This window comes from Streptomyces sp. NPDC034099, assembly GCF_055575415.1.
The window spans coordinates 1-52,817 of record NZ_JBVISR010000025.1 but is presented as its reverse complement, the minus strand read 5'-3'; the positions used below and the strand labels follow the sequence as shown (position 1 = coordinate 52,817).

51 protein-coding genes and 6 pseudogenes are annotated in these 52,817 nt (G+C 69.6%); 14 read left to right on the top strand and 43 right to left on the bottom strand.

What is annotated here, in order from left to right:
• Together ACZ56V_RS38170 and ACZ56V_RS38165 are read right to left on the bottom strand one after the other, a co-directional pair.
• Positions 1–473 (bottom strand): alpha/beta fold hydrolase (locus ACZ56V_RS38170; RefSeq protein ID WP_468948314.1); only part of this gene is annotated, 473 nt, incomplete at its 3' end.
• Positions 474–549: 76 nt separating this feature from the next.
• Complete coding sequence (locus ACZ56V_RS38165) at positions 550–1,377, bottom strand: EamA family transporter (protein ID WP_468948312.1); 828 nt, start codon at positions 1,375–1,377, stop codon at positions 550–552.
• 134 nt (positions 1,378–1,511) lie between these two features.
• Here ACZ56V_RS38165 and ACZ56V_RS38160 point away from each other — a divergent pair, with 134 nt between their 5' ends.
• The 10 genes and pseudogenes from ACZ56V_RS38160 to ACZ56V_RS38115 all read left to right on the top strand — a co-directional run bounded on the left by ACZ56V_RS38160 (position 1,512) and on the right by ACZ56V_RS38115 (position 9,521).
• Positions 1,512–2,363, top strand: a complete 852-nt coding sequence (locus ACZ56V_RS38160; protein WP_468948310.1) for a LysR family transcriptional regulator — start codon at positions 1,512–1,514, stop codon at positions 2,361–2,363.
• Positions 2,364–2,373: 10 nt separating this feature from the next.
• Positions 2,374–2,688 carry a hypothetical protein gene (locus ACZ56V_RS38155; RefSeq protein ID WP_468948308.1) on the top strand — a complete coding sequence of 105 codons (315 nt, stop codon included), beginning with the start codon at positions 2,374–2,376 and terminating at the stop codon, positions 2,686–2,688.
• Positions 2,689–3,019: 331 nt separating this feature from the next.
• Positions 3,020–3,388 carry a hypothetical protein gene (locus ACZ56V_RS38150; protein WP_468948306.1) on the top strand — a complete coding sequence of 123 codons (369 nt, stop codon included), beginning with the start codon at positions 3,020–3,022 and terminating at the stop codon, positions 3,386–3,388.
• A gap of 136 nt (positions 3,389–3,524) precedes the next feature.
• Positions 3,525–3,943 (top strand): annotated as a pseudogene (locus ACZ56V_RS38145) (beta/alpha barrel domain-containing protein); the annotation flags it as partial.
• A gap of 123 nt (positions 3,944–4,066) precedes the next feature.
• Positions 4,067–5,491, top strand: coding sequence for a hypothetical protein (locus ACZ56V_RS38140; RefSeq protein ID WP_468948304.1), 1,425 nt, complete (start codon positions 4,067–4,069; stop codon positions 5,489–5,491).
• Between the two features lie 242 nt (positions 5,492–5,733).
• Positions 5,734–6,030, top strand: coding sequence for a transposase (locus ACZ56V_RS38135; RefSeq protein ID WP_468948302.1), 297 nt, complete (start codon positions 5,734–5,736; stop codon positions 6,028–6,030).
• Positions 6,031–6,775: 745 nt separating this feature from the next.
• Positions 6,776–7,480 (top strand): reverse transcriptase domain-containing protein, encoded by a 705-nt coding sequence (locus ACZ56V_RS38130; protein ID WP_468948319.1) that lies wholly within the window; start codon positions 6,776–6,778, stop codon positions 7,478–7,480.
• Between the two features lie 303 nt (positions 7,481–7,783).
• Positions 7,784–8,179, top strand: coding sequence for an IS3 family transposase (locus ACZ56V_RS38125; RefSeq protein WP_468948300.1), 396 nt, complete (start codon positions 7,784–7,786; stop codon positions 8,177–8,179).
• Positions 8,180–8,224: 45 nt separating this feature from the next.
• Positions 8,225–8,641 (top strand): transposase, encoded by a 417-nt coding sequence (locus ACZ56V_RS38120; protein ID WP_468948318.1) that lies wholly within the window; start codon positions 8,225–8,227, stop codon positions 8,639–8,641.
• Positions 8,596–9,521, top strand: a protein-coding gene (locus ACZ56V_RS38115) for an IS5 family transposase (protein ID WP_468948298.1) whose coding sequence is annotated in 2 segments (ribosomal slippage) — positions 8,596–8,922 and positions 8,925–9,521 — 924 coding nt in all. Because the reading frame shifts where the segments join, the coding sequence is not laid out codon by codon here. The genes ACZ56V_RS38120 and ACZ56V_RS38115 overlap by 46 nt, the downstream gene beginning before the upstream one ends.
• A 9-nt stretch (positions 9,522–9,530) precedes the next feature.
• On the opposite strand, the gene ACZ56V_RS38110 is transcribed toward ACZ56V_RS38115, so the two are convergent.
• From ACZ56V_RS38110 to ACZ56V_RS38035, 16 genes and pseudogenes are all read right to left on the bottom strand, one after another.
• Positions 9,531–9,800 carry a DUF6283 family protein gene (locus ACZ56V_RS38110; protein WP_468948296.1) on the bottom strand — a complete coding sequence of 90 codons (270 nt, stop codon included), beginning with the start codon at positions 9,798–9,800 and terminating at the stop codon, positions 9,531–9,533.
• 13 nt (positions 9,801–9,813) lie between these two features.
• Positions 9,814–9,903 (bottom strand): annotated as a pseudogene (locus ACZ56V_RS38105) (hypothetical protein); the annotation flags it as partial.
• Positions 9,904–10,711: 808 nt separating this feature from the next.
• Positions 10,712–11,128 (bottom strand): aldo/keto reductase, encoded by a 417-nt coding sequence (locus ACZ56V_RS38100; RefSeq protein WP_468948294.1) that lies wholly within the window; start codon positions 11,126–11,128, stop codon positions 10,712–10,714.
• A 2-nt stretch (positions 11,129–11,130) separates the two neighbouring features.
• Positions 11,131–11,490 (bottom strand): aldo/keto reductase, encoded by a 360-nt coding sequence (locus ACZ56V_RS38095; protein WP_468948292.1) that lies wholly within the window; start codon positions 11,488–11,490, stop codon positions 11,131–11,133.
• Positions 11,487–12,083, bottom strand: coding sequence for an AAA family ATPase (locus tag ACZ56V_RS38090; protein WP_468948290.1), 597 nt, complete (start codon positions 12,081–12,083; stop codon positions 11,487–11,489). Before ACZ56V_RS38090 ends, ACZ56V_RS38095 begins: the two co-directional genes overlap by 4 nt.
• The gene (locus ACZ56V_RS38085) at positions 12,080–12,682 is read right to left on the bottom strand and encodes a 3'-5' exonuclease (protein WP_468948288.1); all 603 of its coding nucleotides are present in this window, start codon (positions 12,680–12,682) and stop codon (positions 12,080–12,082) included. The genes ACZ56V_RS38090 and ACZ56V_RS38085 overlap by 4 nt, the downstream gene beginning before the upstream one ends.
• Complete coding sequence (locus ACZ56V_RS38080) at positions 12,679–12,888, bottom strand: hypothetical protein (protein WP_468948286.1); 210 nt, start codon at positions 12,886–12,888, stop codon at positions 12,679–12,681. The genes ACZ56V_RS38085 and ACZ56V_RS38080 overlap by 4 nt, the downstream gene beginning before the upstream one ends.
• A 48-nt stretch (positions 12,889–12,936) precedes the next feature.
• Positions 12,937–13,287 carry a helix-turn-helix domain-containing protein gene (locus ACZ56V_RS38075; RefSeq protein ID WP_468948316.1) on the bottom strand — a complete coding sequence of 117 codons (351 nt, stop codon included), beginning with the start codon at positions 13,285–13,287 and terminating at the stop codon, positions 12,937–12,939.
• Between the two features lie 56 nt (positions 13,288–13,343).
• On the bottom strand, positions 13,344–14,381 hold the full coding sequence (locus ACZ56V_RS38070; protein WP_468948284.1) for a radical SAM family protein: 1,038 nt from the start codon (positions 14,379–14,381) through the stop codon (positions 13,344–13,346).
• A 64-nt stretch (positions 14,382–14,445) separates the two neighbouring features.
• Positions 14,446–15,765, bottom strand: a complete 1,320-nt coding sequence (murA, locus tag ACZ56V_RS38065; protein WP_468948282.1) for a UDP-N-acetylglucosamine 1-carboxyvinyltransferase — start codon at positions 15,763–15,765, stop codon at positions 14,446–14,448.
• A gap of 94 nt (positions 15,766–15,859) precedes the next feature.
• The gene (locus ACZ56V_RS38060; RefSeq protein ID WP_468948280.1) at positions 15,860–16,645 is read right to left on the bottom strand and encodes a class II aldolase/adducin family protein; all 786 of its coding nucleotides are present in this window, start codon (positions 16,643–16,645) and stop codon (positions 15,860–15,862) included.
• Positions 16,615–17,355 carry a GlgC family sugar phosphate nucleotidyltransferase gene (locus tag ACZ56V_RS38055; RefSeq protein ID WP_468948278.1) on the bottom strand — a complete coding sequence of 247 codons (741 nt, stop codon included), beginning with the start codon at positions 17,353–17,355 and terminating at the stop codon, positions 16,615–16,617. Before ACZ56V_RS38055 ends, ACZ56V_RS38060 begins: the two co-directional genes overlap by 31 nt.
• The gene (locus ACZ56V_RS38050; RefSeq protein WP_468948276.1) at positions 17,352–18,464 is read right to left on the bottom strand and encodes a glycosyltransferase family 4 protein; all 1,113 of its coding nucleotides are present in this window, start codon (positions 18,462–18,464) and stop codon (positions 17,352–17,354) included. The genes ACZ56V_RS38055 and ACZ56V_RS38050 overlap by 4 nt, the downstream gene beginning before the upstream one ends.
• A gap of 1,154 nt (positions 18,465–19,618) precedes the next feature.
• Positions 19,619–19,861, bottom strand: coding sequence for a hypothetical protein (locus tag ACZ56V_RS38045; protein WP_468948274.1), 243 nt, complete (start codon positions 19,859–19,861; stop codon positions 19,619–19,621).
• 295 nt (positions 19,862–20,156) lie between these two features.
• Positions 20,157–20,603, bottom strand: a complete 447-nt coding sequence (locus ACZ56V_RS38040) for a DUF6415 family natural product biosynthesis protein (RefSeq protein WP_468948272.1) — start codon at positions 20,601–20,603, stop codon at positions 20,157–20,159.
• 5 nt (positions 20,604–20,608) lie between these two features.
• On the bottom strand, positions 20,609–21,238 hold the full coding sequence (locus ACZ56V_RS38035; RefSeq protein WP_468948270.1) for an ATP-binding protein: 630 nt from the start codon (positions 21,236–21,238) through the stop codon (positions 20,609–20,611).
• A gap of 129 nt (positions 21,239–21,367) precedes the next feature.
• On the opposite strand from ACZ56V_RS38035, the gene ACZ56V_RS38030 reads away from it, so the two are divergent.
• Complete coding sequence (locus ACZ56V_RS38030) at positions 21,368–22,612, top strand: helix-turn-helix domain-containing protein (RefSeq protein WP_468948268.1); 1,245 nt, start codon at positions 21,368–21,370, stop codon at positions 22,610–22,612.
• 4 nt (positions 22,613–22,616) lie between these two features.
• Here the strand turns inward: ACZ56V_RS38030 and cutA are convergent, their stop codons facing one another.
• From cutA to ACZ56V_RS38015, 3 genes are all read right to left on the bottom strand, one after another.
• Positions 22,617–22,952, bottom strand: a complete 336-nt coding sequence (gene cutA, locus ACZ56V_RS38025; protein WP_468948266.1) for a divalent-cation tolerance protein CutA — start codon at positions 22,950–22,952, stop codon at positions 22,617–22,619.
• Positions 22,953–23,037: 85 nt separating this feature from the next.
• Positions 23,038–23,418: a toxin Doc gene (locus ACZ56V_RS38020; protein ID WP_468948264.1), complete on the bottom strand. Its 381-nt coding sequence runs from the start codon at positions 23,416–23,418 to the stop codon at positions 23,038–23,040.
• Positions 23,419–23,421: 3 nt separating this feature from the next.
• Entirely contained in the window at positions 23,422–23,661 is a 240-nt protein-coding gene (locus ACZ56V_RS38015) for an antitoxin MazE7 (RefSeq protein ID WP_468948263.1), read from the bottom strand.
• 517 nt (positions 23,662–24,178) lie between these two features.
• Here ACZ56V_RS38015 and ACZ56V_RS38010 point away from each other — a divergent pair.
• Together ACZ56V_RS38010 and ACZ56V_RS38005 are read left to right on the top strand one after the other, a co-directional pair.
• Positions 24,179–24,874, top strand: a pseudogene (locus ACZ56V_RS38010) (DUF2637 domain-containing protein); the annotation flags it as partial.
• 1,179 nt (positions 24,875–26,053) lie between these two features.
• A complete protein-coding gene (locus ACZ56V_RS38005; RefSeq protein ID WP_468948261.1) occupies positions 26,054–26,494 on the top strand; it encodes a hypothetical protein in 441 nt (146 codons plus the stop codon).
• Positions 26,495–26,673: 179 nt separating this feature from the next.
• Here ACZ56V_RS38005 and ACZ56V_RS38000 read toward each other — a convergent pair whose 3' ends face one another.
• The 21 genes and pseudogenes from ACZ56V_RS38000 to ACZ56V_RS37900 all read right to left on the bottom strand — a co-directional run bounded on the left by ACZ56V_RS38000 (position 26,674) and on the right by ACZ56V_RS37900 (position 51,152).
• Complete coding sequence (locus tag ACZ56V_RS38000) at positions 26,674–30,120, bottom strand: LysM peptidoglycan-binding domain-containing protein (protein ID WP_468948259.1); 3,447 nt, start codon at positions 30,118–30,120, stop codon at positions 26,674–26,676.
• A gap of 12 nt (positions 30,121–30,132) precedes the next feature.
• Positions 30,133–30,573, bottom strand: coding sequence for a pilus assembly protein TadG-related protein (locus ACZ56V_RS37995; RefSeq protein WP_468948257.1), 441 nt, complete (start codon positions 30,571–30,573; stop codon positions 30,133–30,135).
• Positions 30,574–30,575: 2 nt separating this feature from the next.
• Positions 30,576–31,025: a TadE/TadG family type IV pilus assembly protein gene (locus ACZ56V_RS37990; protein WP_468948255.1), complete on the bottom strand. Its 450-nt coding sequence runs from the start codon at positions 31,023–31,025 to the stop codon at positions 30,576–30,578.
• A gap of 26 nt (positions 31,026–31,051) precedes the next feature.
• Positions 31,052–31,471: a TadE/TadG family type IV pilus assembly protein gene (locus ACZ56V_RS37985; RefSeq protein ID WP_468948253.1), complete on the bottom strand. Its 420-nt coding sequence runs from the start codon at positions 31,469–31,471 to the stop codon at positions 31,052–31,054.
• Complete coding sequence (locus tag ACZ56V_RS37980; protein ID WP_468948251.1) at positions 31,471–31,686, bottom strand: hypothetical protein; 216 nt, start codon at positions 31,684–31,686, stop codon at positions 31,471–31,473. Before ACZ56V_RS37980 ends, ACZ56V_RS37985 begins: the two co-directional genes overlap by 1 nt.
• 62 nt (positions 31,687–31,748) lie before the next feature.
• A complete protein-coding gene (locus tag ACZ56V_RS37975) occupies positions 31,749–32,639 on the bottom strand; it encodes a type II secretion system F family protein (RefSeq protein ID WP_468948249.1) in 891 nt (296 codons plus the stop codon).
• Entirely contained in the window at positions 32,636–33,583 is a 948-nt protein-coding gene (locus ACZ56V_RS37970) for a type II secretion system F family protein (protein ID WP_468948247.1), read from the bottom strand. Before ACZ56V_RS37970 ends, ACZ56V_RS37975 begins: the two co-directional genes overlap by 4 nt.
• Positions 33,580–35,070 (bottom strand): CpaF family protein, encoded by a 1,491-nt coding sequence (locus ACZ56V_RS37965; protein WP_468948245.1) that lies wholly within the window; start codon positions 35,068–35,070, stop codon positions 33,580–33,582. Before ACZ56V_RS37965 ends, ACZ56V_RS37970 begins: the two co-directional genes overlap by 4 nt.
• The gene (locus ACZ56V_RS37960; protein WP_468948243.1) at positions 35,060–35,887 is read right to left on the bottom strand and encodes a hypothetical protein; all 828 of its coding nucleotides are present in this window, start codon (positions 35,885–35,887) and stop codon (positions 35,060–35,062) included. The genes ACZ56V_RS37965 and ACZ56V_RS37960 overlap by 11 nt, the downstream gene beginning before the upstream one ends.
• Entirely contained in the window at positions 35,887–36,507 is a 621-nt protein-coding gene (locus ACZ56V_RS37955; protein ID WP_468948241.1) for an SAF domain-containing protein, read from the bottom strand. The genes ACZ56V_RS37960 and ACZ56V_RS37955 overlap by 1 nt, the downstream gene beginning before the upstream one ends.
• 113 nt (positions 36,508–36,620) lie before the next feature.
• On the bottom strand, positions 36,621–37,475 hold the full coding sequence (locus ACZ56V_RS37950; RefSeq protein ID WP_468948239.1) for an ATP/GTP-binding protein: 855 nt from the start codon (positions 37,473–37,475) through the stop codon (positions 36,621–36,623).
• Positions 37,469–38,077, bottom strand: a complete 609-nt coding sequence (locus ACZ56V_RS37945) for a hypothetical protein (protein ID WP_468948237.1) — start codon at positions 38,075–38,077, stop codon at positions 37,469–37,471. The genes ACZ56V_RS37950 and ACZ56V_RS37945 overlap by 7 nt, the downstream gene beginning before the upstream one ends.
• Positions 38,078–38,471: 394 nt before the next feature.
• A pseudogene (locus ACZ56V_RS37940) lies at positions 38,472–39,391 on the bottom strand (replication-relaxation family protein).
• Complete coding sequence (locus tag ACZ56V_RS37935) at positions 39,388–42,006, bottom strand: ATP/GTP-binding protein (RefSeq protein ID WP_468948235.1); 2,619 nt, start codon at positions 42,004–42,006, stop codon at positions 39,388–39,390. The pseudogene ACZ56V_RS37940 and the gene ACZ56V_RS37935 overlap by 4 nt, the downstream one beginning before the upstream one ends.
• The gene (locus ACZ56V_RS37930; protein ID WP_468948233.1) at positions 41,982–42,653 is read right to left on the bottom strand and encodes a hypothetical protein; all 672 of its coding nucleotides are present in this window, start codon (positions 42,651–42,653) and stop codon (positions 41,982–41,984) included. The genes ACZ56V_RS37935 and ACZ56V_RS37930 overlap by 25 nt, the downstream gene beginning before the upstream one ends.
• Positions 42,650–43,810: a C40 family peptidase gene (locus ACZ56V_RS37925; protein ID WP_468948231.1), complete on the bottom strand. Its 1,161-nt coding sequence runs from the start codon at positions 43,808–43,810 to the stop codon at positions 42,650–42,652. The genes ACZ56V_RS37930 and ACZ56V_RS37925 overlap by 4 nt, the downstream gene beginning before the upstream one ends.
• The gene (locus tag ACZ56V_RS37920; RefSeq protein ID WP_468948229.1) at positions 43,807–46,605 is read right to left on the bottom strand and encodes a hypothetical protein; all 2,799 of its coding nucleotides are present in this window, start codon (positions 46,603–46,605) and stop codon (positions 43,807–43,809) included. Before ACZ56V_RS37920 ends, ACZ56V_RS37925 begins: the two co-directional genes overlap by 4 nt.
• Before the next feature lie 2 nt (positions 46,606–46,607).
• Positions 46,608–49,292, bottom strand: coding sequence for an ATP-binding protein (locus tag ACZ56V_RS37915; RefSeq protein WP_468948227.1), 2,685 nt, complete (start codon positions 49,290–49,292; stop codon positions 46,608–46,610).
• Positions 49,289–49,882 carry a hypothetical protein gene (locus tag ACZ56V_RS37910; RefSeq protein WP_468948225.1) on the bottom strand — a complete coding sequence of 198 codons (594 nt, stop codon included), beginning with the start codon at positions 49,880–49,882 and terminating at the stop codon, positions 49,289–49,291. The genes ACZ56V_RS37915 and ACZ56V_RS37910 overlap by 4 nt, the downstream gene beginning before the upstream one ends.
• The gene (locus tag ACZ56V_RS37905) at positions 49,879–50,220 is read right to left on the bottom strand and encodes a hypothetical protein (protein WP_468948223.1); all 342 of its coding nucleotides are present in this window, start codon (positions 50,218–50,220) and stop codon (positions 49,879–49,881) included. The genes ACZ56V_RS37910 and ACZ56V_RS37905 overlap by 4 nt, the downstream gene beginning before the upstream one ends.
• A complete protein-coding gene (locus ACZ56V_RS37900; RefSeq protein ID WP_468948221.1) occupies positions 50,217–51,152 on the bottom strand; it encodes a conjugal transfer protein in 936 nt (311 codons plus the stop codon). The genes ACZ56V_RS37905 and ACZ56V_RS37900 overlap by 4 nt, the downstream gene beginning before the upstream one ends.
• 801 nt (positions 51,153–51,953) lie before the next feature.
• On the opposite strand from ACZ56V_RS37900, the pseudogene ACZ56V_RS37895 reads away from it, so the two are divergent.
• Positions 51,954–52,727 (top strand): annotated as a pseudogene (locus tag ACZ56V_RS37895) (hypothetical protein); the annotation flags it as partial.
• A gap of 2 nt (positions 52,728–52,729) precedes the next feature.
• On the opposite strand, the pseudogene ACZ56V_RS37890 reads toward ACZ56V_RS37895, so the two are convergent.
• A pseudogene (locus ACZ56V_RS37890) lies at positions 52,730–52,817 on the bottom strand (IS5/IS1182 family transposase); the annotation flags it as partial.

The following is a 52,817-nucleotide window of genomic DNA, read 5'->3' as shown; positions in this document are numbered from 1 at the left end:
ACTGCCTCGCGCAGGCCCTCGGGCGCGAACGAGAGGTAGGTGACGGTGCACATGCCACCGAAGCTCTGGCCGAGCACCGACCACGGTTCGTTGGTCAGTTCGCGCCTGATGAGTTCGGCGTCGTGGACGATGGCGTCGGCGCGGAAATGGGTGAGGTAGTCGGCCTGCGCAGAGGGCTTGCCACGGGCCGGGAGCGTTTGACGGGTGATCGGACTGGAGCGGCCCGTGCCGCGCTGGTCGAGCAGCAGGACGCGGTAGTCGTCGAGTGCGCGGTCCAGCCAGGAGTCCCGGCCGACGGGCCGTGGCGGCCGCATGCCGGGACCGCCTTGCAAGAACAGCAGCCAGGGAAGCCGCTCGCGCTCGCGTCCGGTGGCCACGACCTCGCGGGCGTAGATCTCGATGTGCTCGCCGTCCGGCCGATCATGGTCGAGGGGGACGGAGAAGAGATGATCGGTCAGCTTGACACCGGGCATGGAAGGCTCCTTTGCGGGCAGTGGAGTGATCTTGATATCGGCGCTACTTCGGCGTGCGTCAAGCACCGTCGCGGCGTCAAGCGTGCCTCGGCTGTGCGAGCATGCTGATGGCGTTGGCCGCGATGATCGCTGTGATGCTCAACCAGGCGGCCACGTCGAGCTTCTGTCCCAGAATGAGCGCCCCAACGGCTGCGGCGAGCACCGGGTTGACGCTCATGAACAATCCGAACGCCTCTGCGGGAACGCGGCGCAGCGTGAACAGGTCCGCGAGAAACGGCACAGCAGAGGACAGAACTCCGGCCGCGACAGCTGCACCGAGCGCCCCGGCGGAAGGCGTGTGGTGTACCGCGACGCCGGCTCCGACGGGCAGGAAGACCAGGGCCGACAGCACCGCCGCGGCGGCCGTGCCCTGTGTCCCGGGGAAGCGCTGGCCGATGGAACGGTTGAGCAGGATGTAAGCGGCCCAACCGGCAGCGGCGAGCAGACCGAGCCCCATGCCGAGGTAATCGGCGGTTGGGCGCGGGCGCATCAATGCGACGACTCCCGCCGTGGCGAGTACGGCACAGCCCAGGTCGACGCGTCTGCGCGAGCCGGCCAGCGCGATCGTGAGCGGGCCGAGGAACTCCAGGGTCACCGCCAGGCCGAGACCGATCCGGTCGATCGCGGTGTAGAGCGACAGGTTCGTCACCCCGAAGTCGGCCGCGAGCAGCAGTACCAGCCCCCACTGGCGCCGTGTGAAGGACCGAAGGCGGGGCCGACTGAGGATGAGCAGCACCGCCGCCGCGACGTACTGGCGGACCGCGACGACGCCGACAGGGCCGAGCATCGGGAAGGCCAGTGACCCGCTCGCGGCGCCGAGCTGGGTCGAGAGGCAACTGGCGAGCATCGTCCAGACCCCGGCCATGGGCCCAGTGCCGCGCTTCGTGGGCAGGATGGCGCGGCCTGCTGGGTGAGTGGGGGCTGCTTGCATGCATCGATCCTGTGCCGCGCCGAGCCGTGCGCAAAATGCATGAGGCACACCATCTATACGATTCGGTTATGGATGTCGAGCTGCGGCAGTTGCGCTGCCTCGTCGCGATCGTGGACGAGGGCACGTTCACCGACGCCGCGATCGCTCTGGGTGTCTCCCAGGCTGCGGTCTCCCGCACCCTTTCGGCGCTCGAGAAGCGCCTCGGCGTACGGCTGCTGCGACGCACGTCCCGCGCAACCTCGCCGACCGCGATTGGCCTGCGCGTCGTGGCGCACGCCCGGCGCGTACTGACCGAGGTCGACAACCTGGTACAGGAAGCGACATCGGGCCGCACCGAACTGCGTATCGGCCACCACTGGTCGGCACTCGGCCGACTCACATCCGCTTTTCAACACCAGTGGCTGGAATCGCACCCGGAGACGCAACTCCACCTGCTTCGCATCAATTCCCCGAGCGCCGGCCTGGCCGAGGGCACCGCGGACCTCGCGGTCATGCGCAGGCCGCTGGAGGACCGCCGCTTCGAGGGCGCCATTGTGGGTCTGGAAACACGCTGGTGCGCGCTGGCCGCCTCCGACCCCCTGGCGCGGCGCCGCTCGGTGCATCTGGCCGATCTCAGCAGCCGCGTCCTGCTCGTCGACCAGCGCACCGGGTCGACCAACGCGGATCTGTGGCCCGTGGACGCGCGCCCCGCGACACAGGAGAGCCGCGACATCGACGACTGGCTCACGATCATCGCCACCGGCCGCTGTGTGGGGGTTACCGCGCAGTCCGTCGTTGACCAATATCCAAGGCCCGGCATCGTCTACCTGCCGGTACGCGACGCCCAACCGATCGCCGTACGACTGGTCTGGTGGCGCGACGACCCTCACCCGGCCACCCGCACCGTACTCGAGCTTCTTACCGAGCTTTACCGCACATGACCGATCAAGCATGCTGCGAACACGCAGAGCTCAGGCCTGCCTGGAGCGCGCGCCGGTGAACATCGCCACCGCCATGTCCCACGGCGAGCTCCGCGCGGAACACACGCTCGCCGGGCCGGACGGGGAACCCGGCATCGTCGGCATCGAGGGCCTGATGTCCACGGACATCGAAGTGGAGCACTGCTGGACGCGGATCCGCTTCGGCCCGCACTACGAGGCGCTCCGCAACCCGGACCTAGACCCGCGGCACGTCACGTACTACCGGTGCGTCATGCAGCTGAACCTGGTCGGCGGCCCGCTTCGCATGCCGAGGGCGACTTCCTGAACCGGGAGCGGATGCTCGACGTCGCGGACCTGCATCTGCAGAGGGCTCTCGCCTACGGCATGAGTCGACCGTGGGTCTTCGGCCGATCGCGGCGTCACACCGGCGCGGTGGGAAACGGCGCTTTCTAGGGGCGTCGCAACACGTGATCACTGGCGCGTGCGGCCGGCAGTGTAAGCAGCGGCTCGGCTGGGAACTCCCAGCCGAGCCGCTGTTGCATCGTCGGCGGTCGGGTTGTGCTGCCGCTTCGGCGGCGGCTGGTTGAGCGATCTCTGGAAGTCACCGCCTGGCCCCGCTCCTCACCCCTGCGGGAACCGGACCAGAATGAGGCCTCATGAATGATGGATCGAAATGGCCCATCGACAAACTGACCGCGCTCCGGCTCGGCAGGAGGCTGGTCGCGGAAGTCCCGGCGTCGCAGGCGGACCGCCGGGCATTCGTGGAAGTCTGTCCAGAGAAGAGCGAACCCGATGCCCGAGCACAGGGCGAGGGATGGGTTCGCAGCGATGTTGAACGCGGCTTCCACCTTGAGCACTGGGAGTACGACCGCGAGCGCATTGACGGATTCGACTACGACATCGGAACGGTCCTCATCAGAATCGCTGACGCTACGGACGAGTCTGAGCTGATCAGTGTGCTCAACGCGTGGGGTATTCGACCTGACCTCTTGGCCTACCCCTGGGACAGTGAGGACCCCAAGTAGTTCGACGGGGAAGCCGTCAGCTCGTGCAGGTGGTCAGCCGGCGTTGCCCAGCCCAGTGTCTTGTGAGGACGGCTGCTCAGCTCGGCCGCTTCTGCGTCGAGGTGCTCACGGGGATGGACCGAGAGGTCGGTGCTCTCGGAGCCTCGGCGCCGAAGCCCAGGGAGCCCTCCTGATGAGCCACCTGGCCCAGCCCGAGGAACTCGCTGAGCAGTGCGGTCGCATGGTCGGCTACGGTGTACAGGCCGTCTGCATCTTCGACAGCGCCGGCACCTATCTGCCCGAGGACGTCACCACTCACATCAGCGCGATCACCACTGCGGTTGACGTGCCGGTCGCCTTCCACGGCCACAACAACCTCGGCATGGCCGTGGCGAACCTCCTCGCAGCGGTCCGCGCCGGGGCCCGCGTCCTCGACTCCTGCGCCCGCGGATTCGGAGCAGGAGCCGGCAACACCCAACTCGAAGTGCTCGTCGCCGTCCTGAACGCTACGGCCACCCCACCTGCATCGACCTGCGCCTGGTGGCCCAGGCCGCGGAGCTGGCCGAGCGCACCCTCGGTGAGATTGGCGCGGCGGTGTCCGTGACCGCATGGAGACGATGCGCGAGGCCCGTCGGCAGGGCTGGCTGCAGCTGACTGGACCACGGGTGGCATAGTGCCCTGATGCCTTGGCACAGACGAATGGCAGGACTCCTGGCATCCATCGCGGCGGTGTTCGCGGCGACCGTGACACCCGCCACCGCCGACGGCTCGGACCGCGTCGTGATGCGCTTCGAGACCGAGAAAGACTTTGTCATGTATAACGCGGACGCCGGAGCCGAGGCCTCGAACAGAGGCTTCCATGTACCCGTCTTCGTCGAGCCGGACAAGGACGGCACCCCGGCCCGCAACGTCCGGGTGGTCGTGGACGCGTCGGGCCTGGAGGGCGTCGCCCGACTCGGGGACAGCGCCATGTGCGAAGCCGAGGGCCCGGTCTACACCTGCGAGTACGGCGATCTCGAGAACGGCGACGGCGAGAGCTACGACCCTCTGGTCCTCCTCGGCATGGACGGCGTCGAGCCGGGCGACAGCGGCACAGTGACGTACACGGCGACCGCCGACAACGCGGCTACGATCACCGGCACCACCCGGATGACCGTCGACGGCCCGACGCTCTCCGCACCCGGGCAGGAGACAGGCGTGAGCGGACTGGCACCGGGGAAGCCCACGCAGGTGACGCCCCGGCTGGCCAACAACACTCGCTTCCCGGCAGTGCAGGGGGTCGCCTTGCAGGTGAACGTCTCGGAGGGCCTCACACTGACCACCCGGTACAGCAACTGCTTCTACGCAAGCCCGTCGCCCACCTCCGCCTGGTGCACGTTCCAGGCAGTGGCCGCCCCGGGCGCCGCCTACCGCACGAGCGCACCGCTGCCGTACACCGTCACCGCCCCGAAGACGCTGTCCGGCGATGTGGCCTACACGTGGTCGTCGGCCCCGCGCCAGCCCGCCGGCCACACCGTGCGTGGCACGGGCGCCCCGCTTACCCTGGTCCGCACCGCTGCGCACCGGGACTTCGACGACAACCACGGGAGGGTCGGGGTTACCACCACCGTGCAGGCGGACTACGAAGCGATCACCGGGACCGTCCGGGGCCGGGTCGGTGACACCGTGAGCGTGAAGCTCGGGGTGCGTCGGCTCGGCCCCGGCAGTCCGAGCAGTGACGTGGGCGGCTTCGAGGTGGTGCCGCCGGAGGGCACCACGGTCACTTCCATCCCCTTCACCTTCGAGGACACGGACGGGAAGTGGGCGTGCGACCGCCCCGCGAAACCCGGTGGAGTGTTCGTCTGCGATCTCAACCGCGACGTGTTCTGGCCGGCGTCCGACGGGACGACCTCGGTCGAGTTCCGCTTCCGCGTCGACCGGCGGGTCCCGGGTGCGAAAGGCACCATCCGCGTCCACAACCCCTTCGACCGAACCCCCGGCAACGACACCGCCGTCATCCCCCTGGAGGCCTCCCCGGCCCCGCCGTACCGGAAGTCCACCGTCCTGGTGCCTACTGCCCTGACCGCCGTGGCGATATCCACGGGGATTTTGCTGTACCGCCGCCGACGTCGTACGACGGTCTGACTTGATCTTTAGCCCGTGCGGCGGGGCCGTGGGGTTGTTGATTTCTCCCTTCGTCGTTGCGCCGGCTGTGGTTTGCGGTGTGTGCACCCGTGGCGAGGTGTGGGCCGGGTGTTTTGCGGCCCGGTGGCCGTCCGGGGCCGGGTTGGTAGGGTTTCGGTGCCTGGGTGGGCGGGCCTTGAACCTTGATCCTGGACACACGAGACACTGGATCCTGAGGATCTGAAGACGGGCATCTCGTGGTCATGAAGAACTATCCGCCGCAGTTCAAGGCAGACGCGGTCGCGCTGTACGAGTCGCGGCTCGAAGCGATGATCAGGTCGGTTGCCGTCGACCTGGGGATCAAACCGGAGACCCTGCGGAACTGGGTGAGGGCTGCCGGAGGGAGCCGACCACGGGGACGCCGGACGCAGGAACCAGCCCAGCCGCGGCCCTCGCTGGAAGCGGAGAACGCGGCCCTGCGGAAGAAGGTCCGCGAGCTCGAGGAGGAACGCGAGATCTGCGGAAGGCGGCGAAGTATTTCGCCAGGGATTGTGTCCTGAACACAAGGGGGGACAGTAGGACAGCTTCCAAGAGTGATGCTGTGCGGATGATGAAGGTTTTGTGGCTTCGAAGTCGCCCTGCGGGGGGAGGCTTCAAGCCGCCTCATGATGCGTTGGTTGATGACCGTCGTGGTGAGCGATGAGGAAAAGGCGTCGTGAGAGGCGTCAGGTGGGGATCGGGAAGACGAATGCAAGTGAATCGCTGCTGACGTGTCGAAACGAAATCAGGCGACATTAAAACCGGGGTGTTTCCTAAACCCCGGGATGAGTCTGGCGGGTGCCCGTTTATTGGCCAGGTGGTGTCCGGCATGCAGGAGGCGTGAGCCCGGTCTGCGGCTTCCGCATGGAACAGGAGAAGGCAGGTCCTGATACCGCCCACCGCGATGCGGCGGCAAGAGGGAGTGTCCCAAGCAGCAGCAACTGCAAGGGGTCGAGTACCGATGCGGGGCGTGCTGGCGGACCGGCTCGTTCGTGACTGAGTTGATCACATCAATCGGATGATGTCCGGGAGGAGTGCGATGGGTCAGTTGAAGTCATCGACCAAGCCGTTTGAGATTTCGAAGTGGGAGATCAAGGAAGGGTGGGAGGAAGTCAGGGAAAATAGAGGCGCTCTAGGGGTGGATGGGCAGAGCGTCGACGAGCTCGAGAAGGACCTGAAGGGCAACCTTTACAAGTTCCGGAACCGTATGTCGTCGGGCTCAAACTTCCCGCTCGCGGTGCGTGGGCCATAGTGGCCAGGCATCTGATGCGAAGGGTGGATCCTATTTTCCATCCGGACAGCTATGGATATCGGCCGGGACGGTCCGCCTTGGATGCAGTGGAACGGTGCCGGGAGCGCTGCTGGAAGCGGAATTGGGCCGAGGAGTTCGACATTGCCCAGTTCTTCGACAGTGTGCCCTGCGACCTACTGGTCAGGGCGGTGGAAGCTCACACCGATGCCGTTTGGGTGAACTTGTATGTGCGGCGGTGGCTCGAAGCGCCGCTCGTGACGCCCGACGGAGCCCTGCTGGAGCGGGAGCGCGGGACCCCGGTGTCTCCCGTCCTGGCGAACCTGTTTCTGCACTACGCGTTCGATAACTGGATGGCGGGAGAGTTCCCGTCCATCTGGTTTGAACGCTATGCGGACGACGCGGTGCTGCACTGCGTCACCGAGCCTCCGGCCCGTCAGGTACTGGCCGCGCTCGCGGACAGAATGGCCGAGGTCGGGTTGCGTCTGCATCTGGCCAAGGCCCGGATCGTCTACTGCAAGGACGAGAATCGCCGAAGCTCCTACGAGCACACGGCATTCACGTTTCTCGGGTACACGTTCCGCGCCAGGAAGAACTGGAGCCGGCAGGGGAACATATTCATGGCGGTCGACCCGGCAATCAGCAAGGACGCCCTGACAAAGATCGGACGGGAAGTGCGGGGCTGGCACCTGCACACACGTACGGATCTAACCTTTCAATAGCTCGCCCAATGGGTCAACCCCAAGGTGGCAGGCTGGATCAACTACTATGGCCGTTTCAGGCCCTGAGAGCTGATCCCTTTCATGACGCGCATCAACTCCTACCTGGTGCGCTGGATCCGCAAGAATGGCTTGCGGCCAAACGGAAGGCGCTTGCGAAGTTGCAGGAGATCGCCCGGCGATATCCGCGCATGTTCGCGCACTGGCGCCCTGCCCCAACAGTGAACGCCGTGCTGGTTTGATGATCAGGACGACAAGAGCCGTGTAACGGGAGTGTGTTTAGCACGGTTCTGTGAGGACCGAGGGGTGAATTCCCCTCGGCCACTCGGCGACGCGCTGGTGAAGCGCTTCCAGTTCGTTGCCGACCACCAGCGCCGCCACGGCGTGAAGCGGCTGTCCACCATCCTCGGCGTCAGCCGCTCGAGCTTCTCCTACTGGCGTCGGACCGCCGCGGACCGGACTGCCCGGCTGGCCGCCGACGCCCGGCTGGCCGCCTGGATACGGACGGTGCACCTCGAGTCGGACGGTACCTACGGAGCCATGAGGATCACCGCCGAGCTCCGCGAGACCAGCAGTGAGGCGGTCAACCACAAGCGTGTCGCCCGGATTAAGTGGGCGGGCGGGATCGAAGGAGGGTCCGTTTGCGCCGCCGGCACCCCACCACCGGCCTCGGCCCGGCTGCCGCCAGGGTGCCGGACCTGATCGGCCGCGACTTCACGGCCACGGCCCCGAACACACAGTCCGTACATCACCTTCCTGTCCATCGAAGGTGGGAAGTTCTGCTACCTGGCGACTGTCATCGACCTCGCCTCGCGGTGTGTGGCCGGCTGGGCGATCGCCGACCACATGCGCGCGGACCTTGTCACCGACGCCCTGGCCGCTGTCGTCCGCACCGGCGGTAGCCGGGCCGGATCGATCATGCACACCGACCACGGAGCCCAGTACTCAAGCAGGGCCTTCGATAAGGTATGCAGGTCAGCAGGGGTTCGGCAAAGCATGAGCGCGGTCGGGTCCAGCGCGGACAACGCACTGGCCGAGTCCTTCAACGCGACCTTCGGCCCGGATTCTGCGGATCAGCCAGGGGGTGTCTCCTCGATCAGTATCTCGTTGTTCTTGACGTGCTCAGCAGGGGGGATCTCACAGACCAGGAGTGGGCAGTGCTGAAGCCGCTGCTGCCCACGAGCAGCAACCGGTGTGGCCGGTGGAGGGATCACCGACAGGTGATCAACGGGATCATTTATCGGCTCAGTACCGGCTGCCAGTGGCGCAAGCTGCCCGCGCGTTTCGGCCCCTGGCAGACCGTCCACAAACGGCATGTCCTGTGGTCGGCCGACGGAACCTGGGAGCGACTGCTCCAGCACGTCCAGGCCGTCGCCGATGCTGCAGGGAACACCAATGTCGACTCCACCTCGATCCGGGCCCACCAGCACGCCGCCGGTGCCTCGACCAGTCCGCCGCCAGCACCTCCCGGGTCCTCAAAAAGGGCCCATCAGTGCTCAGTTCACTGGCGCGTACACGTGCGCGTGCGCCTGTTCCTGGCGGAGGCGGCGCGGCAGGTGAAGCCCTTGGACGCTCCTGCGGCGGGCTGACGACGAAGATTCATCTGGCGGCGGACGGCAAATGCCGCCCGCTGTCCCTGGTCCTCACAGCCGGGCAACGGGCGGACTGCACACAGTTCGAGGCGGTCATGGACAAGATTCATGTGCCTCGGCTTGGTGCGGGCCGGCCACGGAAGCGGCCGGACAGTGTTGGCGCGGACAAGGCGTACAGCAACAGCCTGATCCGTTCCTACCTGCGCCGCCGCGGCATCCGACACGTGATCCCAGAGAAGAGGGACTCCAGAACCGCCCGCTGGCGCCGAGGTTCCGACGGCGGGCGACCACCCGGCTTCGACAAGGCCCGGTACAAGGCGAGGAACACCGTCGAGCGGGCGATCAACAAGATCAAGCAGTTCCGAGCCGTTGCCACCCGCTTTGACAAGCGCGGGTACGTCTTCCTCGGCACCGTGATGGCCGCAACTCTCCTCATCTGGCTTCGCTCATGACCAAATGCCTTACTGGACCAGGTCGTTGCGCGTCCGGGTGATCTTGTTGATCACGCGGCGGGCCGTGTCATCCGGGGCATCGATGCCTGCCTCGCCGTGATCGGCGGCATCCCTGCCGGAGGGAAACAGAGGGACCGGCGACACATACTCGACCACAGCCCGGTACGTAGTGGCGTCCATACTGCCGTCGAGTACCGCCAGCCGGAGGGCCAGGAGTTCCTCCCCCCTCATGGCACCCGGCCCAGCCGGCACAAACGCGCCTGACAGCACTGTCAGCATCGGCCTGATGGCATTGGAACAACCGCACGGGCTGGTCAGGAGTATCGGCGTCATAGCGCCGGAGCTTCGCGTACTCCTCACTAGCCCAGATCCCCGCGGGCACATCACGCCGATAGGGACAGCTCTCACAGGGGCGCGGCGCAGGAGGACGAAGTGACGAGGGCACACGGCCAGTATGACCGAGGGACCATGATCGGAGAGTCACTACCTAGCTGTCGTCGGCAAGCCGACGCAGGCGACGGCCCGCGGCCATCAGCCGCCGCATTGCGAAGACAGCTCTATCCACGGCGCGCCCTGGGGCCGAGTGACGAGGGCGGCAGGGCAGTCCGCCTACCGTGCACGGCTCCGGCTGGGCGAGAGGGTGATCACGGACACGATCTGCTCCCGGCCAGCGACGCATCAGAACGGTGAAGGTCCTCGGTTGTCGAGAGCTCCACTTCTCATCTGCGTCGCCCCGGGTGTGATCTCGATTCGTACGCTGCCCTCCGGCAGTCGTTCGATGCTTACCTGCACGGTCGAGGGTGTGACGTGGTTTGCCTGGTCCAAGAGCGCGGACAGGCGTTTGTGACAGTCGCTTTCCGCACCGTGGTCGATTCCCCAGACCGACAGGACGCTGGAGAGGAAGTCCTGTGCGAGGGCTGCTGTATGGGGCGTGTGGGGCAGGAGGGCTGTGTAGCGATTGGTTCTGGTCATAGCGGGGTCGCCGGGCAGCATGGGGGCGGGTATTGGTCCCTGTGTGCTAGGTGCTTGTGGATGAGGTGTGCAATGAGGCCATTGTGTTGCGGCCGTGTGCACGGCGAGGCAGTCGGCCCCGACCGGCAGGAGGAGACAGACGCCTACGACGGGCAGCTTCCAGTTTTCGTAGAGGGCGTGGCGGCGTGGCGCGGGTGCGGTCGCTGTTGCAGCGGGCATCATGCCGGGCTGTCCTGGACGGCCGCCACGATTTCGGCGAGGTGCCGCAGTCGGCTGGTGCCGGGGATGGGTGCGACGTGGGGTCCCTGGGAGAGGAGCCAGTGCAGCGGAGCGGCGGGCACCTGGGGTTCGGCCAGGATGCCGGCATCCAGCGGCCGGTAGGCCATGTAGGGGATGTTGAGGTTGCGGCACATCTCGGCGGCGGGGTCGTCGCGGTTGCTGGTGTTCAGCACGTTTTGCACTGCGGCGACGGGCCGGTACTTCAGAACGCACCGGATGTCCTCGGGTGTGACCTTGGACAGGCCGATGTGCCCGATCTTCCCCTCGTCCTGCAGGGCGTGCAGCACCGCGATCTGATCGTCGCGTGAGGTTTTGGGGTCGATGCGGTGCAGGTAGCACAGCTCCAGCTGCTGCATCTTCAGGCGGCGGAGGCTCGCTTCGACGGAGGCCGCAGGTAGAACGGGTTGCCGAGTGGCTTCCACTGGTCCGGAGCGGGGCGCACCATGCCGACCTTCGTGGCGATCAGCACATGGTGGGGGTAGGGGTAGAGCGCGTCGCGGACGAGTTGTTCGACGGTGTGGGGGCCGTAGGCGTCGGCGGTGTCGATGTGGCTGGTGCCGTGGGTGTGCACAGCTTGGGGTAGCAGGGTGAGGGCCCTGTCGCGGTCGTGCGGGTCGCCCCAGGTGCCGGGCCCGGTCAGGCGCATGGTGCCGAAGCCGAGCCGGGAGACGGTCTTGCTGGCGATGGTGATGGTGCCTGCGGGAAGAGCGGGGATCATACGAGCTCCTCCTTCAGGCAGCGCTGGACGGCGACGTCGACGGCGTGTGCCTGGTTGTTGGGGTCGCTGGTGACTCGCTGGTGAGGGATGACGTCGTTGGCGAGGAGCCGGTGCACGTGGTCGTCGACCAGGCGCCGGAAGGCAGCGTTGTAGTCGTGGCTGGTGTCGACGGGCACGGTTTCGTCGAGCACGGTCGCGAACAGCAGGTCGTACTTGGGGAGCTGTGTGGAGGCCAGGGTCAGCAGTCGTTCGCGTTCGAGCCGGGGCGGGGTTTCGGCCCGGAAGGCCATCGCGGCCTCGAAGTAGGCGACGGCGTCGTGGGTGGCGCGGTCGATGAGGACGACTTCGGCGCCTTGCGCGGCGGCGTTCGTCTCGTCCAGGATGCCTTGCGCGATGATCCACTCGGTGGACTGGACGGTGTGGTGCTGCATCTTGGGCAGGCCGGCCGTGGCGGCGCTCTTGCCGAGACGGCCGGTGCGCGCGACGGTGAGGCCGTGGCCGCGCAGTTCCATCTCTATGCGCTTCAGGAGCGTCGTTTTGCCCGTGGAGTGGGTGCCGAGTACCGCGATCCGCAGGGGGTTGGAGGAGGTCACCACAGGGTGGGGTCCTTTTCTGGTTCGGGGGCTCCGGGCAGGCCGGGCGGCACGGACGCGGTGACCAGCTGGTCCCACGTGTCGTAGCGGGAGGCCATGGCGATTAGGAGCTGCGCGGTGGCGAAGGCGTCGAAGGTGGCCCGGTGTCGGGCGCCGGGGGCTTCGGTGAGGTCGGGTCGTACGTGCTCGATGAGCTTATCCAGGCTGTACTTGCCGAGTTCGGGGAAGGTGGCCTTCGCCAGACGAAGGGTGTCCACGGCGCCGGCGGGCTCCCAGCCGGGCAGGTGCGCGCTGAGCACGCGGTAGTCGGTGTGCGCGTTGTGGGCGCAGATCCATGCGTCGTCCAGGAAGGTGTGCACCTTCCCCGCGATCTCGGCCCATGCGGGCTTGTCGGCCAGGTCTTTGTCGGTCAGACCGTGCACACGGGTGGCGAAGGGGGTAACGGGGTGGTTCGGGCGGGTCAGCCACCAGCCCGCGGTGCTCTTGTCGAGGCGTCCGCCCCGGATGGGCAGCGCGGCGACTTCGACGAGATCGGGCGGATTGGTGCCGTTGCCTTCGACGTCGACGACGAGCAGCGTGGGCCAGGTGGCGAAGTTCATGCGGTCTTGGGTCCGTCCCCCGCTTCCCAGCCGATGGGGGCCCGGCCGTGCTGGCGGTAGTGGTGGGGCTTGCTCCGGTCGTGGCACTGGTAGCCGGAGCCGTGCTGCAGGTAGTAGCGGGGCGGCTCGTCCAGTCCCTCCACGACGATGGCACGGTCGTTGACCTCAACGTCGCCGGTCACATCGAGGGCGCGTGCGTCTTGCACGACCGGGGCCAGAGGCGGCCTCCTGACGATTGCTGGCGATGGTGGCGGCTACAGCTGCGCCGCATCGGTGTCCCTTGGGTCTGCTGGGTAATTGCCCTCAGCATCGGCTACCAGGGTCGAAACGGAGTGGCCGTAGGCCCAGCACACTTTGGCCAGCACGGTCATCGTTGGGCTGGTCACCGCTCGCTCAATCCGGGACAGCGTTGAGCGGCTGACGCCTGAGCGTTCTTCCAGGTCGTACACCGACCATCCGCGCTTCGTACGCAGTTCGAGCAGAGCGCGTGCCAGCGCAGCCTGGATGCACTCGGCGAGCTCTTCCGCTGGCTGGGGACAGGGCTGCTCAGGTGTCGATGATGAGGGGCTGCCCGCCCTCAAGGCGTCCCGACCAGTACTGATCATTGCTGGCTCGTGCGGCACGGATGGTGATTCCGAGCCGTTCGGAGACGTTGTTGCGGTCACGGAGATGGAGGACCTCCTGAACGGTTGCGGTGCGTTGCTCGGCATCCCAGTCGACGGAGCGGATTGTGGGGACGCCCACCCACACCAGGCGGCTGCGGATGTCGTCGCTGGTGACTGGTGCCAGCGTCGAGGCCGCGCACCGGCCTCGCTGATTGTCCGGGCAGTGGTTGGGCGGCACAGGCCGAGGTTTCGTGGACGCGGTGGCTGTCGGGACGCTGGAGGACGTAGGCCAGGGCGCACGAGTTGGTCTGGAAGATGGGGTGCCCGGGGTAGCGGTCCGGGAGCGATTCCAGAAGGTCCCACGTCTGGCGCGGCCATACGGCGTCGGCGGACTCGACGGGGAGGTCTTCGGCTGCGAGTGCGGGCCACAGGTCCGTCATTTGGCCCCGCGCACCGCGCTTGACCTTGAGGCCGACGGCGACGGAACAGGCGGCGTAGCGGGCGGCCCAGTCCAGGACACGGGTGATGGTGGCCGGCGCGGCGTTCGCGGGTGTCAGCGGACGCCAGTAGTGGACGAGGGGGATGCCCCGCTCGTGCAGGCGCGGGAAGTTGGCGCGGAGCGCGTCGTGGTCGATGCCGTGTTCGACGTCCGGGCCGAGACCGGAGTAGCTGAGGTACACGATGACGCGGATGCCTGCCGACTGCGCGGCGAGGATGGCGTCGACGACATCGTCGGTGACGGCGCACTTGGTGATCAGGCACACCGGGTTGTGGACGTCACGGGAGGCGAGTTCGCCGAGGAGGCCGACGAGGTGAGCGCGGGTGCCGGGCGTGGAGAGGGCGTCGGTGCAGGTGTAGAGGGCGAGGGCGGCCCGCGGGTGGTAGTAGGGGCTGGCCATGAGGAGGTCGACGGTGCGTCGGGGGGTGGCGAGTTCGGCCGGTTTGACGCGGGTCTGGCCGCGGTCAAGGAGGTAGCAGTAACTGCAGCCCTTGTTGCAGCCCTGGACCGGGTTGACCGCGAGCCACGTCTCGTGTTGGTCGATGACCGGCTCCCAGGTGCGCTGTACGGGCGGGAGCGGTAAGGCAGTACGCACGGGCGTGGTCCTTTCGGCCGGGCCCGCGCCGCCTGCCCGGGGGTGTGGGCAGGCGGCTGGGCTGTCAGGCGGGTTGCGTGGTGATGCGGGCGCCGACGGCGGCGAGCTTGGCGACGGGCTCTTCGTAGCCGCGTTCGAGGTAGCGGGTGCCGCTGATGGTGCTGGTGCCGTCGGCGACGAGTGCGGCGAGGACGTAGCCGAAGCCAGCCCGCAGGTCGGGGATGACTAGATCGGCGGCTTTGAGCTGGGTGGGGCCGTTGATCTTGGCGGTGTGCTGGAAGTCGCGGTTGTGCCAGCGGCAGGCGGTGGCACCGAGGCAGCGGGTGGTCAGCTCGATGTCGGCTCCCATGGAACGGCTGAGCTGTTCGGCGTAGCCGAAGCGGTCCTCGTAGATGGTCTCGTGGACGACGGAGGTGCCGGTGGCCTGGGTGAGCAGGACGGTGATGGGCTGCTGCCAGTCGGTCATGAAGCCGGGGTGGACGCCGGTCTCGATGTCGGTCGCGGTCAGCGGCCGGCCCCGGAAGAACTCCAGACCGTTCTCGGTCTCGGTGAACTCCCCTCCGATGTGCCGCAGGGCGTTGAGGAAGGTGATGAGGTGGTCCTGGCGGGCGCCGCGTACCTCGATCCGGCCGTCGGTGGCGACGGCCGCCGCGGCGAACGAGGCGATCTCGATGCGGTCGGCCACCGTGTGGTGCTCGACGCCGCGGAGTTCTGGGACGCCGGAGATGGTGAGGGTGCGGTCGGTGTCGATGGTGATCAGCGCGCCCATCTTCTGCAGCATCAGCACCAGGTCGACGATCTCGGGCTCGACGGCCGCGTTGGAGATGACCGTGGTGCCCTTGGCGAGGGCGGCCGCCAGGAGCAGGTTCTCGGTGGCGCCCACGGACGGGAACGGCAGGTGCACGTGGGCGCCGGTGAGCCGGGTAGTGGTCACCTTGACCGAGCCGGGACGGTCCACGATGTCGGCGCCCATCTGGTGCAGGCCTTCCAGGTGGAAGTCGATGGGCCGCTTGCCGATGGTGCAACCGCCGGGGAGCGGGACCACCGTTTCCCCGCGGCGGTGCAACAGCGGGCCCATCATCAGGATCGGGATGCGGTTGACGCCGGAGTACGCCGAGGACAACGAGGTGTTGGCCACCTTCGGCGTGTGCACGCGGACGGTGTGCTCGCCGAGCCAGGTCACCTCGGTGCCCAGCTCGGCGAGCATGCCGAGGACGAGGTCAACCTCCAGGATGCGGGGCACGCCGTGCAGGGTGCAGGGCTCGTCAGTCAGCAGCGTGGCGACGAGTTCCTTAGTGACGGCGTTCTTCGCGCCGGACGCCTCTACCGTGCCGCGAAGTGGCACTCCGCCGGTGATGCGGTAGGTGTGTCGGTCGGCAGCCATGGGTCGCTCCTGCGGGGTCGAGCTATTCATGTCGCGATGTTTCCATCCTGTGATTTGCACTCTTAGAGCGGGATTGTCGCTATTGTGGCGCCCATTAATCCCGTCCTGTGAGATACGACAATACTGGCGTGGTGTTGGTTGCACCGACGGGGCTCTGCTGTTCGGGTCGGTACAGCCGGTTCGGGAAGACGGTCCCCCCGGTGAGCTGCGCCTGCAGGAGCGCGGTGCGCGCCGTCTCCTCCAGGCGCAGCATGAGGTCGAGCGTCTCCTCCAGGTGCCGGCCGACGGTGAACCCGCCGTGGCGGTACAGAGTGAACGCGAGACCGTGCCGGTCCATCTCGCCGGCCCGCGGGGCGATGACCTTCTCCAGTTGCGGCCGGTACTCCAGCAGATTGACGGCGGCCACGTCGGGCCGCTGCACCATGCCCCGCGGCAGGTCCAGCGGCACGGGGTCGGCCTGGAAGCGGGCCTTCACGGTGCTGTCGTCGGCGTGCAGGCAGGGGATCTCGCCGAAGGTGTCGGCCCGGTTGGTCACGCTCAGCACGGGGATGCCCAGCGACGCGAACGCCAGGGTGTGGGGGGAGTGGGCGTGCACGATCGCCCCGGCCCGGGGCAGCATCCGGTAGAGGTCCAGGTGCATCGGCGTTCCGGACGCTCCGAGACCGCCGGTCTGCTCGATGATGTCGCCGTTGGGCGCGAGCACGATGAAGTCGCGCAGGCTCACCTTCCAGCGGTCGAACGCCAACCGCGTGCACGACATCAGGACGTTGCCGTCCGGGAGCCGTACGGAGACCGCGCCACCTGCCGGGTTGAGGACGTCCCAGGCGAGCATGTCCTTCACGATGCGGGTCAGATGCTGGCGGTAGGGCTCGTAGAGCATGCCTGTCCTCCTTGTACGGGTGCGGGAGTGATCTGGAAGCCGGTGCCGGTTGGGTGCAGGGTGCTGCCCGGCGGTATCCAGGCCGTGGGGACGTTGACGGTGGCGTGGAGAACGGAGCCGGCGCCCACGATGGCGCCGGGACCGAGGGTGACGCGGACGCCGGCCCGGACGCCGTCGCCGACGATCGCGCCCCACTTCGGCTGTCCGGTGCTCATCCGCCCGCCGTCCGGCAGGGCGAAGGCGACGGGCTTCGTGGGGTGGAGCATGTCCGGGTTGGACAGGACGCAGACGCCGATGATGAGGCCGGTGGCGAAGTAGGAGTCCTGGCCGATGACGGCGCAGCCGATGGTGGCCCGGTGGGGCAGGACACTGCCCCGCCCGATGACGCTGCGGGAGACCTCGCAGCCGTAGCCGATGTGGACGTCGCCGGAGATGACCGTCCGGCCGCGGACGGTCGAGTACTCGTGGACGCGCGTGCCGGGACCGATCACCACGTCGTCGTGCACGTTGGCCAGCGGGGAGACGTAGGCGTCCGGGTGGATGCGCGGCCGGTCGCCCAGGGACGCGCTGACGAGGTCGTACACCGCGCCGGATACGTCGCCGATCTCGGCGACGGGCTCGCTGTCGAGGACGGCCGCGCCCCACTCCTTCAGGTGGGGGTCGTCGGCCAGCCGGAGCACGTCGCCGAGCAGAGGGCCGCGGCCGGTCACAGGGCTGCCGCCAGGGGGCGCGGCTGCTGCCCCATGACCAGCGTCAGGTACTGGGCGGCACAGCGGCCGGGCGTGTACCAGGCTTCGGCAAGGGCGCGGGCGGCGCTACCCATCCGGGCCAGCGCGTCGCGGTCGAGCAGCGCGTCGGTGAGGGCGGCGACGAGGTCGTTGGGGTCGTCGGGTTCGTAGACCATGCCGGTGAGACCGTCGAGGACCAGCTCGGGACTGGCGCCAGCGTTGGGAACCAGGGACGGGGTCACCGCTCCGGCTGCGTCAATGACGGCTCGTCCGAACCCTTCCTGGACCGCAGCGGTCGCGAGCAGGTCGTAGCTGGCCAACCGGAGAGGCAAGTCCTCGGCGTACCCCAGGAACCGGACCGGCGCGGCGAGGTGGTTCGCCAGCCGGGTCAGCTCCGGCTGGTGGGAACCCGGATCGCCGAACACGTCGAGCCGCACGGCGGTCGACAGGCGCGGGTCGGCGACCGCGCGCACCAGGTGGTCGACTCGCTTCCACGGCACGGTGCGGGCGACCGAGGCGATGAGGAGCCGCCCCGTGTCGGGTCGCCTGCGGACGGGAGCCTCCGCGGGAATGGTCACGCCGTTGTGGATGGTGCTGACGTACCGGGCCTGCGGGGCGTGCTGCCGCAGGGCCGCCGACGAGGCGTGCGAGATGCCCACCCAGACGGGCACGTCGGCCAGCAGTTCCCAGGGAAGGGTGCTGATGGTCCGCTCGACCATCGCGCCGTCGCCCGGATTGATCACGCGCAGAACCTGGTCGGCGTTGACGACGTGCCGGACAACGGGAATCACTCGCGCGTTGGGGACCAGGAGGACGTCAGCGGCCGCAGTGCGGTGGCTGGAGATCACTACGACAGGGCGGTCGTCGCTCGGCGAGCCGAGTTGGGTGAGGGCCTGCTGGTAGTCGTGCCAGTCCGTGACCTCGTGGATGTGCGCGGGGCCGCAGGAGCCGGCGGCCGGGCCGCCTTGCCGCCACCACACCACGTCGATGCTGGGCACCAACCGGGCGAGGTTTCCTGCGAGCTCGGCGACGGAGTTCTCTGCTCCGCCACGGGCGGTGGTGACCCACGTGAGTACGACGTGCGGAATCACTGGTTGCCTCCTCATTGAAGCTGCCTGTGGTGCACGGGGGCGTCCGAGCCGAATGATCAGGCGCGGATGGTGTTGGTCGGACGTCCGGGGTGGTGATACCGCGGCACCCGCTCCACTCGGGGGAGGGCGCAGCAGGTGCCGCGGGTGAGCTGCTCAGCGGTCCGGGGCGTGGCAGTGCGGGACCGACGAGCAGCCGTTGAGGCCCGGCGCGGGGGACGTGTTCCAGCCGTGGGGGACGGTCGGATTGGGATCCCCCGCGCCGGGGGTTGTGCTCTGCCGGGGGCGGGCCGTGTCGGCAGCCGCGCCCCGGCAGAAGTTCAGTCGGCGGTGCCGTGGGGGGGGCGTACACAAGTAGGTCGACCGTTTCGACGGCGTTGGGCAAGGGCCGTTCCTGCGTGCGGAGTCGGTAGCCGAGGTCCTGCACGACGGATGTCATTTCGCGCACGCCGGCGTGAACGGTCTCGGCGGAGGTGTCTGGGGCCAGCCGCCAGCGCACAAGCGCGCAGAAGTCTGCCTCCGGCGGCCACAGGGCGCTGTTGAGGTCCCGCACCATGACGCGCGTGCCGTTGCGGGCCGCCTTGGTGTCCTTCAGCCAGCTCTCCAGGTTGTGCAGAGGGTTGACCTCTTGCCACGTGTAGGTGAGCGGGGGAGGCACGTGCGCCCACGCGTCGCCAGGGCGGCGAGGCGGAGTCTTGCCTGCCTCCATGCGGTAGACGAGCAGGTTGGCGTACAGATGCTTCGTCGGGTCGATGGGCCGGCCCGCCCACTCCACGACGTAGTCCAGCGACCGTAGGCCGTCCGTCACGGCCTTCAGCCGGGCAGACCAGTCGGATCCGACCTTCCGGTCCGGGTGCCACTCGGCCACGACGCACAGGTCTGCGCCTCGCGGCCAAGCGCACTGCGGCGCGTACAGTGCCCGGCTCCATCCGTCGCCCGGGGAAATGTCCCGGTCGTGGAGGTCGTAGCCCTCCTTGCGGCCCACTACGACGCGGTTTTCACCGACCTTGAGCTGGTCCAGGTCGTAGTTGACCACCGTGGGCGCCGTGCGATTCGGATTGTTCCGGTCGTAGGTGGGGCGTTCGTTCCAGGCGCTGCGCACGCTGTCCTCTCAGGTTCAGGGTGTTCCGGGTTCTCGTCTGCGGGAGCCTGTGGATTCACACGTCCACGGGCCCGGGGGTGAGGACAGCTCGAACGGTCTTGCCGCGGCCTTCGTGCGGCAGGAATCGGGTGACCTTGGCGCCGAGGGAGGCGACCTGCCACAGGCCACGTCCCTTCTCCCCGCGCACCGCGGCGTCGAAGTCGGGGAACGCCGGGTTCAGGTCGGCGACGTCGATGACCAGCGAGCCGGTCTCGTCGATGGCGATGCTGAGGGTGAGCTGCACTTCGGAAGAGGGCACGCAGTTGGGAATCCCGTGCCTCACACCGTTGTCCACGAGCCGGGCGACCGCTTCCACGGCCGATAGGACGTTGCCGTGCCAGCACAGGACGGTGACGATGCGTCGGGTCCATACGCGCGACAGGTACAGGGCACGGTCGCCGGGGAGGTGCGTGGTGAGGCTCCGCACGAGGGGGGGACCGGGCGGAGCCCCGGCGCAGGGCGGCAGTGCCAGGAGCGGTGTCTCGGCGGTCCCCCGGCTCTCTCCGGGGGAAGGGCGTTGCGGAGCCGGTGAGGTCATGGCGTGCCTCCCTCCTTCAACGAGTCCGGGGGCCCTTAACGGCTTCCAGTTCGGTCAGCAGGTCGTGCAACTCGTTCACTGCCCAGCCCATCCTGCGCAGGTGGACCACGGACTTGAGGTAGTCGCCGGGCAGCTCCTCCTCACGCACCTCACGGGCGCGTGTGATGAGCCGTGTGGCCCGCCCGTCCTGCTTCTCCACCTCGCTGTTGAGGGCATAGCTGACGAGCTGTATCAGGTACCCGCGCAGACGTTGCGCGAGTTCGTCGACGAGGTCTTCGGGCGGGGGGACTGTGTCGAGGGCGTCGGCCACGTCGTCCAGCCACGCGTCACCGTCGTAGGGGTGCCAGGCGCGCACCGCGGCCAGGGCCGCCTCCACCTTGGCGGGGTCCGGTAGACGGGCGGGTTGCACGGGGCGAACCCAGCGCGGTACGTCGGCGCTGGCGTCGCGACGGGGAAGGGTCACGGAGGTCACCGGTCCTCTCCCTTCGCTGGGAAGAGGCACCAGACGGCGGCGCCGTCATCGCTGATGCCCCAGACGCCGCCGGAACCTAGGACCACGAATTCCACCAGCTGGAGGCCACGACCGTGCTCAGCTTCGTCGTTCGGCTTGCGTACTGCCGGCTTCCCCGGTGCGTCGCTTCCAACGGCCAGATAGAGAAGGCCGTCCCGGAGCTGCATCCTGAAACCGACCTGCTTTCCACCACTGTGCATGATGGCGTTGGTGACCAGCTCGGAAACAACGAGCGTCACCGGGTCGGTCATGCTGGCAAGACCGCAGTGGTTGAGGCGTGCCCGAGCGAGTCTCCGCATGCCCGACACTCGGCGAGCGTCCTGGTCAGGTATCGGCTCCGCAGGGCCGCGCAAAGTGATCCCGAAGTTGACTTCCATCGCATCCGCTTCGCGCACCCGCATGCTCGGACGGAGGGCGGCATCCTTCGCGGCGAGCATGACGTCTTCAGCCAGGGAGCCCTGGGTACTCCACAACGGGATGTGTGCTGGTGTGACCTGACGCCTCTCGCGGACGCGGGTTACCTCCGGGGTGAAGGTCCCCTCGAAGCCGTGGCCCGAGCGCGGCAGCTCCTTACGGATCGTGGTCATGGGATCACCGTGTCGCGCGTCCGCCCGCCCTGCCAGGGGAATCCACAGGGGGAAAAGCTTGTCAAGGGGGAAACAGACGGGGGAAGTTGGGGCCATGATTGGAAACCATCCGAGGACGAGGTCACACTCATGGCAACAGACGAGTTCGCAGAGCTCCTGCTTCGACTCCGCAAGAAGACCGGGCGGACGCAGGAGGAGCAGGCAGAAGCGATCAACGCTGTCTCAGGCCGGGAAACCATGACCCGGCGTGAGATCAACCGGTACGAACACGGCCAGAACATCCCAACCAATCACACGCTTGCGCATATCGCAGTGACCTGCGGCTTATCCCCGGAGTACCTGAAGCGGGAGGCCGCAGCCGCTCGTGCCCGGCGCAGGAGGAATGCCCGCCGTGAAGGGGAGGATCAGGACGACGTGAAGCGCCGTACGTTGCTTGGTGGTGCCGTAGTCGGCGCGGCCGCCGCTGCCGAGCCATGGGAGCGTCTCGGACATGCCCTCAGCAGGGGACGGAAAATCGACGGGGAGGCAGCCGCGAACCTGGTCGAGCGCGCCGGCGACCTCCACACGAAGGAGCGGCAGCTGACCGCGCGCCAACTGCAAGGCGAGGTCGAGGCGCACCTGGACGCGCTCACAACCGCCTTGCCGCGGGCTGGTGCAAACGAACGCACACTGGCCATCGCGGCCGGCGAGACGGCCGCTCTGGCGGGCTGGGTCGCGTGGGACCTGGGCGACGATGCGCGCGCCCACGCCTACTACAAGGTGACCATGGATTGTGCGAAGGCCACGGGACACCCGCCCTTGCGCGCGCTGTCCCTGGCGTACGCAAGTTACGGCGCAACCAGCCCAGTCAAGGCCAGAGATCTCCTGACGCAAGCGGCCAAGGACGTGCGCGGACCTGGCAATGCATCCGCCGCCGCGTGGGTCTACGGCCGGTTGGCCGAGGAAGCAGCGAACGCCGACGACGGCACGGGCGCCCTTCGCGCCCTGGAGCGCGCTCGCTTCGCGTACGAATTTGCTGACCACAGCGCCGAACAGTCCTGGGTGCGTTTCGTGACGCCCTACCGCATGGACTCTCTGGCGCTGTCGGTCTACGGGCAACTCGGTAGGCAGGAACTGGCCGAAACGGCAGACCACGTCGTGGAGCGGCTGGGAGGGGAGCTACCGGATTCCGGTGTCGTCGTACTGGGCGACTTGGCGGCCGCCCTCCTGCGAGGAGGCGACATCGACCAGGGCATCTATGTGACGACGCAGTTCGCTGCGGCTGCCGAAGCCCGGCCCAACACCATGGGCAGAGCTCGCGCCCAGACCGTGGCCTCTCAGCTCCCGGCCGGTGAGCGCGAGCTCGCGCATCATCTGCAGCGGTTCGCCGCGTGAGGGGCTACCCGGCAGACTGCGGCGACGACTCGTCGACGACCCACGCCAGGTAGGCGTCGGACCCTCCCGTCACCGGAAGAGTGATCCACTCAGGCACCTCGTAGCTGTGCTGCTTCGACACCCAAGCCTCGAGCTCCGGCAGTCGATCCGTGGTCGTCTTGTACGAGATCCGCCACTCCTGCGCCGTCTCGATGGCGTTCTTCCAGCGGTACACCGCGGTGAACGGCTGGTCGATGTGAGCACAGGCGGCCAGCCGGTTCTCGACAGCGCCGCGGGCGAGAACCTTGGCCTGTTCCTCGTCGTCGATGGTGGTCTGCGCAATCACGATCTCGCCGGCCATTTAACTGCCCTCCCAGTTCGGTGTAACACGACACTATCCAGCGGACGTTGCTGATACGAACCCGCCGCTGGGCTGGGAGATCAGGTCAGGCCAGCCGCCAGGAGCGCAGCCGCTCGGCGATGCCGTACGAGTCCAGGCGCAGCGCGCGGATGTCGGCGATCAGCTCGCGCCACACTTCGAACTTCGTGTTCACCTGCTCGTCGTGCATGGACAGGTAGGCGAGAACCAGCGTGTAACCGTACAGCTCGTTACGGGTCGGCAGCGGGCGCAGCATCACACACTCCTCCAGCATCACCGCCGCCCGCCAAAACGCGTCCGGGTGGTGCTGGTCATGACGTGGTGGGTCAACCTTATGCCGGGCCGCCAGACCGACGAACACGGAGTAGTCGTTCACCGCGAGGTCGTCCAGCACCTCTTCCTGACGTTCCAGGAACCACCGGTAGTCGACGTAATACTCGGCAGGCACAGGTCAGGCCGCCCGCGGGGTGTGCGCCACCTGCGCGGGACCGCCGTACTCGGCGTCGAACGCGGCGACGGTCGCCGGGTCGGAGATCACCTGGCGGAATGTCTCGGCGCCCTTGGCCAGCGCGCGCTCGCGCTGCTTCTCCTCCGCCACCTGAGTGAGGTAGGTCTCCAGGGGAAGTCCAGCGTCGTCAGCCAGAGCCTGCAGCGTGGCCACAGTGGTGTCGTCGATTTCGATGCCCGCCATGCATCGAGTATGCCGTGCGGGAGTGACTGAGGACCAGCCGCTCGAGAATTTGGTCTTGACCTGTGCGTTTACGGTTCAACCGTGACCTGGTCCTCGAAGAGATCACAGACGCACGGTGGTCCAGCGGGTCATTCTTGCTGGCCCCGTCGGGCTGGTGGTTGCCGTGTTGCCTTCGGCGAGTGGGGCAGGGATCGGCGTTGTTCGGTGGCGTACGCAGGCGGTGAGAGGGGGCAGAGTCTGAAGAGCGGCCCCTTGACCAGGGCGCAACGGTACCCAGGGCCGCCCCTGCCCTACCCGGCCTGTCAGCGCGCAAGGCACTGCGAAACTACCTTCGCTCTCCGGTTGGTGCCGCTGGGGAAGTCCGGAGGAGTGAGAGACCCGTGCTGGCGAGATGACCTGGCGAGCGGTGTCAGTTGTGTCCCAGAGGTCACAAGGCGTGACACGACGTGGCAGGGTTGAGATCTGCTCAGTCGTGCGATGCAACAGGGGGTGGGGCGTGGCTGCGGGGAGGGATGGGGTGGCTCAGCTGACGCGGGCGCATCGGGTTCTCATCGGCCTGGTCGTCTTCGGTGCCGTCATCATCGCCGGGATCGGCTTCGCGGGTTCGTACGCGGCGGTGCGGGAACTGGCCCTGAAGAAGGGGTTCGGGAATTTCTCGTACGTCTTCCCGATCGGCATCGACGCGGGCATCTGTGTGCTGCTCGCCCTGGACCTGCTGCTGACCTGGATCCGCATCCCCTTCCCGCTGCTGCGGCAGACGGCGTGGCTGCTGACGGCGGCGACGATCGCGTTCAACGGCGCCGCGGCCTGGCCCGACCCGCTGGGCGTGGGCATGCACGGCGTGATCCCGATCCTGTTCGTGGTGTCCGTCGAGGCCGCCCGGCACGCGATCGGCCGGATCGCCGACATCACCGCCGACAAGCACATGGAGGGCGTCCGCCTCACCCGCTGGCTGCTCTCGCCGGTGCCGACGTTCCTGCTGTGGCGGCGTATGAAGCTGTGGGAGCTGCGCTCCTACGAGCAGGTCATCAAGCTGGAGCGGGAGCGGCTGGTCTACCGGGCCCGGCTGCGGTCCCGCTTCGGCCGCGCCTGGCGCCGCAAGGCGCCCGTGGAGTCCCTGATGCCGCTGCGGCTGGCCCGCTACGGCGTCCCGCTGGCGCAGACCGCCCCGGCAGGCCTCGCGGCCGCCGGCATCGACGAACCACCGGTCCTCTTCACCGTCGAACGGATCCCCGTACCCGCAGACCCACCCGACGACACCACACCCAGCGCCGCACCGGACGACAAGCCGGCGCCCACGGTGATCACACAGGCGTCCCCGGCCCAGCCCCGCGCAGCGACACCCGAAGGGCCACGCGGCGCGGCTGCCGTCAGCGGGGAAGACGCCGAGCGGTTCACCGACGCCTACCAGGCATTCCTCGCGCGCTACCAGGTCGAACCAACCCCCATGCAGTGGGCTTCCTGGCTGAGCGACGTGTACGGCATCACCACAGCGGCAGGAAACCCCCTCTCCGACGACCAGGTACAGCCCCTCCTTTCGGCCATCCAGGAGCGCTACGCGGCACCGGTCGGGGAGCCTGCAATCTCCGAAAGGCCGGGGCAGGACGACGAATCCATCGACTGGTACGACTACTTCTACAGCGCCTGGCGCGCCTACGCCGACGAGCACGGGACTTTCCCGGACGCCGACGCCTTGGCGGCTTTCGTCTACCAGCGGGACGCCATCACCGGGGAGGGCGGACTGCCCATCACCGGCGAGGACCTGGCCGAGTTCGTCAACCGCTTCCAGGCGGAGACCGCCGGTGGACAGGATGCCGCAACACCGTCCGACGATTCCGACGGCCAGGACGCGGCCGAAGCCACTGCACCCCAGGAGTCCGAGACGGCCCCGGCGGGGGTGCAAGCCGCTAAGGAGAAACGCAGCCCGCGGGTGGAAGCGCTCATCGACGGCCCGTCGCCGGGAACGGAAGCCGCACCCGCGGAGAACTCCGTTCTGACCACGTCCGACCGCTACTACCTCGGATGGATGGAGTACCAGGCCGAGCATGGCGTCGAGCCCACCGCCGAGGAACTGTCCACCCACCTCGCACGGCACGGCACCTACGGCCGCGGCGGGAAACCCGTCAGCCCGGCGAACCTGCGCCGCTACTTTCTGCCCTCCCGCGTCTACACCGTCTGGGCCGACCACCGGGCGGCCAGCGAGAACCCCGACGCGGACGCCATCGCGCAGCACTGCACGGCCCAAGGGATCACTGGCCAGTACAACAAGCCCATCACCACCACCTACATCACCGAGCACGCCGACGAATTCGAACGACGTTGGCAAGCCCTCATCCACCATCACGCAGGCGCCCAGCACTGACGAGAACTGGTCCGCGAAAGGAGGAGAACCGTGCGAGCGCTGAAGATCGCCCCGGACGCCACCGTCACGGAGATGGACTTACCCGATACCCACGCGCGGGCGGCGATCCAGGAACTGCTCGGCTCCCCCGACGCCGTCGATCAGGGCATCTACCACCACCGCGCCGTGCTGCACATCCACGGCAACGGCCGACAGATCGGCCTCCCACAGAACCTGGCCGCTTGGGCACTCGCGAGTGCCTGGCGCGGCACCGCCCTCTACCCGCTCGCTGGCCCCGTCGCTATCACGGGACGCACGATGGTAGGGGACATGACGGGCCTCGACGGTGACCTGGTCCGGCACGCGAGGGTCGTTGCCCAGACCGTGCGGGAAACGCTGACCGAGTGGCGCAGACGCCCTCCCGTCTCCAACGAGGCCGCGATCAGCGAACTACTCGCGTACGCGACCCGCGACATCTCCGCGAGCACGTAGCACAGACGCCTGGAGACGAAGCGACAGCAGCGTGCGCAGGCCTCGTGGTCCGCGAGCGAAGTCGTTGCCTTCCACTGGCCGGCCGGAGCGCACGTCCACTTCATGCGGGGCTGGGTCTCGGGCCAGGGACAGCAACGTCATCGAGGTCTGGCGATACCCTCCTGCCGCCGGAGCGGCGCTCACAGGGTCTTGCGGACGCTGCTGTCGGCGTCGTTGAGGAGTTCCTTGATGAGCTGCTCGGTGTCCGCCTCCAGGGAACAGTCGAGTTCCCGGTTGACCTGTTGGATGCGGGTGATCGCGGTGTGGAGCCCTTGCCGGTTCCCGGCCGCGTGTTCGAGGCGGCACCAGTCGCGGTAGAGGAGTTCGGCGGTGTGGTCGACGTCGAGGCCCGTCGCGACGGCCTGGCGGGCGGCGCTGAGGTCCTGGTGAGGGCCGGGGGAGGTTCGGTAGGTGGCCACGGTGTGTGCAACGTCGATGATGCGGGTGGTCATCTCTTGCTGGTAGGGCTCGGCCCACGGCAGCGGGGCGCCGCCGAACGGCTTGCCGCGTACCAGGGAGAGCGCCTTCTCCAGATCGGGCAGGCCGGCGGGGCCCGTGGTCAGGGCGCGTTCTACGAGCTGCAGGAAGCGGGTCCAGTCGCAGCGCACGGCGGGGGAGAGGCGGTAGGGGTCTTGGCCGGTCTTGCGGCGCGGCACGTAGGGAGTGCCGTCGGGATCGTTGCCCAGCGAGCGGCGCAGGCCCTGCATGCGGGCGTTGAGGGTGTTCAGGTGCCAGGGGCTGGCGGGGTCCATGTCGGAACACAGGGTCTCGGAGCTGCGCCCGGGACGGAAGAACAGCAGCGTGGCGAGCTGCGCGAGCCGGGGGCCGTGGCCAGTGGCGGCCACTCCGGTCACCTCGATGGGGCCGAGGACCCGGATTTCCGGCGCGTGCGAGTCATGGGCCGTACCTTCCGCCTCTCCCTCTCCCGCTGCCACCGTTTGGCTTACTGCGCTGGTTGTCTGTCCGGTGTCGGGCATGTCGCCGTCGGAGCTGGGGGACTGTGCGGTCTGGGCGGCTGGAATGTCCGTGCCGCGGGAGCCTTTCCCATGAGTCTGGGGGGTGGTTGCCACGGGTGCGGGCAGAAGGCGGGGACTGGCCGGGCCGGTAGCGGCGGCGAGCAGGGCGGGGAAGACCTCGCCACCTGTCTCTGCGTCCTGCGTCACCGTGTCGCCTGACTCCGCCGCAACGGGGCCTGGCGCGGCCGACTGCTCCGCCTGCTCGCCCTGCTGTTCCACATGGGTGGGCTCGTCCGGGACGTCCTTCCATGCGCCTTCAGCTTCGTGGGCGGGCTGCGCGGCCACTCGCAGTGCTGTGGTGATCTGGAGGTAGGCGGCGTGTCCCAGGCGCTGGACCGTGACCTCGTGGCCGGCCGTCTCGAGGGTCTGCGGGGTGTTGAGGGAGGCGTTGAGGATCTCCGCGGCGGGGAAGTGCGGGGCGGCCGTGCTGGCCGGGGCTACCAGGGTGACCGGAACGTCGCCTGCCTTGTCGATGACGTCGGCGAACGTCCAGGCAGTGTCGGCGTCCAGGACTGACGCGCACAGCAGCAGGTAGGGCTGGTGGGCGGTGTCGGGCAGCTGGTGGGCTTCCAGGAGCCGTTCGGTCAGGTCCCGCAGGGCATGCGCAGGCTGGCGCATGTGGGCAATCCGCGCGGTGGGCAGCAGCTGCGGCAGGTCCTCGCCGAACCCGATGGTGACGACCTCGACGTCGCTCGCCCACGGGCTCATCGCGAGTTCCAGAGCGAGCGAGGTGCATACCTCGGTGATGTGCACGGGGTTGCCGTCCAGCAGCAGAGCGGAGGTCCGGGGGAGATTGAGCAGCACCAGGTCCCCCTCCTCAGTGCTGCCGACGGTTACCAGGCCCGGGCAGGGCGCCGGGACGTCACGGGCGGCGTCCTCGTCCAGGAGGACGGCGTCAGTGTCCAGAACCCACCACCCGTTCTCACCCGAGACGAACGGCGTCATCGGCTTGTGCGAGTGGTCTTCGGGCAGCACGTGGAGGATGCGGGCCCCGATCCGTGCGGCCCGCACCACCGGCACTCCGGCCCCGCTCCCCTGCTGGGCTGCATGGTGGGCCACGGTCCGCAGGGCCACGTCCAGGCGCGCCGCACCGCCGGGTTCGGCGGCCGCCGCCAACTGCGCCTCGGCCGGGGACGTCTCGGCTGCGATGGCGATCGTCTCGCCGGGCTTGCGGCGACGTCGCTGCAGGGTGCGGCGCAGGGCGAGCCCGCCGGTGACGGCAGCGGCCAGCAGCGCCCCGGACCCATACACGACGCGCAGGTTCAGCGGTCCGTCGGCCCGGGCCGACGCCGGCGCGGACGCGGCGGGGTCGGTGGAGGTGGACTGAGGCGTCTGCGCCGGCGGGGTCGGCGTAGCCGACGCGGACGGCGAGAGGGAGGGAGCACTGGTGCTGGGCCGCGGCGCCGTCGGAGCCACCGCGGAGGGGGAGCGCTCCGGGCTTGGCTGTGCGGCAGATGGACTGCCCGGCGAGGCGGGAGACGCTGAGCTCGCAGGGGGCGGGACCTGGTCTGGTACGGGGGCATGCTCAGTGTCCGGAGCTGGCCTGTCTGGTGTCTGTTCGCTGTCCGGTGCCTGAGCGGGCGGGGGTGTGCGCTCCTGGCGGTCCGACTCGCCGGGCGCAGGCGGCGTCTGGGCGTGCTGCCGGGCGGGCACGGTGACCTGCTGCCCCGGGTAGATCACATCCGGGTCGGTAATGGCGGGCAGACCGTCCGCTTGCGGTTTGCCGCGGCTGGCGGCGAACAGGTCGGGCCACTGATCGCTGTCGCCGAGCTCCTCCTCGGCGATCTTCGACAGGTTGTCGCCCTCATCGACGGTGACTAGGGGCACGCAGGCCTCGTCGGCTGCTGTCTGGGCGGTCAGCTGGATGCGGTCACCGTCTGCGACAGCGTGGCTGGTTGGCATCTGCAGTTGCCAGCCGGCTTGCAGGAAGCTGTTCGATTGGAAGACTTGGCCGTCGGCCATGGTGTGGCCCTCGTTCATGGCGGCGATCTGGCGCCACTTCTCGCCATCGCCGAGTTCCTGTTCGGCGATGCTCCACAGGCTCTCTCCCGCCCGGACGGTATGCACCGGCAACGCCGAGTTCGTGCCGGAGCCCGCCCGCAGCTGCTCGGCGACGGGTTGCTCGCCGGCCTGGCCGGGCAGTCGGGTGGCGGTTTGGGCGGTGGTGGCCGCGTGTGCGTCGGTGGCGAGAGCTGAACTGGTGGGCAGCAGTACCAGGATGCTGCCGATGAGCGCGGCCGCGGCTCGCTGCGATGCGCCGAACCCGCGCGGCACCCGCCAGGTACGCCCGCGCAGTTGCGCGACCAGCTCCCGCACCGAGCAGAACGCGAACTGGACCCAGCCGGCCCAGCCGACGACGAGCAGCAGTGCCAGGAACGCGGCTCCGGTGTCCTGCCGGTCCAGCAGATGCGCCAGATCATCGTGCGTGGCAGCCCAGATGACCGGACTCGCCCAGGCGAGCAGCAGCGGCAGCCCAACCAGAGCGCTGGCGAGGACGAGCAGGCTCACCAAGCCTGTGATCACCCGGACCGGGGTACGGCCGACTGTGGCGGAGTCGTGGGTGTGGCGCATAGGGCTTTCCCTCTACTCGGGTGCGGTGACGCCGTGCAGGAGCGTGGCGGAGCCGTGTCCGGTGACCGGCAGGGAACCGATTCCGACGACCGGCAGGAACTTCGTGGCGTAGGAGCCGGTGGTGTGCACGGTGAGCGTCATGCCATCCGCGGACACGCTTACCGTGCCGGTGGCGCCGACCGAGTCGAGGTAGGCGCGTCCCGCGGCGGCGGCATCCTGCGGCTTGACGACGATGCTCTCGCCGCTGATGGCCCCGGTCGGGTCGATGGCCTGCCCGCCGGCCCGGGCGGCTTCCCCGGCGACGTGGTCGGCGCGCTCGGTGGCCCGCATCTTGCCGCCCCCGTCGACCGCCACGCCGATGATCCCGATCAACGCGACGACGCAGACCGCCACGAACACGGTGACTCCGCCTCGATCGCGGTCCCCCGTGGCTCGTGCTTTCAGCCAGGTCACGATCATCGGGCTCCTTGCCGCGCGCGGTACTGGTCCACTACGGAGGTAGCTGTTGACCGTAGGGTCTTGGACCCCGGCACACCGGGAAGGAGCAGGTCGGACAGGTTCACGGTGCAGTTCACGGTCACCGTGACGGTGCCGGCCTGGCCCACCGGCACGTTCAGGCCGCTGGTGTCGATGGTGACGTTGCTGGAGGCGCAGGTGATGCCCTGGTCGTGCAGGGATTCGGCGGCCGCGGCCTGGGCTGCTGCCTGGGCGGAGGCGGCGGTGCGGTGGATGGACGCCTCCCGGGCGGCGTCCTGTGCGGCGGCATCGATCTTCGCCCCGGAGGTGACGAGGCGGCCGCCGGCGAGCGCCAGACACACGAACATGATCAGCGGCGGGACGACGATGGCCGCCTCGATGGCGACGCTGCCCTCATCACTACCCCGTGTGCCGCTCAGACGTCGCATCGTCCTGGAGATGGTCCTCACCGGCTTCACGGCTGGACCCACCTCTCGACCGGCCCGGAAGCCGACTGCGTGATGGTCAGCCCGGGAAGTCCGGGGATCATCGACTGGGCGACGCCTGTCACCTGCACCCGCACGCGTTCACCGTTATTGCCGGCGCGCACGCTGACGGAGCGCAGGCTGTCCCCGGCTGTTCGGCCCAGGACCTGGCGGGCGCGGGCGGTGCCGTCGGCAGGGTCGGCCTGGTAGGCGCGGGCAGCGGTGACCCCCTCCCGGGCGGCGGTCAGGGCGATCTGCCGGGCGTAGTACCACATCGACGCCTGGATGACGGCGATCGCAGCGAGCAGCACGAACGGGTAGACGATGGCCATCTGGATCGAAGCGTCCCCACGGTCGTCAGCCCGTCTGCGTTCCCGCCACCAGGCCGCCAGTCGGCCGTTGGCCGGCATCAGATGCCGCTCAGGTTTCCGTTGTACCGGGAGATGACCGCGGCGATCGTCCCGGCGATCACCAGGGCGCCGGTGACGGCGGCGACCCAGATGATGACGGTCGTGATGCTGATGTCACCCCTGTCCGGGCGCCGCTGCAGCTCGGTGAGGCCTTCCTCCAGCCGCGTGGTCACAGCGAGCACGGCACGGCAGGCGCGGGCGGCGGTGTACTTCACGAGATTCTCCTTGTCGGTCAGCAAGGTCGGTTCGGGGGCCGGCCGTCACGGCCGGCCGGCGTTCAGACGGTGAGCATGCGGATCACCGCAGGGAAGGCCATGAGGAGCATGACCAGCACCGCCAGCAGCGCGCCGGGAGCGGTCATCTTCTCGCTGGCGGCGTTCGCCTGCGCGGCCTGGTCGGCCAGCAGTTCGGCGCTGAGCGCGGCGGTCCGCGCCCGCAGCGCCTTGTAGACGGCGGCGCCGTCGGTGGCGGAGCCGCGCATGATGTCGGCGACGTCGTCCAGGGCGGGCAGCTCATACTCGGCGGCCAGCTCGGAAAGTGCCTGATAGGGCGGGATCTTCTCCAGCCGGGCCCGGCGCAGTGCTCCCTGCAGATACCGGAAGGGCCAGCCCTGTCCGACGGCGGCCGCTTTCTCCAGGGCTTCGGTGGGGCCGGCGTCCGCGGCCCGTTTGAGGGCGACCAGGTCGAGGTAGGCGACCAGGGCGTGGGCGAACTCCTCCCTGGCACGCTTGGCCTGGTCGCGTACCGCGAGGTCGGGGGTGATGAACAGCAGGGCGGCGGCGGCGAGTCCGGCGACGGCCGGCACGTAGAAGGGCAGCGAGATGCCCGCCACGATCCACGGGATGGTGACCAGCACGGGGCACAGCAGCCCGAGCGCGGCGAGCGCGGTCTTCTTCAGCATGAACTGGCCCGGCTGCTGGCCGAGCAGGGCCAGGCTGGTGACGGGCACGCGCACGCCGGGCAGGCGCTCGAGGCGGGCCAGCAGCCACCGCCCCCACGCCTCGTCCCGGTCCAGGACCATCTGCTCGGCGGCCACGGGCAGGCTGCCGGGAGCTGTGCGCTGCAGGGCCGGGGCCAGGGCGGGCTGCGGGCGCAGCATCTCCCGCACAAGCAGAGCAGCACCGGCGCCGACCGTCCCGCCGCTCAGCACGATGGGCACAAGGTTCACGGGCTCACTCCTTCGTGCTCACGCTCCCCAGCCGGTGCGTCGGTAGCGACGGCCGCGGGGGTGGGTAGCCGTACGGTGCTGGCCGCATCCGGGATGAGGAAGCGGGGGATGCGGCGGAAAGCTCCGAGTTGTCGCATCAGCGCGAGGGTGGCGACGAACCCGGCGGTGAGGAAGGCGAGGACCAGCTGGCCCAGGAGTGTGGAGTACGGGGCGGTGTAGGAGGGGACGAAGAAGCCGGCCACGACGATGCCCAGGGTGATGAGGGTCATCCACCGCACTGTGGTCCGCGGCTTGGCCCGGTCCGCCTCGATGCTCCGCTTCTTGGCGACCTCGTCGCGGACGCTGCCGGCCAGGTCCTCCAGGGCCTGGGCCAGGCCCGGCCCGCGATCGTTGACGGACAGGATCAGCGCGGCCAACACCTTGTCGCCGGTGACGTCGCCGAGCTCGTCACTGAAGGCTCTCAGGGCTTCCTCGGGACGCCAGCCAAGCCGCAGCCGGTCGGACAGATTGACGATCTGGGCGGCGAGTTCGTCCGGGGCCCCCTGACGACTGGTGATCATTGCCTGCTCCAGGCCCATGCCCAGACGCAGCAGGCCCGCCAGCCGTCCGGTCCACTCACTGAGGGCTTCCAGCTGCCCGATGCGCTCGGCGGCGATCTGCCCCGGTGTGACCAGCCACGGCACACCGATCACGGCTGCTCCGAGTAAGACTCCTGCGACGAAGTTCCCCGAGGCCAGCCACACGCCGGCGAACACGCCGGCCGCGGCGACGGACAGGGCCCGCTGCCGCATCCGGGCATCCTCTGTCTGGTCTGGGCCGCGCCGGGCCGGCATCCGCCGCCAGGGCGCCCGGCGCGGCGCCGACGTTCCCACGATCCCGGCGACGACGCCGATCAGCCCGCCGACGACGGCCATGCCGCTCAGCAGCCCCCACAGCAGGATCACTGGACGCCTCCGACCTTCAGCGGCAGCGGCGCCGGCCAGGCCCCGTAGGGCTGGTGCAGCAGGCTGGAGTCGAATCCGACCCGGCGCAGGTCGTCGATGCAGCCCGGGTCCATCCGCGGCACCGCCCGCAGCTCACCGAACTCGACACCGGGGGAGAAGACCTCGTTGGTGGCGGGACGCCCGGACTCACCGATGCCGGTCAGCTCCAAAACGTGGGAGACGTAGCGGTGACGGCGGCCGCCGATCTGCGTCTCGTCCGTCATATCGACGTACACGATGAAGTCCAGCCCGTTGGCGGTCTGCCGGTAGGCAAGCTGCTCGGACAGATTGCCCTGAGCGAGCCCGTACAGTTCCGCGATCCGGTCGAAAATAATGCTGGGGCGGCGGGCGTGGATGGTGCACAGGTTCCCGCCGGCCCCGTTGGTCAGGGCCTGCATCATCGCCACGACCTCCGGTCCGCGGACCTCGCCGACCACGATCCGCTCCAGCGACATCCGCAGCGCCGGATGCATCAGGTCCAGCAGCGTCACCTCGCCGGCGCTCCGCCCCGAGGCGTCCTTCTCGCCGTTGGACTCCCGCCCGATCAGGGAGACGACCTGGCGGTGGTAGCCGTTGGCGTGGGCGAACAACTCGTCCTCGCTCTGGATGGTGGCGAACCGCGTCTCGGGGCCGAACTCCTTGAGCATCGCCCGCAGCAGTGTCGTCTTCCCGGCCTTCTGCTTCCCCGCGATCATGATGTTCTTCTCCGCGCGCACACATGCGCCGAGGAACTCGCGCAGAATGGGGTCGATCGTGCCCAAGCCCACGAGGTCGTCGAGGTCGGCGTGGGAGACGCGGTGCCGGCGGATGACCGCATACGTCATCGGCCCCAGCCCCGTGATCGCCTGCAGCCGGGACCCGTCCTGCAACGACAGCGCCAGCGTCGGGTTGGCGGTGGAGATGGTCCGCTCCTGATGCCCGGACCCGCGGGCCAGCTCCCGCAGCAGCTCCAGAAGTTCTTCCTCGGAGTCCGCGATCGGTCCGACCATGCGGCGTTCTCCGTCGCCGTAGTCCAGCCACACCTCACCGGGGCCCTGGACGATGATGTCCTCGACCCGCTCATCGTCCAGAAACGGCTGCAACCGACCCGCCCGGTACAGCAGGTCGTACACGGCACGCCGCAGCGCCTCGTCCTGCTGCGGACTCATCGCCGCGGCATCCGACCACAACGCCACCGCCTCAGTGATCCAGTCCAGGCAGCGCTGCTCCTCGCTGGCCCGGTCCATGTCCGGGGCCGTCTTCAGCAGCTCCTCGCGCTGCTTGGCGACCTGCGAGGCGATGTGCCGGGCGACGTTGTAGTCCACCGTGACCCGAGGCGCCGCACCCACAACCCCCGTGCCCGCGGCAGACCCGGCCGGCGCGCCCTCTGCCTGCCGGCTGGAAGGCCCTGGGGGCCGGCCGGGCGGTGGCACCACGGTCGGGCTGGCGTGCAGAGGCCTACCGCGCACCGGACACCTCCTCACCGCGCACCGGCCTTCCTGGCGAGCCCAGACGGGCACGGCGCGCGACCGCCTGCTGCACCAGCAGGGTGCCCGTCGTACGCGCTGCCTTCATCAGGGAGGACTTGGTGAAGTGGCGGGGCTGGTCGGCACCGTCGGACAGCACGCGGGCCTCCTTCGGCGCGAACGGCAGGCTCGCCACGACCGGAACCTGCAGCACCCGCTGCACCTCACCTGCGGGGTAGGGGCCCTCGTCGACGACCAGGAGGCCGACATTGCCGACGCGCTCTTCCAGCTCGCTGACCCGGCCCTGCGCTGCCTGCAGGCAGCGCAGCGTGTTGCGGACGACCACCAGAACGACGTCGGCCTGCTCGGCCAGGACACCGGACGGGCCGACCGCCCCGCGACGGCCGAGGTCGACCAGGACGTCATGACCATGGTCGGCGTCGATGCCGCGGAACATCGTGGCGAGACCTTTCCAGACCGAGCTGAGGCTGGCGGCCTGGGCGGGATCGGTGATCCCGGGCAGCAGCAGCCGGTCACGCGGCGCCTCGGTCTTGCCGTCCTCGCTGCTCAGGTCGATCAGCTGCCGCCAGAACGCCTCACCGAACTCACCCTTGCGGGCCGCCACCGACAGATTCCGCAACCCGTACCGGTCCCCGAGCGTGCCCTGCAGCAGACCATGCAGGACCGCGCCCCCGTCCGGGTCGCACTCGGCCAGGATCATCCGACGGCCCGGCTCCAACGGCCAGCACAGCAGCAGAGCCAGAGCACTGGTGGTCACCCCGGGCGAACCACTGCACCCGGCCAGCGCGATCACGGCCATCAGCCGCTCTCCGGGGCATCAAGGACCAGACGCAGCGCATCGCTGGCCACCCACGCCGCGGCGGTCGGACCGTCGTCCGCGGCCGTGGCCACGTCGACCACCACGAGCCCGGTCCCAGGGGCCGCCTGCGACGCCTTCACCACCCGGCCGGCGATGCTCTGCGCACCGTCTTCGCCGGACCCCTGGGCCATGTCGGCCGCACCCTGGGCCGGGACATGCACCAACTGGACCCTCTGCCCGGGCACCAGCGCGGTGGCCGGAACCTGCTCGGGCTTCAGCCCGATCGGCACCAGCTGCTCACCGGCCTTCACCAGGGAGTCCCTGGTGACCTGAGACGGACTCAGCAACGAGCCGGGCTTCAGCTCGACTGCCGCCCGCTTGCCCACCACCGATTCCATCGTGTCGGCGCGCACGGCCTTCACTGCCGGGTCCAGCGCGACCGAGGCCTTCCCGAGGTCCTGCTCGGTGAGGACCTGCCCGACCTGCACATCGCGGACCACCGTCACGACCTCGGTGCGGTCTCCGACCTGTAAGAGGAGGACGGCGACGCCTGCGCCCCCAGCCGCGATCAGCGCCAGCGACAAAGCGATCACGCCCGGCCGACGTCTGCGGGCGGACACCCGCGGAGGCGTAACGGGACCGGCGGCCTGGGTCTGTTGAGGGACTCCGCCAGAAGCGGGAGTACCAGCGCGTTCCTTTACCTTGCTCAACGTTCCTGCCCTTCCGGCGGCTTCTACCTGACGACCTGCAACTCGCCCACAGCCACCTGCATGTTCGACTGGCGGATCTCTTCGAGCTGCCCGCTCTGGCCGCCGCCCTGCCAGTCGATGGCCCATGTCGACGTCGCCTTCACGGCGTACCTGTCGCCCGGCGCTTCCGCTGACGTCGCGGAATATCGGTGTCCACAGGTTGGTGATTCGGCCATGTCGGCTGAACCCTTGTATGGCGTGCCCGGACCGGCGCATGTCACGGTGGAACCGTCACCCATCCGCCAAACGATCTCCGAAACCTTTGCGGTGGCGGTGACGGTCACGCCACCCGCCGAAGCAGACGCCGTGTTGGGTCCGTACGTCGTGGCGCTCTGGTTCACCCACATCCACACCGGGACACCGACTGTGTACTTGCCTGTCGCGCGGGGACTGGCGATGTCCGGACCTTCGAGGCGCATCTTGTCCACGACCTGCTCGGCGACGACTGCGGGGTCAATCGCTGGAGGGTCCTGCCCGGGATCTGCGCCGACGAATTGGATGTCGACGAGTCCGTCTTGCTCATCGGCGACGCACACTCGCTCGTACACGGCTTTTCCGTCCCGGTAGTACTCGCTGCCGGGCGGTGGTTGCGGGTCCATCCTGCGTACATGGCAGTCCTGGACTGCCTTCTTGTTGCCGGAGCTGGGTTCAGTGCCCTTCTTGTCTCCACCACCGTTGTGATCACCGCCCTTACCAGGGACGTTCACACCGACGCAGAACGACACAAGGTCGCAGCTGCCCTTGCTGATGTCCGGATCATCGGCTGCATGCGTGGCTGACGCCGCGGTGGCGACTAATGTGCAGGTCAAAGCGATAACAGTGGCGCCCCTTGTCAGCATGACCGGTCCTCAGGCGTCACCTTCACGATGACCCAACGCCCGTACCACTTCTCGGCCACCGCTTTGGTGACGTACTTGGTCAGCCGGTCGTCGGGAAGCGTCGCCTCTGCACCGCTGGACTGCTGCACGAGCGTCCACTCCGACACGTCAGTGCAGTCGCTGATGGTTCCCTGCGGTACTTTCCGGTTGGTCTCGACCGACGTCACCTCTGGCGCCAGGTCTGGCTTGCCCGTTGCTACGAGACCCTTTGCCTTGAGCGCCTGCACTTCCGTCTCGGCCGTGGTGAACGCCTCAGCCACGGCGTACTTCTTCAGATCCGTGCCCTGCACGCTCGCTTTGGCGTACGCCTTGACCTTCTCTTCCCAGAACCGGTTGTAGGACTGCAGGACAGCGCGCTTGTGCGCCGCTTGCGGATCTTCACTCTCGGATGCGGACGCGCTGGGTGTCGTGGATGACTGGGAGGGGGCGGAGGACGGGGATGCAGGGCCCTTAGCGCTCTCACCGCTTCCGCAGGCAGTCAGTGCAATTGCGGCACACAGCGCGATCGACGCGGCAGCGAGCCTTCGGAGACGGACTGCAGTGCAGTGCGCGCGGTCATTCACGGTGCCTCCCCGTTCGGCGCGGTGGTGGGGCCCGCCTGCGGTCTGGTCCGTGGGTGGTGGGCAGCCCAGCTCCGCAGCCTGGTACAGCTGTGGTGAGCGGTGCGTGACCGCAAGATTACGCATATGCCAGAGAACTTCTTGGCTCGGAAAGTGAGTTCCCTCGTACATCTCGGGACGTATCCAGTCACATTCGAGGCCGGATGACTTGATTCCGTTTGTATATCGGCACATTTGGTGGTCTTCGCGTGGACGGTGGGGATCCCGATGACGCGACGGAGACTCGTCCGCGCGGTCTGCTGACAGCAACGCCTGCGGCGTGGGACAGGCTGGGCACTGCTTCTCGACGAGTGCCTCGTTCTCGTGGCCCAGAGCCGCTCGGTCTGCCGGTGCAGCCTCACAGCTCGGTCCACGGTCGTGACTGGCCGCCGCCCAGAGGTACCCGGACGTCGCCGGTCGGCCCTGCGCCTCGATGTCGTCCAACACCGCAGCTCCCAGGGGCACGGTGCGAGCCATCGTGGCGACGAGGGGATGTTGGGCTGTCATGGCCTGCAGGTCGCTGATCCGGTTGTCCAGGACCTGCCGGGAGCCGCCGGTGAGGACGAACAGGATGCGGGGGAAGACGGGGTACCAGCGCAGCCAGGCAGGCCCGGGAAGGGCCGGCTGGCGGGAGCGGTTCTGTCCCAGCGGTTGTGGTTCATACGACCACAGGCGGGCGTAGTCGATCAGTTTCGAGGCGAGGCGTTCACTGCTCATGGTGGTGCGGTCGACCTCGACGAAGGCCCGGAGTTTGGTCCGCTGCCCCGGGCCGGTGAGGGTGTAGTGCAGCAGCGCGTCCGCGATGACCTTCTCCCCGTCGCCGAGAGAGTGGGACACCTCGGGTGTCCAGTCCAGGAAACCGTGCTCGTCCTCGCGCTCGCGGGCGTCGGCCACGAATGCCAGGTGGGTGCGCAGCACCGTCAGCGTGTGAGGGGTCTTCAGCGAGGCGGCGGTGGTGGAGGTGATCGGGTAGGCCGGCCGGCCCCGCAGGGCGGGGAAGTCCTTCACCATCCGGACCCCGTCACCGGTCAGATACCAGGCGCGCATCCCGCGGGAGCGGGGCAGCACCGTGCAGTCGACCAGGCCCTGGCGGCGCAGCTCATTGAGTGGGGTGTTGACGGTCTGGCGTCTGGCAGCGGGGCGGAGCAGGGCCTGGAGCTGACCGGTGGTGGCCATCCGGTGCTGCCCCAGTGCGGTCAGAATCTGGTTCGGGAGCGGTTCGACAGGGCTGGGGACATGCGCAGGAAGGGCGGGCGTGGCCTGGGCGGTGGTGGTCACTTGTAGGTCTTCTCCTGGCTGTCTGGTGTGGTGGTGGGGGTGAGCTGGGCGAGGAAGGCGTTGACCCGGCCGATCTGGCTGCGGGCGCGGGTGGTGAGTTTGTCCAGGGGCGCGGTGCCGGCCGTGGTGCGGGCGGCGCGCTCGAACGCCGCGGCGTTGTCGGGGCGGGCGTAGGCGGCGAAGACGTCGTCGAGGTGCGGTCCCGTGATCTTGACCGGGCCGACCCGGCGGCCCTTGACCGTCAGCGACATGTAGTGGTCGAACCGGTCCAGGGCGGCGACGACGTCGGGCCCGGGCTGGTCGCCCCATTCGGCGGTGACGGGTGCGATGGCGGGCTGAGAGCCGGCGGTGGAGGCGAGGGTGGAGGCGTTCTGCACCAGGGACAGCCGCACCGGGCCCGGGAGACGGGCGAGGAGCTGGGTCATGCCGTGGACGTGGACCCGGTACTTGCGGAAGTCCTCGAACATGCTCGCGATCGTTTCGGGTGCGGCTCCGGTGAGCGTGATCAGCTCGTCGAAGTAGGCGCGGAACGGCACCCGCCGGGCTTCAGGCAGATCGCGGCGGGAGCGGACGGCTCGCAGCAAATCCCGGGCCAACAGTGCGGTGATGAGCCGGTCGGTGGGCCCGTTGCCGCCCGGGCATACCCACACGATCATTTGGGAGTCCATGGCGGTGCGGATGTTGTAGACGCCGGCCGGCTGGCCGAGGAAGGCGCGGGTGACGGGGTTGGCGGCCAGGCGGGTGAGCGGGTTGAGGACCACGGCGAAGGCATCGGCGGGCAGGGTCGGGAAGACCGTGTGCCACCAGGCGCGGGTCTCCTCGTCGAGGCGCCCTTCCACGCCGGCCAGTGCCGTGGTGCGGAAGGCGGGGTCGGTGAGCAGGGCCCGCACGTGGAAGAGGGTGGTCTGGTCTTCGGGCCGTCCGGCCTGGCAGGCAGCAAGGTTGACCGCCACCAGTGCCGCGAGGGCGGCGGTGAGGATGGTCAGTGCGCGGGGCGCGGTGGCGTCGTCCCAGCCCAGGGCGGAGGCGAAAGCGTCCGCGGTGGCCTCGACGACCTCGTGGGCGGCCTGGCCGTGGCGCATGTCGAGCGGGTTCCACGAGCTGACCTGCGGGGCGGGCCCATGAGCGCCCAGGTCGATCAGAGCTGTGCGGTTGGCGAGGGTGGTGTGGGCGAGGAAGGGCAGTGCGCGGGGCCAGGAGTCACGGTGCGGGTCGAGGAACATCAGCCCGCCCCCGGCGTGCGCCCAGCCGATCGCCTGCGCGAGGGCCCGCTCGGTCTTGCCGCCGCCCGCCTTGCCCACCCCCACCTCGAACAACGTCTCCCCGGCGTAAGTGGCGACCAGACGACGGCGGCCGTCCGGGCCCTGGTGAATGCCCTGCAGCAGCAACTCAGGGTTGCCGAACTCGAAGGTCGGCAGGTCACCGGCGAGCAGCGGCAGCCGACAGTGCACCGTGGGCGGCTTGAGCAGACCGGTCAGCTCCTCCAGACGCACCCAGTTCGGGCGGGGCGGCCGGCAGTGCCCCAAGTCCCAGCGGCGCTCGAAGCCGCGCCGGCTGGGCCAGCGGTCCGCCCCCAGCCGCCACGGCCCCAGGTGCCAGCCGCGCATCGCCCACCGCGAGCCACCGCCGAACACGTCCAGGGCGGCCTGGAGCTGAGCGAGCCGTGCTTCGGCCCGCCCCTCGGTGTCGGAGGCACACATCACCAGCAGCTGCACGCGCACCAGATGGTCGTCGTCGGCGAGCTTCCCCAACGCCTCCGCCGGTTCCACCCGGCGCGGCACCGGCGGCATCACCAGCCGCCGACCACCCGCCCCGCCCCCGCCCGACGTGCCGCCAATCAGCTGCTGCAGCTGCCGGCCCAGCGAGTCCTCCACCCCGCCGGCGTCCTGACGCAGCCACCGGGCCGCCCGCTGCGCTTCACGCCGCTCACGGCGGCGGGCGTCCGACATCAGCTGAATGCGCCTGGCCCGCAGCGTCCACTTCGGGGCGCGCTGGATGTCGAGCCGCAGTTCGGCCAGGTCTCCCAGGCCGGCCCGCAGGTCGGAAACGGCATCGACCAGGGGCTGCAGCGGATCCGGATCGAGCGGAACGTCCCGCAGAGGGGCCGTGGGCTTCCCCCGCAAGATGAACTCGGCCCGCACCACATGCTTGCGCGGCTTGTCGGCGACCGGGCGGCCGCGCTTTACGGTGACGGCCGGCCCGAACGGCGTGATGGACAGGAGCCGCTCACCGCCCGCGGGGCCTTCGATGCGGTAGCGCAGCGGGCTGGAGCCGTCGGCGCGCAACCTGACCTGCACGGCCTTGGTACGGCGTGGTGCCCACCACGGCATGGACGTGGACGCCCGGGCGAGCTGCACCCCGCGCCTGAAGATCTCCTCCAGGCCGGGATCGAAGTGCCGGGCCGGCACGAGTTCCAGTGCCATCCGTTCGGCGGAGGCCTTGCGTGCCAGGCGGCGCAGGATCCACTCGGCCAGCGCCCAGCACCCGGCGACGAGCAGGCCAAGGAGATACCAGTGGGTGAGCAGCCACCCGGCGATGTCGACCAGGCCGGACAGCAGGCCGATGGCCTCGCCGACTGGTGTGGCGAGGGTCAAGTGCGGGGCTGCGGGGTCCACGCGGGCTCCCCTTTCTTGGTCGGGGTGGTGCGAGTGAAGCGGAGGTCGGTGATGCGGCCGTCGGTGTGGGCGCCGCCGCGGTCGGTGCCCGCCCAGACCAGGTGCACCACGGCCCGGTCTCGGGCACCGTCCTGGCGGGCGACGGCGGCCTGGATACGGAAGCGAGCGGTGGCGAACGCCGGCGGCGCACCCTGTCCGGCGGCGCCGAAGTAGGCGGGCCAGCGGTCGCGGCCGGCACCGGTCGCGTCGGCGCGCAGCAGTGCGCGGCCGGCGGTGAGCAGCTGCCGCTCGTCGATGGCGTCGAGGTCGGCCGGCCAGGCGGTGTCCAGGGTCTGCTGGATGGCCCGGTCGCCCGCCGCCCCCTCGCCGTGCGGCGGCAGCGCCGACACGGACACCGACGCTGAAGGTGCCGGGCCGGAAGGCGACGAGGCTGCGGCATTCTCGGGCGTGCTCCTGGCGGCAGGCTGCGCGCTCGAGGAAGAAGGCGACGGGTGCCCGTTGGGGAAGGTGGCCGCCTGGCGCGCCGGGGTGGCGGCCTCCCGGGGACCGGACTGGCCCGGCCACGTCAGCACGGCCGCCCCCACTACCGCGAGAATGAGGGTGGCGGTCAGCAGCACGCGCGGTGTGCGGGGTACGGGTGTGGTCATAGCAGGCGGGCTCCTCCCGCGTAGCCGGACATCGCGTCGACCGCGTCCAGTCGGACGGCCGTTCCGGGACGGGCGGCGTTGACCATCTGCCCTGAGCCGAGGTAGATCCCGACGTGGTAGATCGTGGAGTCGCGGCCGGGGGCGTAGGCGTAGAAGACGAGGTCACCGGGCTTGAGCGCCCGCGTTCCCGCGCTCGCGGGGATCCGCTGACCGAGACTGGCCTGGGCGGCCGCGGTGCGCGGCAGGCGGATTTCGGCCTTCGCGTAGGCGTAGGTGGTCAGCCCCGAGCAGTCGAATCCCCGGATGTCCGTCCCGCTTTTGCCGCTGGGGGAGCAGCAGATGCCGGTGCTGGGTCCCTTCGCGTTGCCGCCGCCCCACGAGTACGGGACGCCCCGCTGGGCGAGCGCCGCCTCGATGACGGTTCGGACGTTTCCGGTGACGTTGTCCAGGGCCGGGCTTTTGGCGGCGGCGGTGTACTGGTCGATCCAGCCGCGCACGTTGGCGACGTACTCGGTGGACCGGTTGTACTGGAAGATCGCTGCCCTCAGCTGGGACTCCTGGGCCAGGTCACGTCCGTTGCCGCAGAGGTAGACCGCGGCGCTGAGCGCGGCGTCGTCGGCGTTGTGCGGATCGGCAATCTTGTCGCCGCCTGCGTCCTGGCCGACGCCGGCCCAGGTGGAGGGCAGGAATTGGAAGGGCCCGACGGCGCGTTCGCCGGTGGCGGTGCCGTCCCAGCGGCCGCCGTCCGTGTCCGGGAAGACCGTGGTGTTTCCGCCCGTACCGGAGCCGTTGAGGAGGATCCCGTAGATCTTGGGCCGGATGCCGCCGTCGGCGGTGACACTGCGGCCGGTGGCGTGGTTGGACTCGACCTTGGCGATGCCGGCGAGGATCGGCCAGCGCATGCCCCGGCACTTCGGCACGTGCTTGCCGACCTGCTGGGCCGCGTTCTGGTAGGCGGTGAGCATCCGCGGCGGGATGTCGGCGACACGGCCGCCCCCGGCGGTCCCGCCGCCGTCGTCGCGTGTCCCGGTGGCCAGGGCCACGTACGCGCCCACCGAGTTGGCGATCGGGGCCGCGCAGCACACCGCACCGAACAACAGCAGCAGCCCGGCGCACCCCCACCGCGCGAGGCGGCGACGCCGCCGGACGGGCCTCACGCTTGTTCACCCCGTTCGTCTGATCCGTCATCCGGCTGGGGGCGTTCGCGGCGCACACGCTCGGCCTCGGGCGCCGTCCGGCGCATCAGCTCCTGCATCCGCTCCCGCGCCTGCTCCCGTGCCTGGCTGCGGGCTCTGCCACCGCCGGGCAGGACGGGGCCACCGTGGTCGCGCTGCGGCATCGGCTCGCGGCCCGCCCGGCGCACCGGCGGCGCCGGGTGCTGTTGTGCTCTGCTCTCGGACGGGGCTGCACCGGGCCGGCCGGAGGCCGGCATGCCTCGGGAAGCCGCGGAGGGCTCTGAGGGGCGTGAAGGATCGGGGCGCGGGGTCGTTGTGGGGCCGGTCGTGGGTCGTGGTGTGGGTGTGGTTGGCAGGCGGCGTCCGGCGAACGGTCCGGAACCACCGCGGTCGTCGGTGTTTTCCCTCAGGGTGCGGGAGACGTGGCGGCCCGTGGCCGTCCACGCCCGGCCGTCTTCGCGGGCGGTGTTGCCCCACACTCGTACCTGTTGGCGGGCGTCCTGGGCGTAGCGAGAGCGGCCCTCTCGCAGGCGCTGCACGTTCTCCGGCAGACCGGCCGTTGCCCCGTAGGCGGCGCGGCCACTGCGGTGGAGGATGCGGTAGCCGCGCAAGCGGACCAGCCGATTGTGGGCGCGGGTCGACAGCAGGGTGCGGTCGCTGTTCTGGTCGTGCAGTACCTCACCGGTGCGGCGGTCGACGATCTGGCCGTCCTCGTTGCGGTAGCGGTCGGGGGGACCGCCGGGACGGCGCGGCCCTTGGCCGGTTGCTCCCCCTGCGGCTGCGTCGTCCGGCCCGCCGTGCGGGGTGCTCTCGTCGGGGCCGCCGTCAGCGGCGGCCTTGCGCCACCGTGCCAGTTGCTCCTTGTCCGGCCGCCGGCCGATGAGCAGCCAGTGCGAGCCCTTGGCACCGATGCGTACCCCGGCGCCGCCGACGGCCGCGGCCGCCGTCAGCGGGGCGAGCCCGCGCCCGGCTTCAGCTGCGGCATCGGACAGGATCCGGCCGGTGTCCACCGGCATGCCCGCCCCCTCGACGAGGGAGCCGAGCGCGCCCATCAGCCGCTGCCGGGTGCCGAGCATCCCGAACCGGCCGCCCCCACCGCCGGTGAACGAACGCAACCCGCCGCCGCTGTATCCGCCGAGGACGGCGGGCGAGTTCATGGCGAGGGCGGCGCCGAGTTCGGAGGTGTCGCCGGGCATATGGGTGCCGCCGACCTTGGCGTACCGCATCCGCATCGCCATGCGCCGGCCGAAGGAGGCGATGCCGGTCAGCAGCCTGCGATGTCCGGCCGCGCCGGCGATGGCCAGCACGTCGATGAGCAGGATCCGCTCCACCATCAGGTCGGGGCCGTCGGTGATGGTGGCATCGACGGCGATCCCGAAGAAGGGGATGAACGCGCAGATCCCGACCACGGCCAGGACCGCGATCCCCCACAGCGACAGCCACTTCCACACCGACTGCCGCGGCGGCCCCGGCAGCATGCCCGCGACGAAGGCGACACCGCCCGCGGCGGCGGCCGCCGCGCACACGCCCTGGGTGCCCAGCAGCACGACAGCGGAGGAGAGCAGCATGCCGCAGAGGAACAGGGCGCCGATCACCAGCAGCAGCGCGCCACCGACCCGCCACCAGGTGGGCTTCTCGGCGTACGCAGCGCAGGCTTCGCCGACCTCCCCGGCCTTCTTCAGGTCCGCCAGGAACGCGGAGAACTCCTGCTCCTCTTCCGACGGCACGAGCGCTTCATTCAGCAGCTCGGAGCCCGGGCCGAACGACAATGGGAGGCTGTCGGGAGGATCTTCACCACTGCGGCCACCTCCCTCCTCTCCCCGTTCGCAGTACGCCTTGGCGGGTCCCTTGATCAGGTCGCAGTGGTCGTCCCTTCCCTTCTCCGAGCCCCTGGCCTTTCCTGCCTTGTAGCCACCGGAGACCCACTTGAGGTGGACGGCGTAGGCCTTGCGGTCGGCTTCCTTGGCCGGGTCGAGGATCCGCCCGTACTGCAGGAGCATGTACGGCTTGACGATCAGCGCGTTGGTGACCGAGTCCTGGATCGGGCGGGCCACCTCCTGCGCAGAGACGGGCCCCGCCTCTTCCTCCTCGATGCACTTGAGTTCCTGCCGGCCGGCCATCCCGTCACAAGGGCCCTTGCTGGCGATCTTGCCGCCCCAGTCGTAGGCGTTCACGCTGCGCTGCGCGACCTCGGCGCCCACCTGCTGCGCCTGGCCGAGCGGGCCGTCGGCGGCCAGCAGGTAGTCGGGACGGACGAACGCCGAGGCGGCGAACGCCGCGATCAGCAGGGTCAGGAAGATCTCCCCCAGACCGCGGCTGACCCGACCCCTCACGAGCATGAAGCCGCCGAACACGAACGCCCACGCCAGCAGCAGCCCTTTCAGCCCGAGCGCGTCGACGACCACATCGCTGTAGGCGTCGGCGACTTCCTGTGCCGGCCGGGCGAGGATCTTCAGCAGCGGGAACCGGAAGGCCACCTCGATCGCCCACCCGGCCAGCCCGGCCAGCAGCCGGATCAGGGTGAAAACGCCCGACAGGGCGAACGCGAGAGCCTGCGTCTTGAAGGCGACGATGGAGCCGCCCTCGGCGTTCAGCTCGTAGCCGTTGATCGGCACGCCCTCGGAGGAGGTGATGTTCAGCGGCGCCAGAAGGTCACCGGTCTCGCTGCTGCTGCCGGCCGCATACACGACCTGGCTGTTGACCATCACGAACACGACCGCGAGCAGCACCGTGGTGGCGGCAGAGCGGAGCGTGCCGGGACTGGGACGACGTGCCATGGTCAGACCTGCCCGCTCTTCACGCCCACGGAATCAGCCGGCGGCTCGGGCACGTCGGCCGGAGAGTTTGAACCGCGGTGCCCGGGCGTGGTCGTGATGGACCCGTCGATTCGGGCGATGCGGGGGATGACGGTCTTGACCCGGCCGGTGTTCTGCCGCGGGCAGGTCAGCAGGAACTCGCCTTCTCTGCCTCGGTGGCCGACGGGGGACAGCCCGCTGGTCACCAGCCGCACCAGTTCCTCGTCGTCGGGGTTGAGGCCGATGAACTGCAGGCCGCGGCGGGCGCGTACCCGGTCGGTGGTGCGGGCCAGCGCCCGGTAGGCCATCAGGCCGCGGTCCGGGCCGAGTTCCTCGGCGTCGTGGGAACCGGCGATCAGGCCGGCGCCGTGCTTGCGGCCGTCGTGGAGGATCTCGTGCACGAGAGCGGTCCCCTCGGCCGACGAGGTGAGCCAGTACAGCTCGTCCAGGACGACGGCGGTGAACCGCTGCGGGTCCTCGAACGCGGTCTGCCGCGCGAGCGCCGCGATCAGATAGAGCACCGCGCGGCCGATGAGAGCCTCGAGCGGCTGCTGATGCAGGACCTCGGGGTTGTCGAAGGCGGCCTTGGGCGGCAGCTTCAGCCCCGCCGTGGTGATCACGATCATGTCCAAGGCGCTGGAGGCGTCCAGCCTGACCGGCGGCAGCGCGGGATCGAACACCATCCCTGCCAGCGGGTTGGAGGCCACGACCCGGATGAGGCCGGCGAGGGTGGCGGCCGCGTCCTGCCGCTTGCCCGCCTCGCGCGTGCTCATCTCCTCGAGTACGTCCAGCACGCGCTGCATGGACGGCTTGTCGCCGGCGGCGGCTCGCTCGACAGCGTGGTGGAGGGCCTCACCGCCGGTGCTCATCGGGCCGATCCCGAGCTGGAGGGTGAGGTAGGACAGGGCGTAGTGGCGGCCCTCCGGCCCGTCGAACATCCGCAGCGGGTCGATGGACACCTCGGCCCGGGCGGCGTCGACGATCTGCACCCGGCCCTGGGCGGCGCTGCGGGCGAACGTGGCCCACTCACGCACCGGGGTCCGGTCGATGCAGATCGCGCAGCCGCCGCGCGCCCACACGGCCTCCGCGATCAGCTTCTGCAGCACGCTCTTGCCCGCGCCGAGGTCCCCGACGATCCCCATCGAAGCCGACGCGTCCTGCTTGGGCGCGTCCGCGACGTTGATCATCACGGGGCGAGTGGTACCGCAGTCCAGGTCCAGGCCCAGGAACATCCCGTTCGGATCACCGACTTCCGCGGTGGTGAAGGCGCCGGACAGGGCCCAGTCCTCAGAGACCTGGTGCTGGGTGAACTCCCGCAGCACCCCCGGCCGCGCCGTGCCGGGCAGTCCCAGGGTGAAGAGGGCTTCCTGCAGTCCGGCGGGGCGCACGGCCCGGTAGTCGGCGCCGGAGAGCAGCGCGGTCAGGGCCCGGGCGCGGGCGTCGCACGCAGCGGCGGTCGGCCCCCACACCGTCAGCACCGTGACCGACTGCACCTCCACCTCCACGGAGGTGCGGGACAGGCGGGCGTCCAGCTCGCCCAGATCGCGGGCGGCGTCGGTGAGGGAGGCGGGCATGCCAGTGGGCCGGGCGTCGTACTGGTCGGCCTGGTCGATCAGCTCGTTCTTCTTACGCCGCACCTGGTCCCGCGCCTTCTCCGCCGGCACCAGCGTCAGATCGACGGTGTAGTCGACGGGGAAGTCGAGCATTTCCAGCTGCGCGAACAGATCTGCGGCCTCCGCACCGACCGCGGGCGGGCACTCGGCAAGCGCCAGCTGCGCCTGGTAGCCGACCCCGGCGTCGGTCTCGACCTGCAGCCACCGTCGCCGCAGCGGCGACCCGGTCTGCAACCGCCACCAGGCGGTGCGGCCCGACCGCGTGATGCGGTCCGCGCCCTTGAGTTCGTCGGCGTCGTCCAGGGCGGGGTCGATGCCACCCTCATGCAGGCGCGCCTGGCCGAGGTCGGCGTAGCTGGGAGAGCGCAGCACTCCGCCCTGCACGTGCCCGTCGTACAGGGTGCTGGTCTCGGCTTCGGTCAGCAGCGGTTCCGCCAGGCCGCGGTGCAGGGCGTGCTGCACCATCCACACGATCTCCGCCGGACGGGCCGGACGGAAGCCGATACCCCCGGCGAGCGCGGCCTCCACCCGGGACGCCTGCTCGCGAAACGCGCTCACCTCACGGCGTGCCACCGGAGCAGCCCGCATCCCGAGCACGGGTGCTACCTCCGCCCACATCGCCCCCAGCGACGCAGCCACCTGCCCACCCGCAGCCTCGTTCTGCAGGGGCACCGCCAGCCACAGCGTCCGGCGATGCATCTCCTGGCCCTCCAGCAGATCCAGGGTCGCCTCGACACTCTCCACCCACGGATGCGCCCCCTCGCCCGGTGCCTGCCCGGCGGGCTCGACGCCCTCGATCATCCTGAGGGCGACCTCGCCGGGATCGACCTGCGCGCACAGCCCGAACAGCCGCGGCGCCCCGGACAGCGACCGCACCAGATGCGTGACCTTGGCCAGCTGCTCGTCATGGACCGCGGCAGGCACGTAAGTGCCCTGGACGGTCTCCGCCCGCTGTCCCTTTGCGTCGGGGCCGGGGTGCAGGCGGTAGACGGCCCACACGCTGCCCTGCGTCGACCAGACCAGGTGACCGGCGATGTGACGGACTGGAACCCTCACCGCACACCTCCTGTCTCCTGGACACGGGCCAGCAGCTGCTGGACACCTGGCACCGGCGGCAGAGACACCGGTGCAGGCCGTGTCTGCCGACGGCCGTGGTCGGTTGACGGCCGGCGCACAGCCCCGCGGTCCTTTCGGTGCCGGGGCTCTCCGCGGTCGGCGGCCGGCTCGGCGGCATGCTGTCGCACTTCCGCAGGGACAGCCGGGCAAGCGGCTTCGAGGGTGAAGCCGCCCAGCAGGGGTCGGGCGGCGTGGTCGCGGGCGGCCCTTCCGCCGGTGCGGCTGCCCTGCGGCTGCCAGGCGAGGAGCAGCCAGCCCAGCGTCGCCTGCAGCGGCGCGCGCCCCTTCACCTTGGGCCGGCGCACGGCCCACACGGCCAGCACCCAGGCGACCACCGGAACCGGTCCCATCCACGACCACCAGCTGATGGTCTTGACGAGGAGGAAACCGCCGCCGACGAGGACGGCGATCTGCGCGGGGGTGTAGGGGCCGAGCGGAATCTTCCAGTCGGCGACCTTCCCCAGCACCCACGGATGACGGCGAGCGGTCGTATAAAAGCGCCCGACCCTGTTCGAGGCAGCCGCGCTCACAGTCGGCCTCCCGCATCGTCGGAGCCCACGGGCGCGGCCGGGTCGGTCCCCTCCACGAGTCCCGGGACGGCGGGGGCGCCGTTGGCGGGGTTCTTCACCTCGTCGGTGAACATGTCCGCGAGGCCCTCGCGGGAGTCGTACAGCCCCAGCGCGATGATCATCAGCAGGAGGGCGCCGATCCCGGCCTTCAGGCTGAACCGCTGGACCATGATGACGACGACGAGCACGAGCAGTCCGGCCTGCAGGCCCTTGGTCGCCCAGTCCTCGAACATGCTGATCCAGCTGTCGCCGAGGTCGTCCAGCTGCCCAGCCAGCACCACGCCACCCAACGTGTTCACCGCGCACCCCCGCCCTGCACGCTCCCGGACTCCAGCGCGGCGATGTCCCACCGGCCGGAGCGAGCCGTGAGCGCCAGCTCGTACGCCAGCGGCCACCGGTCGGCGTCATCCCGCGCCTCGGCCTGCACCAGCACATGGACCTTCGCCCCGTCGGCGGGCACCGGCCCGGCAGCCGCGACCTCCTCAACAGCTGACACCTCGCCGACGGCGACCGCCGTGTAGGGGGTGGGGGAGACGGGTGCGAGGTCCACCCCAGGCGCCAGGTAGCGGTCGACCTCGCCGGTGCCGGTGAGGTAGGCGCCGAGAAACTCCCCGATCGTCGACGACAGGGCACCGTCGGACGGAACGCTCACCGAGTACGGCGACTTGGGCGCCGCTGCCCGGGCCGGACCGGCCACCACCCCCGGGGCGCCGGTCACCGCGAACGACGCACCACGCGTGTCGGCGGCGACGGGAACGGCGAAGTAGCGCACCGTGCTGTCGGCGTACTGCGCAGCGACCGTCACGGCCCACGCGCCCCCGTCGCGCTGCACACTGCGCACCGCGGTCACCGACCGGAGTTTCGACTGTGCACCGGCTGCCGGGTCCGGCAGAGCGACGTCCGGGGCGAGGGACTGTGCAAGACGCGCCAGCGCACTGTCTGCCTCGTCCGTGCTGCTGCGCAGCCACGCGTCGAGGAACACCTGCGCATAGCCCGCGGGGTCGGCCGCCACAGGCGTCGTGCGCACCGGGGCCGGCTTGTCGGGGGCGGCGGCCGTCGCGGTGGCCGAGCCGGACGTCACCGCGACGGCCAGGGCGACGGGGCCGGCGGCGATCGCGGTGAACAGCGCCAGACGCGACAGGCGCACGCGCCGCCGCATCTTCTCCAGCTCGACCCCCGCTGCGATGGCGGGGGCGGCCTCGCTGCGCGAGGCCTTCGTGCCCAGAGGCATGGTCAGACTCCCAGGTCAGGAATGGGTGTTGCTGACCTCGAGGAAATCCGTCAGCCCCGACCCGACCACCGACCACACAACCCCGACCACGATCACAGACCGGTCACGAAACCCGTGGTCGGCCCGACCACAGCTCCGACCACGGCCCCCGCAGGCCCACATCGGCCCGGCCACCACCATGGACGGGGCGAGGAGACGTGTGCCGGCACCCGGCACGACTCGGGCGCGGGTCTGCTCTGCGCACCGGCGGACCGACTGTGCAGCCTGAGGCGGTGTGGGTCACCGCTGTGCACTTCACCGCGCATGCCGACTGTGTAGGACCCCCACTCTCGTTGCACAGCCGCCTGCACATTCAGAGCCGGGGGATCTGCGCAGCCGCGGGTGTGCACACTCGCCCACGCGCGAAAGGCCGCTTGGTTGCCCCGACCATGGGGCCGACCATGGCTGGTCAGAGCGCATCTGGTGCAGATCCCGCACGCGTCGCGGGGCAACTGCACATTGAGCGCCAGGAGCGTTGTGCAGCCGGGAGTGTGCATCCCCACCGCCCTCGGGAAACCGCCCTCGGGAAACCCTGTGGTCGGGGTCGGTCATGGGGCCGACCATGGCGGGCCGGTGTCCTTGTTGCCGGATCGTGACCGGTGGTCGGGGGTTGTGGTCGTCTTCCTGGTCGGGGACGGTCGATGGGCTGACCGCCATGGATCTTGTGTGTGTCTCCTCATCCGGTGCCCTGAGGCGGCCCGTTGGCGTGGTCCGGCTGCACGTCCTCAGCGGCCGCGTGTACCGGGTGCGCGGGGAGCTGCGGTGAGTGGCCTCGGGGCAGGGATCCGCCGGGGCGTGATGGCCGCTGATCAGTTCACCCAGATCGCCAACGGCCTGTTCCGTGACGCCCGACTGTCCTACAAGGCGAAGGGGATCTTCGGGTACGTCAGCACGCACCGCAGCGGATGGCGGGTGACGCTCGCCGACCTGGCCCGCCTGGGGCCTGATGGCCGCGACGCGGTGCGCGCCGGTCTGCGAGAACTGGAGGAGCACGGCTACCTGGTCTGTGAGCGCCTGCGCCACCCGGACGGCACCCTCGGCGAGAGCGTCTACTGCATCACCGACCACCCCGCCGTCCTGAGCGATGTGCCGTCCAGGGTGCGCTGTGTGGCTGGAGGCCCGCGGGCAGGGTCTGGCGGTGAGTTCGGTGGGGGGATCCGTCGGGGTGTGATGGCGGGTGATGAGTTCACGCAGATCGCGAACGGCCTGTTCCGTGAGGGCCGGCTGTCCTTCAAGGCGAAGGGGCTGTTCGGGCTGATCTCCACGCACCGGGAGGGCTGGCGGATGAAGGTCACCGATCTTGCCCGCTGCGGCCGGGACGGCGAGGCGGCCGTCAGGAGCGGAGTGAAGGAGTTGGAGCAGCACGGCTTCCTCGTCCGTGAACGCGAGCGCGGTCCGGACGGGACCCTCGGTGCGGTGGTGTACTTCATCACCGACCTGCCAGCCCTGCAAAGTCGCAGGTCACAACCAGCGTCGGGTTTTCCACCGGTGGATGAACCTACGGTGGTTAACCGCCCCGCTAAGAAGACTAAGAGGTCCTAACAAAGGCGTCGGACGTGGCGGTGGGTGATCAGGCAGACGGCGAGGCCGAGGAAGGCTTCGTGGATGTCGTCGCGTCGTTCCCAG

Coding starts and splice junctions, on each gene's coding strand:
- ACZ56V_RS38165 (WP_468948312.1), bottom strand. CDS start 1,377: ATGGCCGGGGTCTGGACGATGCTCGCCAGTTGCCTCTCGACCCAGCTC.
- ACZ56V_RS38160 (WP_468948310.1), top strand. CDS start 1,512: ATGGATGTCGAGCTGCGGCAGTTGCGCTGCCTCGTCGCGATCGTGGAC.
- ACZ56V_RS38155 (WP_468948308.1), top strand. CDS start 2,374: ATGCTGCGAACACGCAGAGCTCAGGCCTGCCTGGAGCGCGCGCCGGTG.
- ACZ56V_RS38150 (WP_468948306.1), top strand. CDS start 3,020: ATGAATGATGGATCGAAATGGCCCATCGACAAACTGACCGCGCTCCGG.
- ACZ56V_RS38140 (WP_468948304.1), top strand. CDS start 4,067: ATGGCAGGACTCCTGGCATCCATCGCGGCGGTGTTCGCGGCGACCGTG.
- ACZ56V_RS38135 (WP_468948302.1), top strand. CDS start 5,734: ATGAAGAACTATCCGCCGCAGTTCAAGGCAGACGCGGTCGCGCTGTAC.
- ACZ56V_RS38130 (WP_468948319.1), top strand. CDS start 6,776: ATGCGAAGGGTGGATCCTATTTTCCATCCGGACAGCTATGGATATCGG.
- ACZ56V_RS38110 (WP_468948296.1), bottom strand. CDS start 9,800: ATGCTGACAGTGCTGTCAGGCGCGTTTGTGCCGGCTGGGCCGGGTGCC.
- ACZ56V_RS38100 (WP_468948294.1), bottom strand. CDS start 11,128: ATGCAGCAGCTGGAGCTGTGCTACCTGCACCGCATCGACCCCAAAACC.
- ACZ56V_RS38095 (WP_468948292.1), bottom strand. CDS start 11,490: ATGATCCCCGCTCTTCCCGCAGGCACCATCACCATCGCCAGCAAGACC.
- ACZ56V_RS38085 (WP_468948288.1), bottom strand. CDS start 12,682: ATGAACTTCGCCACCTGGCCCACGCTGCTCGTCGTCGACGTCGAAGGC.
- ACZ56V_RS38075 (WP_468948316.1), bottom strand. CDS start 13,287: ATGATCAGTACTGGTCGGGACGCCTTGAGGGCGGGCAGCCCCTCATCA.
- murA (WP_468948282.1), bottom strand. CDS start 15,765: ATGGCTGCCGACCGACACACCTACCGCATCACCGGCGGAGTGCCACTT.
- ACZ56V_RS38060 (WP_468948280.1), bottom strand. CDS start 16,645: ATGCTCTACGAGCCCTACCGCCAGCATCTGACCCGCATCGTGAAGGAC.
- ACZ56V_RS38035 (WP_468948270.1), bottom strand. CDS start 21,238: ATGACCACGATCCGTAAGGAGCTGCCGCGCTCGGGCCACGGCTTCGAG.
- ACZ56V_RS38030 (WP_468948268.1), top strand. CDS start 21,368: ATGGCAACAGACGAGTTCGCAGAGCTCCTGCTTCGACTCCGCAAGAAG.
- cutA (WP_468948266.1), bottom strand. CDS start 22,952: ATGGCCGGCGAGATCGTGATTGCGCAGACCACCATCGACGACGAGGAA.
- ACZ56V_RS38015 (WP_468948263.1), bottom strand. CDS start 23,661: ATGGCGGGCATCGAAATCGACGACACCACTGTGGCCACGCTGCAGGCT.
- ACZ56V_RS38000 (WP_468948259.1), bottom strand. CDS start 30,120: ATGCGCCACACCCACGACTCCGCCACAGTCGGCCGTACCCCGGTCCGG.
- ACZ56V_RS37990 (WP_468948255.1), bottom strand. CDS start 31,025: ATGCGACGTCTGAGCGGCACACGGGGTAGTGATGAGGGCAGCGTCGCC.
- ACZ56V_RS37985 (WP_468948253.1), bottom strand. CDS start 31,471: ATGCCGGCCAACGGCCGACTGGCGGCCTGGTGGCGGGAACGCAGACGG.
- ACZ56V_RS37960 (WP_468948243.1), bottom strand. CDS start 35,887: ATGGCCGTGATCGCGCTGGCCGGGTGCAGTGGTTCGCCCGGGGTGACC.
- ACZ56V_RS37950 (WP_468948239.1), bottom strand. CDS start 37,475: ATGCTGACAAGGGGCGCCACTGTTATCGCTTTGACCTGCACATTAGTC.
- ACZ56V_RS37930 (WP_468948233.1), bottom strand. CDS start 42,653: ATGACCACACCCGTACCCCGCACACCGCGCGTGCTGCTGACCGCCACC.
- ACZ56V_RS37920 (WP_468948229.1), bottom strand. CDS start 46,605: ATGGCACGTCGTCCCAGTCCCGGCACGCTCCGCTCTGCCGCCACCACG.
- ACZ56V_RS37900 (WP_468948221.1), bottom strand. CDS start 51,152: ATGCCTCTGGGCACGAAGGCCTCGCGCAGCGAGGCCGCCCCCGCCATC.